The sequence below is a fragment of the Delftia sp. DT-2 genome (genome assembly GCF_028401915.1).
GTDB lineage: Bacteria > Pseudomonadota > Gammaproteobacteria > Burkholderiales > Burkholderiaceae_C > Comamonas > Comamonas tsuruhatensis.
Genome location: NZ_JAQOTI010000014.1, coordinates 1 through 56,932, shown reverse-complemented (window position 1 = coordinate 56,932; position 56,932 = coordinate 1). Strand labels below are relative to the sequence as shown.

Sequence of the window (56,932 nt, the reverse complement as noted above, 5' to 3'; positions counted from 1 at the left end):
GCGGCTGGACGAACTGGCTCCCCGGCTGCCCAAGGGCATGAGCACCCAGGTCTTCTACAACCGGGGCGACCTGGTCTCGCGCGCGGCGGGCACCGTGGTACGCGCCCTGGTCGAGGCCAGCGTGCTGGTGCTGGTCACGCTCTACCTGTTCCTGGGCGGGCTGCGGGCAGCCCTGGTGGTGGCGGCCACGCTGCCGCTGTCCATGCTGGCCACCTTCCTGCTGATGCGCCATGCGGGCCTGACGGCCAACCTGATGAGCCTGGGCGGCCTGGCCATCGCCCTGGGCATGCTGGTGGATGCTGCGGTGGTGGTGGTGGAGAACATAGAGACCGCGCTGGCGAATGAGTCTGCGGGCGCAACGGCCATCGAAACGGCAGGCAGCTCCCCGCCGCAGGACCGGGCCGTGCTGATCCGCCAGGCGGTCTCGGCGGTCTCCGTGCCCATGCTGGCCGGCGTGTCCATCATCGCCATCGTGTTCCTGCCGCTGCTCACGCTGCAGGGGCTGGAGGGCAAGCTGTTCGCGCCCGTGGCGCTGACCATCGTGCTGGCGCTGGGGGCCTCGGTGCTCATCGCCTTCACCGTCGTGCCTGCGCTGGCCTCGCTGCTGCTGCGCTCGCATGGTGGCGATGAACCCTGGCTGATGCGGCGCGTGGCCGGGGGCTTCGAGCGCATGCAGCGCTGGAGCCTGGCCCACCGGCCTGCGGTCTTCGGCATTGCCGGGGCATCGCTGGCCGGGGCGGCCGTGCTCTACCTGTCCGTGGGCAAGACCTTCATGCCCACCATGGATGAGGGCGACATGATCGTGCAGCTGCAAAAGACGCCCTCCATCTCGCTGGCCGCTTCGCTGGACATGGACGGCCGGGTGCAGCGCGCGCTGCTGGAGAAGGTGCCCGAGATCCGCTCCATCGTCGCGCGCACGGGCTCCGACGATCTGGGCCTGGACCCCATGGGCCTGAACGAGACCGATACCTTCCTGGTGCTGCGCCCGCGCGACGAGTGGCGCGGCAGCAAGGAAGACATCGCCGAGGCCATACGCCACGTCATGGAGGGCTTTCCGGGGCTCATCTACGGCTTCACCCAGCCCATAGAAATGCGCGTCTCCGAAATGCTGACCGGCACGCGCGGCGACGTGGCCATCAAGATCTTCGATCCCGACCTGGCGCGGCTGGACACTGCCGCCCAGGCCGTGGCCGCGCGCATGCGCGCGGTGGCCGGGGCCTCCGAAGTCATCGCGCCCAGCAACAGCGGCGTGCAATACCTGCAGGTGGCGCTCAACCGCGCGGCGCTGGGCCAGTCCGGGCTCAGTGGCGATGGCCTGCAGGCGCAACTGCGCGCCCTGGTGGAAGGCGAGCGCATTGGCATCGTGCCCGAAGGCGTGGCGCGCACGCCGCTCATCCTGCGCGGCGGCACGGCGCTGCGCCAGTCGCCCGAAGGCCTGGCCGGGCTGCTGGTGACGGCGGCGGACGGCAGCAACTGGCCGTTGACCTCCCTTGCCACGCTGGCGGCCCGCGACGGCCCCGTGCGCGTGGACCACGAAAACGGCGCACGCTTCGCCGTGGTGCAGGTCAACGTCGAAGGGCGCGACCTGGCCAGCTTTGTGCGAGATGCCCAGGCGGCCGTCGCCGGTGATGCCGGCCTCAAGGACATGCGCATCGTCTGGGGCGGCCAGTTCGAGAACCAGCAGCGCGCCGCCGCACGGCTGGCGCTGGTGGTGCCGCTGGCGCTGGGCGCCATCTTCGTGCTGCTGGTGCTGACCTTCCGCTCGCCCAGGCAGGCGCTGCTGGTCATTGCCAACATCCCGTTCGCGCTGGTGGGCGGCATGGCAGCGCTGAGTGCGGCGGGCGAGTACCTGTCGGTGCCCGCCTCGGTGGGCTTCATCGCGCTGCTGGGCATTGCGGTGCTCAACGGCGTGGTCCTGGTCTCTCACTTCAACAACCTGCTGGCTGCGGGCCAGCCCCTGTCCCAGGTGGTGCGGCACGGCGTGCGCGACCGGCTGCGGCCCGTGCTGATGACGGCCTGCATCACCGCGCTGGGCATGGTGCCGCTGCTGCTGGCCAGCGGGCCGGGCTCGGAGATCCAGCGGCCGCTGGCCATCGTGGTGGCGGGCGGGCTGGTCAGTTCCACGGCGCTGACCCTGCTTCTGCTGCCTTTGCTGTTCGAACGCTTCGGCCTGCCGCGGCGTGAGCGGGAGGCCCGGTCATGAGCACCACCCACACCTCCACCACCTCTCCCCACTGCAGGGCGCAAGGCCTTGCCGGACTCTCTTTCAGGAACATGCCCATGAAACCCCTGCTGCATGCCTGGGCCGCTGCCTTGCTGTGTGCCTGCGCTGTCCAGGCCCAGGCCCAAGGCCATCTGCCGCCCGAGGCCGCCGTGCGCGAGGCCTTGGCCCGCTCTCCTGCCGTGCAGGCGGCCGACGCCGCGCAACGCGGCGCTGCGGCGCGCGCCCAGGCCCTGCGCGCCGGCCCGCATGAAACCGTGGTGCGTGCCAGCGGCCAGCGCCGCTGGGTGCACGACGGCTCGGGCCAGCGCTTTGCCGAAGGGCAGATCGCCATCGAGCGCCCGCTGCGCCTGGGCGGCAAGGCCGAGTCCGATGCTCAGCTTGCCGAAGCGACCCAGGCCGCATCGCGCGTGGCGGCCCAGGATGTGCGGCACGAAGCCGCACGCCAGTTGCTGGCGCTGTGGTTTGCCGCACAGCGCGCAGGCCAGGCGCAGCAGACCGCCCGGGACAATGCCGACGCTGCCGCCGAACTGGCCCGCGTCACCGAACGCAGGCTGCGCGCAGGCGATGCCGCCAGGCTGGACGCCGAACTGGCCGCCGCCGAGCACGCGCGCATGCAGGCCGCGCTGGCAACGGCCCAGGCCGCGTACCAGGCGGCCCAGGCCGACCTGCAGGCGCGTTTTCCGGGCCTGGAGGCTGCGCGGACGAAGGAGGGGGAGGCTGCGCCACCGCTGCTGGATCTGCCACCGCTGCCCGATCTGCCACCGCAGCCACCGGCCCAGCTGCGCCTGCGCTACATAGAGCACAGCCACGAATACCTGCTGGCCCAGGCCGAGGAAACCCTGGCCCTGCGCCAGGCCCGCCGAGCCGACCTGGAACGCCGGCCCGACCCCACCGTGGGCGTGTTTGCCACCAGCGAGCGGGGCGGCAGCGAGCGCATCGCGGGCGTCAGCCTGTCCGTGCCCCTGGGCTCGGTGCACCGCCAGGCCCAGGCAGACCAGGCCCTGGCCGATGCCGACGCCGCGCTGTCCCGCCGCCTGGCGGCCGAGCGCCGCCTGGGCGCGGAGTTCGACGTGCTCTGGAGCCTGCTGGCCGGCAAGCGCACCGCCGCCCAGGCCCAGGCCCGCGCCGCCACGCTGCAGCAGGGCGCCGCTGACCGCGCACTGCGCGCCTACCGCGCCGGTGAATCGGGCCTGACCGAGCTGCTGGCCGTGCGCCGCACCCTGGCCGAAGCGCTGCTGGCCGAACGCCTGGCCCGCAGCGAGGCGCTGGAGGGCGACAGCCGCCTGCGGCTGGATCTGCATGAGCTGTGGGATTTTGATGACTGAGTGCGGCTGCAGCCCGCGACAATCCTTGTGCAGCCAATCAACCCCAGCCAATCCATGAAGCCCAGGATCCCTTCCCTCAAGCGACTGCTTGTTCTCTTCACAGTGGTGGTGCCGGCCCTGGCCTGGTGTCTGGTCAAGCCCGTGCGCGTGATGGCCCCCGGGCTGGCCGGCGTGTCCTGCACGGCGGACCGGGTCTGCGTGGATGATGTCTCGCGGCTGGAGCAGGCCAACGCCATGGTGGAGGAGGCCCGTGGATTCCTGGCGGCGCGCCTGGGCACGGCTCCGCACCGGCCCCGGGTGGTGTTCTGCGCCACCCAGGCCTGTGCGGACAGCTTCGGCCTGGGCGCGCGCTCTGCCATGAACCTGGCGGGCCTGGGCACGGTCATAGGCCCCAGGGCCTGGACCGCCTACTACCTGCGCCATGAACTCATCCACCAGGTGCAGAGTGAGCAACTCGGCGTCGCCCGCATGCTGCTGCGGCCCGCATGGTGGACCGAAGGCATGGCCTATGACCTCAGCGGGGACCCGCGCCCCGTGCTCGCCGAGCCCTGGCAAGACTACAGAGCCAGATTCCGGGCATGGCATGCCCGGGCTGGCGACGCGGGGTTGTGGACTGCGCCGCTCTAGGGCCGACCACCGCCCAGCGTCGCAATCAACTGCCCATACATGGCGTCCACGGCCGCCGAGCCCTGCGAGGCCTTGCTGCGCAGGGCCGACACTTCCATGGACACCAGCGGCGGCAGCTCGAAGCCGGCCGGCAGGTTCTGCAGCACCTGCAGGTGCGGGGGCACGCTGCAGCGCGTGAACACGGCCACGGCCAGGCCGCTTTCCACGGCGGCCAGCTGGCCGGCCAGGCTGGAGCTGTGATAGACCACGCGGTGCGCGCGCCGCTGGGCCGCCAGGCTGGACAGCGCGGCCGTGCGCGCCAGGCTGGCGGCCTCGTAGACGGCAATCGGCAGGGGATTCTTCCTCCACACCTCGTGCTGCGGCGCGCCCACCCAGACCAGGGGCTCGTGGAACAGCAGGCGCCCGCGCTGGGGCCTGTCGCGCGAGACCAGGGCCAGGTCCAGCGTGCCGCGCCCCACTTGTGGGATGAGTGCAGTGGACTGCTCGCAGGTCAGCTCGATCTCCACGCCCTGGTAGCGGCCTGCGAAGCTGCGCAGCACGGGCGTCAGATAGGTGGATGCGTAGTCGTCCGGCACGCCCAGCCGCACGCGCCCAGACAGGTCGGGGCCGAACAGCGCCTGCTGCGCCTGGGCCTGCAGCTCCAGCATGCGCCGGGCATAGCCCAGCAGCTCCGCGCCGGCGGGCGTCAGTTGCAGATGGCGCGGGCCGCGCAGCAGCACGGGCCGGCCCAGGGCGGTCTCCAGCTTCTTGATCTGCATGCTCACGGCGGCCTGTGATCGGTGCAGCAGCGGCGCGGCAGCCGAGAGCGAGCCCGCATCCACCACGGCTACCAGGGCACGCAGCCAGTCGATCTGCAGGTCGGGGTGGTTCACAGCACGCTCCATGGATTCGAATATCGAATACTAAACCTGCAAACTATTTGCTTTACGAGAATTTACTGCCACGAGACGATCGCGGCCATGCAAGACAGAACCCATTCCTTACAGGCCGCATCCGTAGCCTCCACCGCGCCCGCTCCCGCGCCCGCACAAGCCGCTCCCACAGCGCAGGAGACGCGCGGCCAGTGGCTGATGATCGCGGGCGGCGTGCTGCTGGGCACCGTGGGCGTATTTGTGGAAGAGGCCCGCCAGCACCCGTTGGTCACCGTGCTGTTTCGCTGCGCCTTCGGCGCGCTGGCGCTGCTGGCCTGGGGCCTGGCCACGGGCCGCGTGCGGGAGCTGCGCGTGCGCGGCAGAAGCTGGGCGGTGGTGGTGGCCACGGGCCTCCTCATGGTGCTGAACTGGGCGCTGTTCTTTGCCGCCATACCGCGCACCTCCATTGGCGTGGCCACCATCGTGTTCCACATCCAGCCGGTGTGGATCATGCTGTTCGGCACCCTGGTGCTGCGCGAGGCCGTGGCGCCACGGCAGGTGGCGGCCATGCTGGCGGCGTTGCTGGGACTGGTGTTGACCACGGGGCTGCTGGGTGGCGATGCGGCGGCCTGGGGACCGGACCATGTGTCCGGACTGCTCATGTGCCTGGCCGGCTCGCTGTGCTATGCGGCCGTGACCATCCTGGCCAAGACCGAGAAAGTGGTCACGCCGTTTGCGCTGGCCTGGTGGCAATGCGCGGTCGGCACCGTGCTGCTGCTGTGGGTGCCGCTGGTTCATGGCTGGCCGCAGGCGCCGTCATCCTGGGCCTGGCTGGCAGGGCTGGGTGTGCTGCACACCGGCCTGGCCTACGCCATCCTTTTTGCGGGCATGGCGCGCCTCACGCTGGGCCGCATCGCCGTGCTGCAGTACGTCTATCCGTTGACGGCCATCGTGCTGGACTGGGCCGTCTACGGGCGCGCGCTGGGCGCTGTGCAACTGGCCGGTGTGGGCCTGATGGCCGGGGCGCTGCTGGTGGTCAAGGCCCGACAGCTGCGATGAGCCGTGCGGGCGATGAGCCGTGCGGGCCTTGTGCGCAGGGCCTACTCCTTGCCCAGCGCCTTGTACTGTTCGTACAGCTCGTCGGCCAGCCGGCGCAGGGCGCGGCCTATGGCGGCGTACTCGTACTCGTTGAGGTTGGCCAGCGAGGCGCGGCCCGAGGGGCGATCGGAGCCGAAGCCCCGGCCCGGCAGCAGCACGATGCCGGTCTCATCGGCCACGCGGAACAGCATGTCGCCCGTGGACGACTGCTGCACCGCCCATTGCGAGAAGGCCTCGCCGTAGAGCCGGCAAGTGACGTTCTGCAGATCGATCAGCGTGTAGTAGTTGACCGAGTTGGGGTTCTCCAGCGGGGGCATGCCCAGCTCGCGGTACAGCGTGGCCTCGCGGCGGCGGATCAGTTGCTTGAGCGCCTGCTTGTAGGCGTCCGCTTCATCCATGAGCGCAAACAGCGAGAACAGCACCATCTGCACCTGCTGCGGCGTGGACAGGCCGGCCGTGTGGTTCAGCGCCACCACGCGGCTGTCGGCCACCAGGCGGTCGATGAACTTGAGTGAGCGCACATCGGGCAGCAGCGAGCGGTAGCGGTGGTCCAGCGCCTTCTTGGCGGACTCGGGCAACTGCGACAGTGCATGGTCGAACACGTTGTCCTTGTGCGCCGCGATCACGCCCAGGCGCCAGCCCGTGGCCCCGAAATACTTGGAGAACGAATACACCAGCAGCGTGTTCCGGGGGCAGACCGAGAACAGCGACTGGAATTCATCGGCAAAGGTGCCGTAGACATCGTCGGTCAGGATCAGCAGGTCGGGCCGCTGCTCGGCCACGATGGCGCGCACGCGGTCCAGGCTGCGCTGGTCCATCTTCACGGACGGCGGGTTGCTGGGGTTCACACAGAAGAAGATCTTGACGTCCGGGTCCTTGAGCTTGTCCAGCTCGGCGTCGGAGTACTGCCAGCCGTTGTCGGGGTCGGCGTGGATGGGCACTTCCTTGAGGTCGTACTGGGCCAGTTCGGGAATCTCGATATACGGCGTGAACACCGGCATGCCGATGGCCACCTTGTCGCCGGCCTTGAGCAGGCCGCTGATGCGCAGGCTCTCGAAGATATAGGCCATGGCCGCCGTGCCGCCCTCGACCGCGAACAGGTCCACCGACTCGGGCGGCACGGCGCCGCCTGCCATCTCGCGCACGATGTACTGGCGCACGATCTGCTCGCTCACGGTGAGCATGCGCGGCGGCACGGGGTAGTTGCAGCCCAGGATGCCGTCCACCATCTCATGCAGGAAGGCGGCGGGGTCCAGCCCCAGCTGGTCGCGCACATAGCTGAGCGACTTGCCCAGGAACTTCACGCCCTCCTGATCGCGGTGCTCGGCGATGAAGCGCTCGAAGCGGCCCTCGATGCCGTCGAGCTTGGCCAGCCCGCCCACGCCCACCGTCATGTAGGAATACGACAGCTCCGACTCCGCCGCCGCGAACAGCCCCAGCCGGAAGAACGCCCGGCGCGGCGTGGTCGCCAGGAAGTTGGGATTGCCGCGCCCCGCATTGAGCATGAGGCGGTTGGCCTTGCCCGAGGCCACCTTGATCAGCTCGTCCTTGAGTTCGAACGGGCTCAAATTCGCCAGACTCCGATAATCCTTGCTCATTGCGCAGCTCCTTGTGATGGTCCTTGGTGGTCCTTGGGAAGAGATCAGGGGTGGTCAGGCGAAGGCGATGACCAGCGGGCCCAGCAATGTGAGGAACACATTGGCCAGCGCATAGGTGATCGCAAACGGTGCCGTGGGAATCGAGTTGCCGGCCTTGTCCAGAATCTCGCCGAACGCCGGGTTGGCGCTGCGCGCGCCCGACAGCGAGCCTGCGAACACGGCCACGTTGTCATAGCGCAGCACGTACTTGCCGAACAGCATGGCGATCAGCAGCGGCACGATGGTCACCACCACGCCCAGCAGGAACAGCGTCAGGCCCTGCTGCATCACCGTGGTCACGGCCTGCTGGCCGGACTGCAGGCCCACCATGGCCACGAAGCCGGCCAGGCCCAGGTCGCGCAGCAGCGTGGAGGCGGCCGTGGGCATGTTGCCGAAAGTGTGCTTGCGGCTGCGCCACCAGCCGAACAGCAGGCCCGCCAGCAGGGCGCCGCCGCCGCTGCCCAGCGTGATGGGAATGGAGCCCAGGCGCAGCACCAGCAGCCCGATCAGCAGGCCCACCGTGATGCCCAGGCCGTGGAAGACAAAGTCCGTCTTGTCGCTGGGCACGATGATGGGGCCCACCGACTGCGCAGCCTTTTGCACATCCTGCGGCGTGCCGAACAGCGTCACCACGTCGCCCGGCATGACCATGGTGGCCGGCGCAATCGGCACCGGCGTGCCTGCGCGCATCAGCGCCACGGCATACACGCCGTGCTTGAAGTCCTGCGACAGGCTGTCCAGGATGTCCTTCACGCTGCGGTTCAGGTACTGGCTGTTGGAGATGGCCACGTCGCGCCGCACCATCACCACGTCCATGCCCTCGGCGCCCTGCAGCTCCTCGCCCACCGAGGCGCCCAGCGCCACCACGGCCGCGCGCCGGCCCACCAGCAAGATGATGTCGCCGGCCTCCAGCGCCAGGCTGCCGTCCACGCCCACCATCGCGTTCCTGCGCTGTATGCGCTCCACCGTCACCGTGCCGCCGTTGGCGGTGGCGCTGGCCTCCAGCTCCGCCACGGTGCGGCCCGCCTGTCCCACGCGGAAAATGCGCCCCACCAGATCCGGCACGGCCGGTGACTCGCCGGTTCCGTACACGCGCACGCCCTTGAGCAGCTCCTGCTCGGCCTGGATCGCGTCCTCGCGGATCTTGCGGCCCGTCAGCCACTGCAGCACGTTCACGCACATGATGATGGCGCCGAAGGAGCCGAAGATATAGGTCACCGCATAGCCGATGGCCACATTGGCCTGCATGCGCTGCACCTCGTCGGGCGCCAGCCCCAGCTTCTCGATGGCCGAGCCCGCCGTGCCGATGATGGCCGACTGCGTCAGCCCGCCCGCTGCCAGCCCCGCCGCCAGCCCCTTGTCCAGATGGAACACCCGGGCGATCACCACCACCGTGACCAGCCCCGACACGGCCACCACCAGGGCCATCAGGATCTCCTTGACCGACTGCCGCCCCAGCGAGCGGAAGAACTGCGGCCCGCTCTCGAAACCCACGGCATAGATGAACAGCGCGAACAGCACCGCCTTGATGCCCGAATCAATGGTCACCCCCACCTGGCTGATCAGCACCGCCGCCAGCAGCGACCCCGCCACGCCCCCCAGCTGGAACGACCCGAACCTGAACTTGCCCACCCAGTAACCGAGCGCCAAGGCCGCAAACAGCGCGATTTCCGGAGCCTGATGAAAGATGCTTCTGAGAAAGTCCACAGCCACCTCTGCTTCTGGGTTGAGGTCCACGGCGGTGCAAGGCAACGGAAGCGGCTGCCTCAGGAGGGCAGGGGGGATTGCGTGCGCGTGGACTGGGAAACGGCGAGTCGCTATTGGAAATAGCTATCGAAAATACTTCTGCACAAATGATTGTGACCAAGAATTATTCAATCGAATATGGCTATTTCATTGGCTTCTTTGGGTAAATCCTTGTTGAGAACAGAGCCACTATTCACGACAAAGACCAACGGCAATGTAGGACTGCGCCGTCAGCAAAAGCGGATACATATACAGGCCTGCCTTGCATGCAGGCCATGGGCGCCAGTTTTCGGATGAAACCTATTGGCAGCGAGATGAATTCATCAATTACGCATCTCGCGACCAGATGAGGTGGAGCTCTCCATCCACAAAACCGGCGCTCACCGCTTGCGACTGGCGCAGCCGAAGGGCTCCTGCCGCTTCCGAGGCCACGTAGGAGCCAAGCAGCTTCCTGGCAGCAGCAAGTCCCTTCTCCCACTCGCTTCCCACGACTTTGTGCGGCAACTCGAAGTGAGGGTCGTCGGACATGAATATGTCATCGCACGCCCAGTCCGGGTCCTGCGGGTCGTAGGTCGGGCAGCCCACAATCTGGAGCTCGTGCGATGTGGGCGAGTCATACAGATTGAAGTGGAATGCTGCGATTCCTTCTGGCAGATCGCCGGACAGTGTTTGGTCGACCCATTGGGAAAATTACTTTTTCAATTGCTTTCATGGTTTCAATATTCTGATGCAATGTGGATCAAAAAATCTTTCCATCATATAGGGAAGTCTGAAAGAAAGAATCGATTTGCATGCTTCAAAAAATATCCGGCTCCGGCACAGCCCGCCCAAAGCCCGTCTCCAGAAAATCAAAATTTTGGATAGATTGGTACATCGTCTGGAGAATGCCATGAGCCGAAACACATCCGTGGCCCTGGGGCCGCACTTCACGGAATTCATTGATGCCCAAGTCCAAGGCGGGCGCTATGGCTCCGCCAGTGATGTGGTCAGAGCCGGGTTGCGGCTGCTGGAAGAGCACGAAATCAGGGTGAAGGCATTGCAAGAGGCTCTGAACGCTGGCCGTCAGTCCGGCGAGCCGCGCCCGTTTGACAGCGAAGCGTTTTTGAGCCGCATGCACGCAAAGCATGGCTAAGCCCTACCGACTGTCGCCGCTGGCCGAAGCCGATCTGGAGGAAATCTGGCTCTACACGCTCATGCACTGGTCGGTTGAGCAGGCAGGCTCCTGCCTTCGCAACCTTGTGGAGACATTCGAGGGATTGGCCAAGAGCTCGAAGCAGGCCCAGCAGGCCGGCGCCCAGTACCAGCCAATGCTCGCCGGCAAGGCCGGGCCGGTTCCTGTTCCCCTGCCATGAGCGTGGGCGCCAGGGCGACGGCGGTCCGGCCCGGGCGCCTGCGCCAAGGGTAGGCGTATTACGACGCACAGGAAGGTGTTGGCCCGATGGCTGTACCGAGGGCCACACCGCATCCTGAAGGCGTTACGGACCAATGCCCCACCATGAACACAGAACTGCTGGACCCCCCACGTACCGAACCGGCCGCTGGCGCAGCCACGCTTGAGCCTTCTTTCCTGCATGTGCCGCTCTACGAGCGCCTGGCCAACCATCTGCCCACCGAACAGGAGCGCCAGGCTGCTGCGGACTTCCTGCACGGCGTGATCGCCGAGACCTCTGCCGATGCCGATGGCCTGCCGGACAACCCGGAGCACCTGACCGACTGGATGCGTGCCAATGTCGAGAAAGTGCACGCCCAGTACCAGGCCTACCTGGCAGAGCGCAAGGCGGGTGCGGCACGCCGCTACTTCGGCAACCGCGCCCATGCGCTGTACTTCCTGCGCAATGTGGCCCCTACCAAGCTGGTGGACGGTTCCTGGCTTTACGGCCTGTGCGCGCATGCGGGCAACTCACGCATGTCGGACCTGGTCACCACCTATGTGGAAGAACTGGGCGACGGCATGGCCGACAAAAACCACGTCAAGCTCTACCGGGAACTGCTGGCCAGGTATGGCCTTGACCCCGTGGAGGACCTGCCCGACGACCTGTACCGGCAGGGGCTGGTACAGCTGGCGCTGGGCTGGAATGCGCAGCAGTTCCTGCCCGAGATCGTGGGATTCAACCTGGGCTATGAGCAATTGCCGCTGCACCTGCTCATCACCGCCTACGAACTCAATGAACTGGGAATAGATCCCTATTACTTCACGCTGCATGTCACCGTGGACAACGCCGACACCGGCCATGCCCGGCGCGCCTGCATTGCCGCCTGGGAAAACGCGCCGCGCATTGACGATGGCGGCGAATACTGGCGCCGCGTACGCGCAGGCGCCCGGCTGGCAGACACGGGCACCAGCACGCTGGACGTGATCCGGTCGTTCGAAATCGAAGCTGAGGTGGTGCGCATCCTGGCGCGCAAATCGCCTTCCGGGCATGGCGCGCACTCGGACTTCTGCAAGGTGGCCGGCCGCAGCGTCAATGACTGGCTGTCCCGTGCGCAGGACATGCCTGCCTTCCTGGGCGCGCTGGAGCAGGCACGCTGGATACAACGCAACCGGCCTGCGGAGGAAAGCCGCTTCTGGCAGCTGCTGCAGGGCGAGCGGGCAGAGATGTTCGGTGTTTTCTCTCCCTATGAGCTGCAAGTCATTCATGACTGGCTGCGGGGGCCGGCCAGTGCAGATGGCGCCTCCTTCGAAGCCGTGGCCGCGCCCGGCAAACCGGCGCGGCGCATGAGCTTTCGCGTGGCCGAGCGCCTGCGCACATCCCGTGGCGCGCGGCCGGACCCGGGCCGCAGCGCGCAGGAACTGGACACCGACCTGATGCTCTTCGAGCAGCGCTACCCCACGCTCGATCCAGCGGCCCAGCATGAGTTGCTGGTACAGGCCATGTCACCGGGCCTGCACTGGACGCCCCTGGGCCTGCGCGCCACCCGCCTGTTCCTGGGCCGGTAGGCCATTCGACCCCTCTTTACCTCCCCGGGAAAAATCATCTGGTCATTGGGCAAGACTGGCTTGCTCTTTGACCCATTCCCGGCTTTTGCCTCGCACACACCAGGCGGGATTCTTTACCCAGTCTGTAAAATAAATAGTGGGGTGGTCTTTAAGAATATTGCAGCGTGTATAGCCTAATTTTGGCATGGCATAGTATTGAAAAGGAGTTATTACAAGAAGACAAGTAATCATGATCACTACTCCCGTGATTGTGGTAATAGTGAAAATGCGCTCTGAGATTTTCAGGATACTTGATCTGCAAGGAATTGATTTTTGTACAAGAAAAATAATTCCTGTGAGTGAAATTATTGGGAAATACGCCACAAGCAAACTGGATGGTGTAATTCTTACCGATGGAGCGGAATTTTTTAGATCAATTATTGTGTTTAGAAATGAATATTTCGTACTCCATATTGATAGTGCTGAAGCCAATAGAAGGGAAGGAATGCCATGGATTAAAGATTTTCTGAACTTTGTCAGATTATTTTTTTCCACTTTAATATCCATATTTTTCGATTAATAGGTGCCAGAAGATTGCTGGACTGCACCGAGCGTTTGTCTCTGTTTTCTTCTTTTACTTATGTTGCTTAACTCTCTCAGGTTGCTGGCGCTATCTCTGATTTCCCTTTGGCATACCGCCATACGCCTTGGACGACATTTCACCGAGATCCATGGTCTGAATCATTGGGCAGGCGAGCTTGCTCATTGACCCATTCCCGGCTTTTGCCTCGCACACACCAATCGGGATTTTTGACCCAGTCAGTGAAATATATGGTGGGATGATCTTCCAGAATGTTGCACCGCGTATAACCAAGCTTTGGCATGGCATAGTATTGCAGAGGGGTGACGACAAAGAAACAGAGAAGCACAACGCCAGTCCCTGTGAATACAGAGAAGGCAAAGATACGCTCCGCTATTTTTAAAGTGCGCTCTTTGCAGGGAATTGATTTCTGTATCATGGCAATAATTCCTGTGACTGCAATTACTGGGAAATATACAATTGCCAGATGAAGGGGTGTAATTCTCACTGACGCAGAAGAATTTTTTAAGTCAATGATGGTGTTGAGAAAGGAGTATTTGATGCTCCAGATTGATAGAGCCAAAATCAGTAAAAATGATGGAATACTCCATATTAGAGATTTTCTGATTTGGGCTATGTCTGTCGCTTGCATTTGAGTTCCTGTTAATTTTTTGATAGGCGCTAGCCTATTGATGGATTAGGGTGAACAGGTACACGTCATTGGTCAGTATGGGATGATCTGATATTCATCCGCCACCTATGCTGTGACGAATGACCAGATTCAAGCGCTTGGCTTAATGTCTAAGGAAACTCGAAGGACCTGCGGGAGCCTGCGAGGAGTCGTTCTAGTACATAGGGAGTCAAACTATGCGGAATAGGCAAAGTACTGCATGCCTTGTGGTATGTGCCTTTTATTTATGGATTTGAATCAGTGCTACCGGCTAGTCGGGCTTGCTGTTTTACCCACTCTCGGCTTTTGCCACGCACGCACCAGTCAGGATTTTTCACCCAATCTGAATAGTAAATATTTGGGTGGCCGTTTAATATATTGCAACGGGTATAGCCCAGTTTTGGCATGGCATAGTGCTGCAAAGGAGTAATGATAAAAAGACAAAAGAGCATAAGTAAAATACCGGAAAATATAGAAGTTTTTAAAATCCGCTCCGGAATTTTTGTTATGTCTGCCTTGCATGGAATTGCCTTTTGTATCATGATGGTAATTCCTGAAGCTGAAATGATTGGTGCGCATAGTGCAAGCAAATCGGATGGCGTTATTCTTATTGTTGGAGATAGATTTCTCAAGTCATATATTGTTTCAAGAAGAGAATATTTTATACTCCAAATTGATATGATCAGCATCAATAAAAAAGACGGTATACTCCATATCAAAGATTTGCGGATTAGACTGAGGCTTCTATCTTTCATCTGACTGATTAATAAATTATTCGATGAAAAGCGTAAGAAAAATTGCCTGACTATTATGGTTGGGATGTTTATTTTTTCGTTTCACTGTTGCAGTGAAAATCTTCTGGGATTTTGACGTTGTCATTAAGATTCAGTACCTCTGTATGCATAGAAAAAGCACATAACCACCATTTGCTAAATCTCCACGGCGAACGGTCATGGTAAAGCGCTTGGCTCGGCGTTTGCGTTGAAAAGGAATGATGCTTAGGTATTCAGCGAAGAGTTGTTCTTAAACGCATGCAACGACATTACGCTGATAGGATAAGAAGGGAGTAGGCCTTATGATCTGCACTTTTCTGTTTATGGATTTAGCGCGGTGCTACTGTCTAGGCGGGCTTGCTCATTGACCCATTCGCGGCTTTTGCCACGCACACACCAGGCGGGATTCTTTACCCAGTCTGTAAAATAAATGGTGGGGTGGTCTTTCAGAATGTTGCAGCGGGTATAGCCTAGTTTGGGCATGGTGTAGTAATGCAAAGGCGCTATGATAAGAAATGCGATAGCTATAGAAATCACATTGACGCCAACGGAAAATATGGAAATATATTCAAAAATTTTAAGTACTTGCTTTTTCAAAGGAATTGCGTTGGCAATAACTGCCACTACCATTGTCAATGGAATTGCCCAGAAGGTCATTACTAGAGTAAATAGTGGTGTTACTCTGACGACTGGCGAGAGAACAAAGATATCTCTAATATCCGGTATGATACTTTCGTGTATAAGGTACACATTGAAAATGAGTAGCGCAATGGAAAAAGGAATGATCCAGATAGTATTTTTTCTGTTGTTCTTTACGCGATCTTGCATTGTGTATTCCTGGTTGCAAATTTTTGCTGCAAACTCTGCACGACAAGACTGCTTGGTCTCTGATCAGTAAATTTGAGCTAATTGTCTGCAAATATAGTCGCCGCAGTTTTCGCGTTCAGAAAAGTACGGTTGCCTTATTTTTTCAGATGGGCTTGTTCATTGACCCATTCCCGGCTTTTGCCGCGCACGCACCAATCCGGATTCTTTACCCAGTCCGTGAAATATATGGTGGGATGATCTTCCAGAATGTTGCAGCGGGTATAGCCCAGTTTTGGCATGGCATAGTATTGAAAAGGCGTAATTGCAAAAATACAAAAAAACATAATAAAAACTCCAACGGCTATGGCGGATAAAAAAATACGCGTTGGGATTTTCATGGCGTCTTCTGTACAAGGGACTGATTTTTGTATTGCAATGATAATTCCTGTGATTGAAATTATTGGCACACACAACGCAATTGGATCAAATGGTGTGATTCTTACTGATGGCGCGAGTTTATTCAAATCATTTACGGTTTCGCATAGAGAATAGAAAATACTCCAAATTGACATTGCTAGAAGCAGCAGAAAAAGTGGAATACTCCATATTAGTGATTTTCTGATTTCGGTTAAATTTCTTTTGTCCATTTCAAGACTAATCAATTTTTGCGATTAATAGGGGATAGTAAATTTTTAGGATGGTTCTGGGGTATTTCTTTGATCTCTGTTGTTTCATGATTGCCACTCAACTGTTCTGTGACGAGAGCGTCAGTATTAACGCGGTATATGCCAGAAGGTGTGCTGTTTGTCAAAATTTTTAGTGAAGTAATAACATTTTTCTTTATTTCCCAACTTTTATCGATTCTATTTAAAGCTATCCCGGTAAAAAATACCATTAAGGCCATGGCACCTAAAGAAAAAACAGCAATAGTAGTCACGCTTGCGACAAAAATTCCCGCGCCTATACCAACCATCGTCGCCAACCCAGCCTTGACCGCCTCCACTCCAATCCCTCCCACCAGGTCATGCATGGTCTTCTCATCATTGAAGATGAAGTCCAATGTCTCCACGCCGATACCCACGACCAAGCTCAAGATGAAGCCCCCTCTGGCCACGCCCTGAAGGCCGCGCATGCCCAGGCCCATCTGGACCATGCGGGGATTGGTGGTGAGAAAGCGCGTGCCCTGCAGCAGATTGCCGCGAAACCCGGCTCGGCCCGTGATGATGATATAGGTGCCTTTGGGCGTCGCCTTGACATAGGTGCGCGCACCGGCAAGGCGCAATGCAATCAGCGTTCTGGTGAACAGGTACGCGTCATTGGCCAGCATGGAGGCGGGGATGGTCCAGGGTTTGCCGGCATTGGGGCTGGCCGTCTGCGTCCAATACTTGCCCAAGGCGCTTTGGGCCAGTATGGCTCGCAGGCTGGCCTCCAGGCGCGGGTCATTGCGCGACCTGTCTTGCAGGACGCCTACGAACTCTTGCGGCGTGAGCACCACCACGTCCACCTGCTGACTGTCCATGGCGCGGGTGATCTGCCTGTTGAAGGCCTTTTCATAGCTGATATACGGGCGGGTGAGATCTGTGGATGTTGCCATGGCCTGCAAGCGAATGGTTAATGGAATGAATAAGGAAATGGTGGTTTGCCAAATGCCAGAAAAATCACAAACGCAGGCCTCCCATCAGGCCTGTGGGAAATCAGGTCAGATCAAGGTGTAAGAGTGGGAATTGCGCGTTCGCAATCATTCCCAAGGCCAATGTCAATCAATGGCCTGAGAATTCCGTTGTGGGAGTCCGGCTATTTGATTTCTTGGGTATCTGGAAGTCAAGCAGAAAGGCTGGTGGCTGATTATTTTCAGATTATTCCTAGATGCATATACGAGATGCATGCCTTGCGTGCAAGCGATATGGACTGCGTAATGAGGAAGGGGCGGCTATACAGGTTTGCCAGTCAGGGCAGCCATTTGCCCCGGTGGACGCAGGCCAGCCGGTACCGCCCTGCTGCGGGGCCTTTGCGGCCACAGGCACGACATCGTGGCGAGACGCGTAAGGACAGGAAGACCCGGTACAAGCAAACCGCGCGCGGAGGGCAGCCGCTCAATATCATCGAGTGCTGACCGAGCAGGATGCACCGAGAACCGTGCAGCGCAAGGAAATTTGAGGCCAAGCCCCGTCCAGTCGCCACAGCGAGCACTGAATGGGCCCGCATGCGCTTTTCCATCACCCGCTGGCCGATCGAATGGCGCCTGTACTGGTGGGGCTGGCCTGCAAGCGTATCTTCCTGCGCCACTGACAGTGGTTGTACTGGGCACGGTGCCGGTGCCGGGCGGTGTTCGCCTCTGGGCTTGCGCGCTACACGCCTGTTCCTGGGTCAGTAGGCCATTCGACCGTTTTCACTTATCCGGGAAAATCATCTGATCATTTGGCAATACGAGCTTGCTCATTGACCCATTCCCGGCTTTTTCCACGTACGCACCAGTCGGGATTCTTTACCCAGTCTGAAAAATAAATGTTTGGATGCCCTTCTAATATATTGCACCGGGTATATCCTATTTTTGGCATGGCATAGTACTGCAAAGGAGTGATAACAATGAGGCAGAAAAGCATAAGAAAAATCCCTGTGAATACAGAGATTACTAAGATACGCTCTGTTTTCTTTAAGGTACTTTCCTTGCAAGGAATTGCTTTCTGGATCAGCATGGAAATTCCTGTGATGGCAATCAATGGAAAATATGCGCCAAACAAATCGCCGGGAGTAAATCTTACAGATGGAGCAGAATTTTTCAAGTCACTAATGGTTTCTAGAAAAGAGTATTTGGTATTCCAAACTGATAAAGCCAAAACAAATAAAAATGATGGAATGCTCCAGAGCAAAGATTTTCGAATTTCAGTTAGATTTTTCATTTTTATATCAAAATTCGTTAATTTTTCCTGCTAATAGACGTTAGTAAGTTTTTTGCATATGCAGAGCTTTCTATTGTTTCACAGCCGCTGTTAAATGATTCTGAGGCGATGGCATTGGTATTGATTCGATATATGCCAGGATTAGTGTTATCTGTTGATATCTTTAATGCTTCAATTACGGTCTTTTTTATTTTCCAATTTTCATCTATTTTATTCAATACGAAACTGGATAAGAATACCGCTGCAACCATGAGGCTTAAAGGAAGAATAGCAATGGTTGTTACGCCCGCAACTATCATTCCCGTGCCAATACTCATACCAACCATCGTAGCTAGACCTGCCTTGGCCGCCTCTACTCCAATACCACCTACCAGATCATGCATGGTCTTCTCGTCGTTGAAGATATAGTCCAATATCTCGACACCGACGGCAACGACCACGCTCAAGATGAAGCCCCTCTGGCAATGCCCTGAAGACCGCGCATGCCCAGACCCATCTGGACCATGCGGGGATTAGTGGCAAGAAAGCGCGTGCCCTGCAGCAGATTGCCGCGAAACCCGGCTCGGCCCGTGATGATGATATAGGTGCCTTTGGGCGTCGCCTTGACATAGGTGCGCGCACCGGCAAGGCGCAATGCAATGAGCGTTCTGGTGAACAGGTATGTGTCATTGGCCAGCATGGAGGCGGGGATGGTCCAGGGTTTGCCGGCATTGGGGCTGGCCGTCTGCGTCCAATACCGGCCCAGGGCGCTTTGGGCCAGGATGGCGCGCAGGCTGGCCGCCAGGCGCGGGTCATTGCGCGACCTGTCTTGCAGGACGCCTAGGAACTCTTGCGGCGTGAGCACCACCACGTCCACCTGCTGGCTGTCCATGGCGCGGGTGATCTGCCTGTTGAAGGCCTTTTCATAGCTGATATACGGGCGGTTGAGATCGGCGGATGTTGCCATGGCCTGCATGCGAATGGTTAATGGAATGAATAAGGAAATGGCGGTTTGCCAAATGCCAGAAAAATCACGAACGCAGGCCTCCCATTAGGCCTGTGGTGAATCAGGCCCGATCAGGTATCAGAGTGGGAATTACGCGTTCGCAATCATCCCCAAGGCCAATGTCAATCAGTGGTCTGGGTATTCCTTTGGGGTAGTCCTGCTATTTGATTTCTTGGGTATCTGGAAGTCAAGCAGAAAGGCTGGTGGCTGATTATTTTCAGATTATTCCTAGATGCATGACTTGCGTGCAGGCGATATGGGTCTTGGAATGGGGAAGAGGGCGGTGATAAAGCCTTGCCAGTCAGGGCAGCCATTTGCCCCGGTGGACGCAGGTCAGCCGGCACCGCCGTGCTGCGGGCCTTTGCGGCCACAGGCACGGCTCCGTGGCGATGCCGTCATGAAGACCCGGTACGAGGAAACCGCGCGCAGCGGGCTGGCGGTCCATATCATCGAGTGCTGCGCGGGCCTGGCGGCGCAGCCCCAAGGGCAACAGCCGGCCGCCATCATCCAGCCCGGTCACAACCTCGTATATCCATGACAGCCAGTGAAAGATTGAAGGCTTGGACGACGCATCAAGCGCGATGGCGTCACCCTGTGGTTTGCCTGCAAGAGCTCCCAGACACCCTGGTACGGTAGGGCCTGCTCACACTAATGTGGGGTCGCGAAGCTGCCTGCCAGCCCGCCAATCAAGGCGCGGCCCACACGCACAAGGAGCGCAACGCCGAGTGGCGGGCTGGCAGGCAGCTTCCCTTCGGGTTGCTCGGCTGCGGGGCCGTCTGCGGCGTTGCACGCGCTTGCAAGGCACGGGCCTTGCTGCGCACGTACGCCTTGCATACGACCCCGCAGCCGGGCAACGCGATCCCCAGATTAGTGTGAACAGGCCCTAAGACCCTGGGCGCCTTCGTAGTCGCCTACGCCCTGAGCCCCATCGACCTGATCCCCGATTTCATCCCCGTGCTGGGCTATGTGGATGACGTCCTGCTGCTGCCCGCGCTGATCTGGCTCACCGTGCGGCTGCTTCCCCCGGCCGTGCTGGCCGACAGCCGCCAGCAGGCCGAGGCCTGGATGCAGGTCCAGGGCCGCAAGCCCCGAAGCCTTGCCGGAGTCGCCCTGGTGGGCGTCTGGCTATGCGTTTGCGTGGTGGCCTTCCTGTTGTTCAGAGGGTGCTGGGGTCTCTGAGCGCGGCGCCTTGCCGTGCTGAGTGGCGGCGGGCGGGCAACACAAGGATGCGGGAGCTGCGCCTGAGCGCTGTATCATCTCTCCCAGGTGCTGAACACACCTTCACAGGCGGACCGCCACACTCCCGAAAGCAGTGGCTTTTTCACGTTCATACGATTCGTGCGCTTGCGCGCACGCGTTTTATGGCCGGGTAGCGCGCAGCTATACAAGACTCTTCGGGGGAAATCTGCGGGCGGCCCTGTGACCGTGTTCAAGTACCCGGCCACCTCTCTGAACAGGAGGTGTAGTTGGACGAACTCACAGGAGGCCTTATGGCTGCTTTCTTTGCGGGCGTGTCAATGCCCGAACCCTCTCCCAGTCCTTTGCATGGCCCCTTGCTTCTAGCGCATGGGCATTCCTTTGCTTCAGTCGCCAAGCGCGCTCATTGAGGAGTTGCCATGCTGTACTTTCAACTTTCCGAGCCGGAGTACAACAGCCTCCGGCGCGTGCAGGATCAGTTGGGGCTGATTTCCAGTTTGATTATTGGTGCTTATCCGGGGCATGCCTTGGAGCCGGTGACTCCTGGACAATTGCTGGCGTTTATTCAGGCGCAGGAAGAGGCGCTTGAGGGGGTGATGGGGGGAGTGAGTGAGCGCGGGGTGGTGCGGGGGACAGATTGACTGCAGTGCTGCACTGGGAGGCCACGCTTGAGATGCGTGGCTTTTCTGGGCGGTTTGAGGCTGCTAGCGGGGTTTGGAGCACGTAGAGAGCTGGTCTGTTGAGGACTTTTCTCTGCCAGGAGCAGTCACTCCATCACTGGACTTTGGCGACTTATAACTGGCATCAATCTCAAATTTTTAGGTTTGCCTAAAAAGCGTGATGGTGATTGCTGACTCTCATATTTTGGCTAGATTCGTTCTTGTAAGAATGTCGACCGTTTTAGCGTTTCGTTTAAATCAAGTTAGCTTTGAAAGGGTTTCAATGTCAGCTCCGAAAATAAGTTTGAATAATCTTGGGGAATACATGAATGCAAATCCGGCAAGAAGGAGGCGCATCATCGAAGATTGGATTGCCCTGAAGGAATTTATTGCAGCTCTATACTCCGATAATACGCGGATGAGGTTTTGGCTTTATGGTTCTCTGAGTGTCACTCATGTCTGATCCAACAGCCTCGACATTATTGGAGCCAATCCCTTGGCCAAAGCTGTCGAAATATCACTCAAAAATCGGTCGATGGCGTCGTTGCGTTCTTTGGCCCAATCTGCATGCCTGCGGCAGAAGAGTTTGGTTTTCTCCCAAGGGATAAAATCGATGCTTTTCGCAGAAAGAACATAGAGTTCATGTCCACCAAATCAAGGGAAAAGATCGAACATCAGAAGTTGGGGCGCTGGTGACGCTAGCCCGCTCCTTCTTCGACAAATCATCGAAGATGAATCGTGGACAGAATATCTTCCGCCCTGTGAGGGTCATCGATGGCGCGCCTGCAGGCGGATTCCGCCGGTTGCAGCCAAGATGTTGTGAATGGAGCTGGGTGTTCGATCGAACAGCTTGCCGATCTGGCGCAGGGCACCACCCTCCTCAAGCGATCCTGCATGACCGCTTTATGCGCGTCGTGTATTAGATCCGAGGTTACCTCATGGTCAGCACTCCTTGCGCCAGACGCAGTGATTCTTTTGCATCGACCGGTGGCATTCATAACCATAGAGAACATTCGCTATAGACTCCCAAGCATCAGATTCAGGCGATCGACAATATAGATTCGGCTCGCCACAGGCTGAATTATATCGAGAGTGCTAGTTAATCAGCTTGATAGTAGAACAGCGAGACTTGGCATCAGAAATGGCAACATCTCTTTCAAAGTTGAGTCATTACCGTTGGTGTTGACTCTAATTTCTTGGGCTGGTTCTATGTAATCGCAAAATTGCAATACTGGGCCAAATTTTTTGCATTCGACCTATCTACGAGTTCGTCGATCGTGGTCCAATGCTAGCTGCCGTTGCAACTTGATGCCAAGCTCTTCGCAAAGACGTTGCTTATCTCTGTATGGGACCTTGAAAAGGTGTAGATGCTTCAGAGCCATTGAGCTCAGCAAAGCCTGTGAAAACACATTCTTTTCGATCGATTTATTGAGTGCCTTAAGTTGAGCAAAAGGGATACTTTCTGGTAGATCGAGTAGATAGCTCATTTCAATAAGATTGAAGCCAAGAGAGCTATTTTTTTCAACTACTGATGTAAGATTATCTTTCAAATATGTTGAGCCAACCGTAGAGCCGGCCTTCTGAACAAATGCAAACGTGAGCATGCCAATTATATCAAATACGATGCGTTTCGCATTTGATTTAACTATATCCGAGGGCAGGTCGGGTCTACCTTCGGCAAGGATGCGCTCAAGATGAGCGGCCAGAGAAGCTGCATCATTCCGCAGTAAGAAAGTCGCACCATGCAACCCACGAAGTGCACTTTTTAGCAACTTATCAATTAACTCATCCTTGATCGGATTTTTCGTTGTTCCGTAATGGTTTTTCAAAAATTGCCCGAGAATTTCCATGCCTCGAAAGAGTCTTGTTATCGCTGACGGAATGTCAGCCACATCCGCTCCTAGCACTCCATTTGCATCATCAGGCCCATCTGTCGCTACCGTCGCAACCTCTTCTGACCGGTCTTGGTGCTCCCGAATACTGGCACGCGAGCGCCGTGCTGTATCCTCCTCGTATATCAAACTTGGAGCCGTATCAACAAGATTATTGAGTGATTGGACGTCATGTTCAAAGTCGAAAACAGGTTCATTTTCAAAGCACTTGTCGAGTGCTGCGGCAATTCTCTCATATATCACAGGACTCTTGGTATGATGACTTGTGAATAATAGAACGTTTGCATTGTCACGTAGGTGGAGGTCATCACAAAGCCGTATGATAACCTGCTCGATCTCGTTTTCATGTATGCGATCGGCGAGATATTGGCCAAGAAAATAGTAGTAGAGGTATGGGTATTTAAACTCCAACTGTCCTTCAACCGTAGCCAGTATGTTCGCTTGCTTTAAATGCCGCTCGCGCTGCCCAAAAGATACTGGAGTGAATTCTCTGCTAAAAGCAGAATTGAAGCCTTCGAGTTCCTTGTGGGAAAACTGTCTTTTCCCAGAAGAGTGAACGAACCATGCGAGATTGGCGCAGTAGTTCATAACCTCACTCCATTGTTCTCGCTGAATGCCGACGTTTTGAAGCGAGGACGTCACTAAGAATTGGTAATAGTGACCAAACGCGCTGTTTTGGAGGTCCGCGGTTCTACCTGATTCAATGCTCTGGAGTAAAGTGAGTAAATATATGGGAACAGCTGGAACGAACTGCCTACCCACCGCAGTGGTTAGATCTTTCTCCCATTTATCAATGGTCTGAGACCAAGTTGCAGATTCTTCGGATTCACCTCCGATTTCCGCCCATTTGCATACAAGCTCAAAGCGCTTTTTATGACCGAACTCTCTGATCTCGTACTGCTGAAAGCTATGGAGTGCTTCAACCCTCTCAAGTGCCAACACATCCATTGCAGCCACGCCATCACGTGCAGTCACGATGACGCCGGAAAAATATTCAAAGAGGCCAGTAAGGCATTCTCCGAGAGAATCAGGCGATAGCGAGCATCCATCGATGTCATCGAGGAAGAGGACACGCTGATCCTTTGATTCCTGAAGCCACGCCTCTCGATCTCTCTTGCTGTACTGGCGTTCAAACGCATGTTTCAAAGCCTTCAATGGCTCCTTGCGATGGATCTTAGTAAACCACGAAGCACGGAAGTACAGCGGCAAGAATCCTCTATTGTAATAACTCTTAAAATATTGGCGTAATAGTGTAGTCTTTCCGCTCTTCTCATCACCTCGTAGAAAAATGCCACCATTGAGATTCTCAATATCCTCAAAGTAGGCCCCCGACACTTGCTTCTTGATTGGCGCAGGATCGTCCAGCAACCTGAGTTCCGGCCAAATGAAGACATCATCGATCTCAAGGTCCTTCTTGGCGCTATGACTAAAATTTGCGCCTGGGTCATTCAACCACTTTGAAAAATCACTTTGTAATTCGTAGGCTGGTCGTCCTTTTGAAGGGAGCGCCCTGAGCGACCCCCACTCTCCGTCGTCTGCTTGCGGATGGTAATGGGAGCCATTCCAGGAGAATAACTCCATCAAGTATTGTTTTGTGGAAAGATCAACAATAACTATATTAAAAGTTGATAAATCTGGGGTGGACTCTTCGTGCAGGACGCCGCCCTCAATAGAGACACTGGATGAACTACGAAGATCGTTGGTCTCGACGACGTTTTGGAAATGCTCGTGTCCTGTGAAAATTAGATGGCTTTCACGTCTCACAGCTGCTTGGAAGGATCGGTAAGTAGACTGCCCAAGCCAATTAAAAGGGTGATGCAGCAGGGTCACCGAAAGATCGGTTCTCTCATCGAAGCCAAACGGTTTTACAGCCGACGATGGATAAACGAGGGTTCCTTGCTTTTCCCGCAACTCAGACATCCAAGCAACATTAAGACAACGGAATCCTACGCGATGATTTTTAATGCCGATGGTCGTTTGCCAGGAGAGCCTGTCTTCATGATTCCACGTGTAGTTAGAGATTTGAGCTCGAAACTCGAAGAATTCGTTCGTGACAGAGGACGCTGTCTTTATCAGCGAGATGGAAGGATCGGCGCCCTCTAAACTACGTATTTTGGCAAGAACTGCATCGCGCGTATCATCATGGAGGGTGAAATCACAGTCATGGTTTCCTGGGCATACAAACACCTCAATTTGAATGCGCGGAACCTCCTTGCAGATTTCTGCCTTGATTTTTTCAATAAATGTTACAGCAAGCTTGTACTCTTCGGCTTTACCGCTGTAGGCTATATCACCGGATACCACTATTGCAACCGTATGTACTTCGGGAAGGCGAGGGAATGTCGCAGAGGCAATACTTTCCGCTCTGACCAATATCGCATCCGACGATTTTTTGATATGGATGTCACTGAGATGCAGAAGCATTAGTTTTTCGGTCATCGATTAAGGCCTAGTTATGTGAAAGAATGCAGCTTACAAGAATGGAGTAAAAAAGTAATGAAGATGATATCTCTGTGGTGCTTATGCTGTCCAGTCGCAATGCCATGCCAGAAACGACGATGACCAGCGGATCGCCCGGTCAACGCGAGGGGCGTGGCAGAAAAAATTTCCAATTGCGAATGAGAGATGCGATGGTTTTTGGAATTTAGTTGAGGTGAAACGGCACCAAGATCGGGAAAATGTACCCATTTCAATGTGAAGCAAGAACTTATCATTCAAAATTAACTGGCTGCTACGGGGGTGGATTCACAGGCGAAAGCAGACCATCTACAAAATCAATTCTCATCCCCAACCCCAACCATCTCCCGAGTCCCTCGACACCCCGCACCAAACGCCGAACACCCCCAAAATGCCTTCCCAGCCGCAGGCCCTCGCTTCGCAACCCGCTGAACCATGGCTTTCCCGCATTGAGGGCAGCCGGGTATTGGGGAAGCGGCCGGTCGCACTGTGTCAAAAGCAGGCTCCGTCTTGAGGGGCTCGGCCACACGCACAGGGTTCGCCAAAGATGTGGAAGTCCGGGCCTTGGTTGTTGAAGCCGCTCCCGTCTGGGCCTTTGCCTCCTTGAGCAATTTCATGAGCGCGGCGCCGTCCATGAGGTGGATATTTCTTCCCGCAGCAAACGCCACAGCTTCCTGAGTGAACCTGCCAGAAGTCACCACAAAGCCGGCAGCGGCTCCATCAGCCGCCATGACGCCGTATAGCTCGCGCACCGTGGAAACGCCCACCTTGAAGGCTTTCCACTGCTTGCACTGCACCAGTGTCTTTTCGCCATCCTTCGAGAGGACCAGGTCCACGCCACCATCGGGCCCGCCGCCACCGGTTTCCTTGACGCTGTAGCCGCGCCGCCGAAATCCCTCACCTACCAGCGTTTCAAACTCCCACCATGACATGTTCTGCAGCGCATCTGCGCTGGAGCTGGCCGAGGTGGTTTCGAACAACTGGCTGCGGCGGCGTTGGCGCACGGCGGAAATGGCCGCGCCGGCCAGGCAGATGAGGGGCAGGATGTATTGGCCCCCGGTAGCCAGGCCTTGCCATATGGCGGTGGTGGCCAATTGGCCGATTTGCTGCGGGCTTTGTGCTGCAGGCAAGGGAAGGACGGCAATGGAGTGCAGCACCATGTAGCTGGTGAGTGCCAATGCAATGCCGGCCCACCAGGGCAGCATGGCGATCAGATCCATGAGGTCTTCTGCCGTGCTGGTCTTTCGTTTTCTTGCCACTCCCGCTCCTCCATCGTTCAAATTGCAGAACATTTTGCAACACTTATGGGCGAGGCGAATTCCTGTGCCAATGGGTGCGGTGAAATCAAGAGAAATTGACACTGATGGTGTCTTCTGGTTGGCGATGAATGTGTGCAATGCGCTATTGATTACGTAGCAGGTTGTGTATGCCTGGTCTGCGAAATTCCTTGTCTTGTCATTTGGGGCAATGGACTGATCGTGCTCATTGCCATGGGTCGCGCAGGGGACAGGCTCCTTGGAGTGTGAGAGAGCAGTCCCACTGCTGTCCTTATCCCCAGTGCTGTATGAATTTGTGTCGCTTGTTTGGGGGACATACAGGGCCATGGCGGCTACCTAGCATCCGGTCGACTGGAGCGCAAAAGGAGGGCGGGCGATGACTGCGGTGCGGTCATTTCTTCAACGCCGCCGCTTGTTTGCACACCGATTCGCGGCCGAATCCAGCCATTCACCGTCAGGAGCCTTCGCCATGTCCGACCCAGCAAACTCAACGAATGCCTTCACCCCGTCTGCCGATATCTACAACGGAATCTCCGTTCTCAGTTCAGAGGACTGGATCGGGCTGACGACGTTCTTCGAGTCTGCAGTCACCGACAACCCGACCACCACGGAGCTGATGCGCGCCATGCTGGGCATGCAGAAGCAGGATGATTTCAGGCAGGAGTTTTCCGAAGCGGTGGCGCTGTTCGTCACGCTCAAGGGTGTCGGCCAGAAGTTCAAGGCAGATTTGCAGGACAAGATGCTGACCCTTGCCGACGATATCGTTCAGTACAACGATGTGGCGGCAACCACCTATGAGCGGCTGATCGAGCTGGTGGACCGTTTCGATCTGGAGGGGGCGCCCACCCCATCGGCGGAGCCGGCGGTGGAGGCGAAATGGAAGGCCCTGGTCAAGGTTTGGGAAAGCGATACGCCCAGCGGGCGTCCGGAGCAGATCAAGCGCAATTTCAGCAGCGCGCTGGAGCAGTTGATTGAAGACGCCAATGCGCGTTCGGTGCGTGCCTTCGCGCTGCAGAACTCCATTCTTGACAACGGCAACGGAATACTGATGCGCCTGAATGCCTGCAAGACCGCATTCAATGGACAAAAGCAGAAGTTCACGACCACTCTGGGCGCCGAGGGTGCTGCCAACCAGAAGCTGAAGGCCGCCGTGGAGAAGCTGGAGAACGACTTGAAGGCCCTGCGCCGCAAGGAAAAGGATGAAGTCATCGTGCTGTCCACCTCTCCGGCCTATCTGGCGATTCCGCTTTTCGGGCCGCTGATTCTGGCGGGGGTGGATATCGGTGTGGGTGCGGACCTTGCGGTCACGCGCAGGAAGATTGCCGAGAAGGTGGATGAGGTGAGAACCATCCAGGCCACGATGGCCACGAACGAGCGCTTCATCGGCTACTACAACCGGAGCAATGATCGCTTTGACAGCATCAGCAAGAGCATTGAAGACCTGGGCCCCAACCTCAAGACGCTGGGCGAGGCATGGCGTGCGATTTCTGCCGATCTGGGCAACATACACAAGGTCTTGAGCACCACCGGCCGCAAGTCCCTGCAAGGGGAAAACTGGTTCAGCCTGACGGTGGTGCTGGGCACGGCCAAGAAGGGCTGGGCGCGTGTCGCCGGACAGGCAGACCATTTCCGCCGTTTTGGCGGCACGCCGAAGAAGGCGCAGAGCGTGGACCAACTGGTGGAGCTTGTCAGCAAGAAGGCAGCCTGAGCGATCTGCTCCGGCCTTTGTCCAACCGCTGCACAGGTGCAGTGCCTTACCTGGAACCACCCGCCATGACTTCAGCAATGACTTCCACGCTCACTCCTGCGTTCACTGTCGCGATGACTCCCGCGATGACTCCCCTTGAATTGCGCACCCTGATCGATCGCTACCGTGCCGAGGGCCTGCTGCCGCCAGGGCCGCTGGTCTGCAGCGGTGGCCGGGCGCCGGACGGCAGCTTCAATCCCTTCGGCACCGTGGCCGATCTGGTGGTGGACCTGAAGGTGTTGCTGGACGAAGCCGACGCGGCCGGCCTGCAGGCGCTGGACATCCATGCCGATACCGTGGTGGTGCCCGAGGGGTTCGACAGGCGGCTTGACCGTTCGGTGCGGCGGCTGACGGTGGTTGCCCGCCGCATTGTTTCCGAAGGCACGACGGTGCTGCGCATGCTGCATGACGAGGACAACGAGCTCAGCAGGGTGCGCATTTTCGTGGAAACCGTGGAGGGCCGGTTCACGCTGTACGGCGGCCCCACGCGCGACACCCCTTATGCGCTGGAGGGGGCCTGGGACACGGTGGCGCGGCCGCAGTTCAGCAATTTCCTGTGGCAGGACAACCGGGCTGTGGTGAAGCACACCCCCGTGCCGCCCGGCCTGCTGGAGCATGGCGAGCCGATGCACAGGGTGCTGGCCGCGCTGTTTGCCCTGAGCGCCGGCATGGCGGGCAGGCCCGGCCATAGCGACCACAGCGCGGCCGAACTGGCGTTGTGCCATGAGGCGCTGGCCTGGATCACGCGCTGGTCAGGGGTCGAGTCCGGGTTTGGCGAGTTGATCCAGGCGGCGGGTTCGCTGCAGCGTCTGCTGCCTGTCATGGGCGTTGACGGGCTGGCCAGGCCGATTCCTGATCTGAGCGCCGGCAGCTATCTGTCGCTGGCCAAGGCCCGGCAGGAGGTGATGGCAGCCATGGAGGCCCACCTGCGCAGCCTGCGCGCCAGCGGCGAGCTGGCAGGTGCCGTGGGCAGCGTCGCGCAGGCGTTTGCCGACCGGGATACCTTGGACCTCAAGACGCTGGAGGCACGTTGCACCGGGCTGGAGCAGCGGCTGATTCAGCAGATCGATGCCCTTGACCGCGCCGCACGCACGGTGCGCCAGGAGGAGCTTGAAGCGGAACTTGCCGCCATGCGGCTCAAGCTTGAAAGCGACGTTGCCCAGATCGTGCGCACCGTGAAGATGAGCCTGGAAATCGCCTTTGGCGTCATCGCAGTCGCGGGCAGCGTGGCGGCCCTGTGCGTGGGCGTGCCGCCCGACCCGAAGGCGCTGACCGAGACCGGTCAGAAAGGCGTGCTCGGCCTGAAGGACTTGTACGGGCAGGCCAAGACGCTTGGCGGCAGCATAGACGGCCCGCTCAAGGCGCTGAAGGCCCTGGGCCAGTCGTTTGCCATTCCGCTGCAATGGGCCAGGCACAACTCCAGCACGCTCAAGAATCTGGTGGATCCCGCCAAGGGCGCATTGAATGCGGTGCTGCCGGTGATCCGTGGGCCGCTGGGCGGGCTGGATGTCGAGGGGATTTCCCGGGAGCTGGGCGACACCATGCGTGCACTTGCGCTCATGCCGGATGCCAATGAAGCCAAGGCCGCCTGGACGGTGCTGGAGAACGATGCCGTCAACCGGCTGGATCTGGTGCTTGCCACGGAAGGCACCGAGGCGGCCGTGCGCAACGCTGCCAACACCCTCAAGACACAGGTGCAGAAAGTGGCCGTCTATGGCCGCCTGCTGGCTGAGCAAAGCGCATCCAAGAATGCCATTGCCCGTGAGCTTGCCACGCTCAAGCTGGAGTACGTTGCGGTGATCGGCAAGCGCAAGCGCCTGCAGGCGCTGGAGCAGCAGGCGCTGACAGAGCTGGAGCGCAGCGCGCGGTTGCAGGGGGAAATCACCCTCAGGGCAGAAAGTGCGCGCCGCGGTTTCTTCGTGGACTGCTTCGGGGTCCGCGCCGCACAGGCCTACGAAACCGGCAAGCAGCCTGGCCACCGTCTTTCGATGCCGGGCATGGCCGCTGCCATGGCAGATGCACACGCCACCCTGCTGGCAGACCACGCCAGCGCGCAGGCGGCCAATGCGAGGACCAAAGGGGATCTGCGGCGGGAATTGCGGATCACTGACGCCGCGCTGCTGCAGCAGCTGGCGCATGGGCAGCCCATCAGCCTGTCCATTGCCACCAGCCATCCGGCACTGGCCAGCTACCGCCGCATCCGCCTTTCGTCGGTGCAGGCCTGGCTGGAGTTTGCCGATGCCTCGGCCCAGCGCATCAATATCGACATGGTGACCGGCAGCGACTTTCACGACAGCACGGGCAACGGGGACGAGAGGCTTTTCTGCTCGCCGCTGAAGATCAACTTCACCTACGCTGGCGACCAGATCGAGTTCTCGCAGCACCTGGGAGATGTCTGCCCGACGCCGTTCACGACCTGGCTGATCGAAGTGCTGGAGCCCCGACAGATGCCGGCAGCGCCTCGGGCCCTGCGCCTGTTGATGGCCGGCACTGCAGCCAAATGACCCGGCTTCTGTGGCTGACCGCCGCTGCCACGGCGCTGTGCTGCGGTGGCGCCCTGGCAGCGAGCTGCCGCGTCGAAGCCGAGCCCGCGCGTGAGCCAGTCGCACGGCAGGTATGGACCGATATCGCCGAGTTCTCGTTCCTGACCGGGCTGGATCTGGACGATGCCAGCGGCCGCATGACGCTGGTAAGGAGCCTGGAGAGCATGCAGTCGTTCCCTGCGCTGAAGGCAGCATCGGCCGCTTGGGGCACGCTGCGTGCCTGTATCGACGGGCTGGCCGATACGGTGCAAAAGCTGGGGCAGGCCGTCGGGCGTTTGCAGCAGCTGTGCGACCAGCTGGATGCCGTTTCGCTGGCTCCCGACGCACCGCTGGACGAGGCCCGATGGAATGCGGGTGTCGCAGCCGTCGAGACGGAGATGGATGCGGCCATTGCGGCGGCTGCACCCGTCGTGGCGCAGCTGGAAAGTCATGCCACGCTGCTTCGCGTGGCCGCCGCGCACCATGCCAGGCAGCCGCCACCGGCAAACGCGGTGGTCCGCCTTGGGCCCGCGCCGCAGGCGATGGCAACGGAATTCAGCACCCTGGCGTTGCGCTGGCGGGCCGTGGCCTCCGACCTTGCAAATGCTCGCCGCATCTTGCCGGTGAGGCCGGTGCGCGGCTCGTCTGCGCCCTTGATCGCCATGACGGCCGCCATGCGGGAACTGGCACGGATCTCCGCCGAGGCGCACGCACTCTCGGCCCAGCGGCTCAGCGATGCGGATTTTCGACGCTACGAGACGGGCGACTACCTGTACGACCAATGCCCCATGCTCAAGGACCGCCAATGGGTCGGGCTGCAGAACCTGTATTGGAGCGAAAAGCGCAATGCGGTAGCGCTGCTGCAGGGCACGGGCCTTGTGTCTCCCCCCGGGCTGTACAACTTCGAGCCATGGCAGATTTCCTTCCCGGCCATGATTGTGGGCGCCGACAGATGGAGGTTCCTGCGCACCGGCAAGGGCTACTGGCTTGTCCAGAATGCGGCGTTCGGACCGGGCACCATGGCGCTCGATGTCACCAGCGTGGCCGGGAAACCGCATCTTGAACTGAAGATGACGGCGTCAGCGGGAGACGCCCCACGCTTCAGGGGCCAGCAATGGCGCTGTGCGCCCAGCGACCTGCCGGGCCAGTTCCATCTCTACAACCGCTTCCTGTCGGATGCCATCGTGCTGGACACGGCCAATGACAATGGCATTGCCGTCATGCTGCCGGCCACCAGCCGCTCTTCTGGCCAGTATTGGCGTGTGATTGAGCGGTAAGAGGTGCTTGGGGGGAAGGCTCCGGGGGAAGGCTCCCCTTGATCTCAACCGCACTTGGGGTTGCAGGTGTCGGGCAGATGCCGCATCCACCCGTCCCATCTCCTCACCGCAATTTGAAGATGGCCTTGTTCGTGTCGTTCAGGCTGAAGCCTTGAGCATCGAAGGGGCCGCCCCACCACATCCACAAGTCTTCGTGCCGTTCGTGGTCCGGGTTGCGGATGGCTTCCAGGAAATCCATGTAGCCATCTGGGCCACCCACGTCCTCGGGCGGGCAGGCGTTCTGGCCGCTGATGCACATGGGCCAGGTGTTCTTGTCCTCGATGGCGGCCAGGCGCTGTTCGACCACCACGCTGTGCTCCCAACCATCGCCGAAGTCATAGCTGTAGCTGAATTGCTGGACGGTTTCGCCCAGCAGGTCTCCAAGTTTGTACTTGCGTTCGTTGAGCACATCGGGTTCGGTCCATTCCGGGTCGGGTGTGCCGTAGCGCTTTTCCTCGATCCTGAATTCATGGAGGTGGCTGTTTTCTCAGCCCATTGCGGCCTGGATAACCCGGTCCAGTTTGGCCAGAGTGATGGAGCCGGGCACGAGGATGCACCGGCGGATGGTGGGCTTGATGTGCTGCAGCTCGATCCGGAGCTGGTAGATGCAAAGAGGCGTGCTGCGACGCGCTGGGCTTTTGGTGCTCATGGCGCGTAGCGTATCAGCCGGGAATCAAGAGCGGAGACCGCGATAGGGGTGGACGCGCGGGACGGGTCCGTTGACTCATTCGCTGTAGGACTTGCTCCGAGTGGCTGGCGCGCCCCGGGACCACGCCTTGCCCTGTGGCGCCTGTGCTGTGATGGCGGCTTGTCCAACCAACGCACAGGAGAAACACATGTCCGAGAAAACCGCTTCCGTCCATTGGGAAGGTGCAGGCAAGACCGGCCAGGGCCGCATCAGCACCGAAACCGGCGCGCTCAAGGACCATCCGTATGGCTTCGGCAGCCGCTTCGGGGATGACCGCAAGGGAACGAATCCCGAGGAGATCGTGGGCGCCGCGCATGCGGCGTGTTTCACGATGGCCTTTGCCTTTGCCTGCGAGAAGGCGGGCATCGCCACCGAGATGCTGGACACCACGGCCAAGGTCCGGCTTGCCAAGGATGGCGAGGGCTTCAAGATCGACCGCATCGCGCTCACGCTGCAGGCCAAGGTGCCCGGCATCGACGATGCGCAGTTTCAGAAAATCGCCCAGGAGGCCAAGTCCCAGTGCCCGCTGTCTAAGGCGCTGGCAGGCGTGCCCGAGGTGACCCTGGTGGCCACGCTGCTGCATTGAACGCGCAGGCCCTTTGGGCCTTTGCCGCGTGGTGACGCGGCTTCAATCCTCCAGTACCAGCCTTCCCCGCATGGGCAACGCATGCGAGGGATACGAGCAAAAGTAGGTATAGCTCTCGCCCTTTTGCAGGCGCGCCACGGGGAAGGTGACCGAGGCGTGCTCGCCGCCCGACAGCATTTGCGTGGCGGCGATGACGCGTGCGTCGGCGTGGTCCACCCAGGCCCGGTCGGGACCGGCGCGCAGGCCGTCGGCGATGACGGCGTGGATGTCGGCGCTGCGGGCCAGCACCCAGTTGTGCCCGGCTTCCTGCCAGGGCTTCCTGCCGGTGTGGACCAGGTGGACGGTGAAGTTCTCGCAGCGCGCGCTGACGCGGATTTCCGCCAGGCTGAAGCGTTTGCCGGGCTGGCCTTCAATGGTGGTTTCGCAGGCGGGATGGGCCACGCTGGATGCGGGCGTGGGGTGGGCATGCTGGGCCTGGGCGTTCAGGCAGAAGGCGGCCAGCAAGGCAGCGGCGGCGGTGATGCGGGTATGCATTCGGAATCTCCAAAAAAGCGGATGGATCTGGAATCGGGGACCGGGCTCAGGCCGCAGCCGTCAGCCCGTCCACGATGACCTGGGGCAGGCCCTGGGAGCAGGGCTCCACCCGGGCCTGCACGCCGTAGACGTGGGCCAGCAGGGCGGGGGTGATGGCCTGGGCGGGCGGGCCGTCGGCCAGCAGCTGGCCTTGCTTGAGCACGATGACGCGGTCGGCGTGGCGCAGGGCGGCGCCCAGGTCGTGCAGCACGACCAGGGTGGTCATGCCGTGGCGGCGCGTTTGCTCGCGCACCAGCTGCATGACGTGGAACTGGTGGTTGAGGTCCAGGGCAGACAGGGGTTCGTCCAGCAGCAGCACGCGCGGTTCGCGGATCAGGGCCTGGGCCAGGCCTGCAAGCTGGGACTGGCCGCCAGACAGCTCATCGAGGTGGCGCATGGCCAGGTGGGCGATGCCCAGGTGCTCAAGCAGGGCGGCAGCCTGGGTGACCGCATCCGGGGAGCCGGCCTGCTGCGGGCGCGTGGTGTGTGGCGAGGCCCTGCGCGCGGCCAGCAGTGATTCGATGACGCGCAGGTGCACGGCGGCCGGCAGGGCCTGGGGCAGGTAGACGATGCGGCGGGCGCGCTCGGCCAGGCTGGCGTGCTGCAGCTCCTGGCCTTCCAGCGTGACGTTGCCCTGGGCGCGCACCAGGCCGGCCAGGGCACGCAGCAGGGTGGATTTGCCGCTGCCGTTGGGCCCCAGCACCACGGTGAGCGTGCCGGTGCGCAGCGGGGCGATGTCCAGCGATTCGATGACGCGTCGGCGCCCGTAGGAGACGCTGAGACCCTCGATCTGCAGACCATCTTGCGTGAGAGGTGGCAGGTTGGTGGGTGCGAAGTGCGGGGTATTCAGGGAGGTGTTCAGGGTGGTGCTCATGTCCGCCCCCGCGTGCGCAGCACGATGGCCAGGAAGAAGGGAATGCCCACCAGCGAGGTGACGATGCCCACCGGGATGATCACGCCCGGGATCAGCGTCTTGGACGCCACCGAGGCCAGCGACAGCACCAGCGCGCCGACCAGGGCGGCGGCGGGCAGGTAGAAGCGGTGGTCATCCCCCACCATGCGGCGCGCGATGTGCGGTGCCACCAGGCCGATGAAGCCGATGCTGCCCACAAAGGCCACGGACAGTGCGGCCAGCAGGCTGATGCGCAGCAGGGCACCCAGGCGCAGGCGGCGCACGTCCACGCCAAAGCTGGCGGCACGGTCTTCGCCCAGGCGCAAGGCGGTGAGGCGCCAGGCGTTGAGCAGCGAGAACGGCAGCACCAGGGCCAGCGCGGCGGCCAGACCGGCCACCTTGGGCCAGGTGGCGCGCGAGAGGCTGCCCATGGTCCAGAAGACCAGGCCCTGCAGCGCCTCGGCCGTGGCCACGAACTGCAGCAGCGAGACCAGTGCGTTGAAGCTGAACACCAGGGCAATGCCGAACAGCACCACGCCTGATGCGCTCATGCCGCCCCAGCGCGCCACCAGGTCCAGCAGCAGGGCCGAGGCCATGGCGAACAGGAAGGCGTTGGCAGGCACGGCCCAGGCCGTTGGCACGCCGGGCACGCTCCAGTCCAGCACGATGGCCAGGGCCGCGCCAAAGGCGGCCGCCGAGGACAGGCCCAGCGTGAAAGGGCTGGCCAGCGGGTTGGCCAGCACGGTCTGCATCTCGGCGCCGGCCAGGCCCAGGGACAGGCCCACGGCCACGGCCATCAAGGCGTAGGGCAGGCGAATGTCCCAGACGATGACGCGCAGCGCAGGCGGCGCCTGGTCGGCATGGCCCAGGGTGGCGATCAACTGGTCCAGCGCCAGCCCGGAGGGGCCGGTGGTGAAGTCCAGCAGCAGCGCGCCCACGATGGCCGCAGCCAGCAGGGCAAGCACCAGCACGCGCAGTGCGGTCAGGCGCCGGTAGCCCCTGGCCAGCGGCGTGGCGCTGGCGGCCGGGCTGGCGAGCTCCACGGGCAGGTCGGCGGCCATGTTCATCGCACGGCTCCGCTGGCCGCTGTGGCCGCTGCCTTGGCAGGCGCATCGCCCCAGAAGGCGCCGTGCATGGGCAGGGCGGGCAGGAAGCGGCGGTTGATCTCGTCCAGTGTGGCCTGGGGGTCGATGTCGCCAAAGCGTTCTGGGTAGAACCACTTGGCCATGGCCTCGATGGCCAGGATGTTGGTGGGCGCGTCGTAGAAGTTGTGCCACAGGCCGTGGGCGCGGCCCTGGCGAACGGCGCCCAGCACCTCGAAACCGGGGCGCGCGGTCAGCGCCTGCAGGCTGGCCGAGAGGTCGGCCGGTGCCACGCCGCTGCCGGCCTTGAGCATGAGGCGGTTGCTCTGCGGGCGGCTGCCGGTGGCGATGTAGACCTCGGGGTCGGCGGCGATCAGGGCTTCCTGGTGCATGTCGCCTATGGCGCCGGGCACCTTGCCGGCCGCGACGTTGATGCCGCCGGCCGCCTCGATGAATTCGCCCATGTTGCCCTTGCCCACGGTGTGGCAGCACCCGTCCCAGACGCCTGCCAGCAGCTCGGCGAAGACGCGCGGGCGCTGGCTGGTGGGAATGCCCTCCACCCGCTGGCGCACCTGCTGCAGGTGCTGCTCGTAGAAGCGCGCATAGGCCTCGGCCTGTTCCTCGCGGTGCACGGCCTTGCCCAGGATGCGCATGCTGGCCAGGGTGTTGCGCACGGGCTGGGCGCGAAAGTCGATGAAGACCACGGGCACGCCGGCCTTCTTGAGATCGTTGACCAGGCCGCTCTGGCGCCCCGGCCCATGTCCGCCCAGGCCGAAGATGGCGATGTCGGGCCGCGTCGATACCGATTGCTCGACGCTGACGCTGTCTTCCGAGGTACGGCCGATGACCGGGATGCGGTCTATGGCCGGGAAGCGGCGCCGGTAGTCGGCATAGCCGTTGGGGTCGGCGAAGGGCAGCTCGCCCTGCCACCCGGCGATGCGGGCCAGGGGCTGGTCACCCTCGATCAGGGCCAGGGCGTAGAGGAAGCGGCCCTCGCCCAGCAGGATGCGCTCCACCTTGGCGGGGATTTCGACCGTGCGGCCGACGATGTCGACCACGGTGGCGGCCGGTGCATTGGCAGCGGTGCCGGCAGGCGAGGCCGCAAGCGCGGAGGCGGACAGCAGGGCGGCGGCGCAGGCTGCGGCCAGCGCCAGCAGTGCGCGGCGTGTGGTGAGACGTTGGATGGATGTCATGGTGTGGCCCCTGCTCAGAAGGACAGGTCCAGGCCCGCCGTGTAGGTGCGGCCCGCGCCCGGCACGCCGTAGAGCTGGAAGCCGTCCAGCGAGGCGCCGATGCGGCTCCAGTAGAAGCGGTTGGTGAGGTTGTTGATGTTGAAGCGGGCCGTGAGCTGGCGGTTGATGCGCCAGCTCAGCGCCAGGTTCTGCACGAAGTAGCTGGGCGCTTTCTCGTGGTCGGCCACATAGATGGGGTGCACGCCGTTGGGACCGTTGACGGTGCTGGACGTATTGTTCTGGCCGCCCACCATGACGTTGTCCGTATAGCGGCGCTCGCCCACGTACTGCGCGCCCCAGCTCAGGGTGACGGCGGGCGTGACCAGGAAGGAGGTCCAGACGCTGCCGCTCCAGTCGGGCACGTTCCTGGCCTCGGCGCCTGCGTTCGCGCCCTTGGTGAGGCGGCTCTTCAAGTGGGACAGGCCGGCATACACCGACCAGCGCGGCGTGATCTCGCCCTGGGCGCCCAGCTCGAAACCCTGCACTCGCTTGGCGGGCAGGGCACGAACAGGCGAGACGCTGTCGGGGCTGTACTCCCACGATTCACTCAGCTCGGTGCGGAACACGGCGCCGGTCAGCGACAGGCGACCGCCCAGCACGTCCCACTTGCTGCCGGCCTCCCAGGTGCGCGACAGGGCTGGCGCATAGGCCAGCTGGGCGGCCGTGCCGTAGACGCCGTTGTTCGTGGTCACGCCCATGGCCGAGGGCTGGGCCGCGCGGCTGTAGGAGACATAGATGGAGCCCTCGCTGGCCGGCTTGTAGACCAGGCCCAGGCGGCCGCTGAGTGCGCCGTCCGTGCGGCTGGCGCCGCCGTTGCTGGCCTGCCAGCGGTCGTAGCGCAGCGCCGTCTGGGCCTGCCAGCGCGGCGAGAAGGTGATGGTGTCGTTCACATACACGCCCGCGTTCTGCACCGTGGCGCGCGCGCTGCCCGCGCCCACCACCGTGGGCGTGCCCGGGAAGATGGTGGCCGGGTTGGCCATGTCGAAGCCCAGCGTCCCGGTGGGCAGGTTCATGCTGCGCTCGCGGTCGCCATAGGTTTCGCGGTACAGCTCCAGCCCTGCCGTGAGGTCGTGCTTGAAACCTGCCGTCTCGAAACGGGTGCGCACATCGGTCTGGTTGTTGGCGATGGTGTAGCGCTTGGACACGGCTACCGAGGCCAGGCGCAGCGAGGCATTGGCGCCCGCCGTGTCCACCAGGCCGTAGTCGCCATAGGACAGGATGCCGCCCGGCGCCGTCACCAGCCCGCCCAGGCCCACATAGCCCAGGGAGTTCTTGCTGCTGCCGCTGTTGAAGCGCGCGGGCGCCAGCACGCTCCAGTTGTCGGCACGCTCGTAGCGGAACTGGTTGCGCACCGTGGTCACGGGCGAGAGGTCATGCTCCACGCGGGCCGTCACCATATCCGTGCGCGACTGCTGGGTGTAGAGGTCGGAGGCGCCGTACCAGGCATTGCGCGGCACGCCCGGCATCACCTGGCCACCCGTGCCGCGCTGAATGGGCAGGCCGCCATCGGGCGTATTGTCGTCCACTTGGTGGAAGACGTTGACCACGGTGCGCGTGGACGTGCCCAGGCCGTGGGCGAACGAGGCTGCCACGCCGTAGCGGTCGTAGTCCACCACGTTGCGGCCGGCCACGTCGTTCTGGTGCTTCATGAGGTTCAGGCGCACGGCGCCGGTCTCGCCCACGCTGCGGTTCAGGTCGGCCGTGATGCGGCGGTAGCCGTCGCTGCCCACGCCCACCGAGCTGTTGTAGAACGTGTCGCGCTTGGCTTCCTTGCTGACCAGGTTGACGCTGCCGCCCACGGCGGACACGCCCGACTCCACCGAGCCCGTGCCCTTGTAGACCTCGGCCTGCTCCAGGTTGAAGGTGTCGGTGCGGCTGGCCATGCCGCCGTCGCGCACGCCGTCGATGGTGATGGCCTGCTCGGCCGAGAAGCCGCGGATGGTGAAGAAGTCACCCCAGCCCAGATTGCCCTCGCCCGAGGTGAAGGTGATGCCGGGCACGTTCTGAAGCACCTCCTGCAGGCTCTGGGCGTTTTGCTCGCGGATCAGCTCGGCCGGCACCACGCTGATGCTTTGCGGCGTGTCGCGCAGCGGCTGGGTGAGCTTGGGCGACTGCACGGCCTGCGGCTGGTAGGCCGGGGCCTCACGCGTGGAGCGGACCTCGACCGTGCCCAGGGGCGATGCCGCAGCGGCTGCAGTCTGGGCCACGGCCAGGGTGGGCGCAGCCAGGGAAGAGAGGGCGCCCAGCGTCAGCGCAAGGCTGGTGGACAGGGCGGGAGGGAAACTGTTGGAGTGCTGGGAAGACATGGCAGCGAATCACTAGAATGAAAATCGTTCTTATTGACGAGCAGGACTCTAGTGACGCGACAGCGCAGACAGGCCAGCGGCCGCCGGGCAAATGCAATGCTCCATTGCACAGGCCGCCGCCACAACATTCCATTACAAAACGCCGTGCGCCAATGCAATCCATGAGCGCACCAGCCGCCGCATCCCCGGCCGCCCAGGGGCCGCGCATCCTGGTGGTGGACGACGACCCCGACATCCGCGAGCTGCTGTGCGACTACCTGCGCGCCTCGGGCATGCGCCCGGCCGCCGTGGGTGACGGCCAGGCCATGTGGGACTGGCTGGGCCGGCATGCGGCCGACCTCATCGTGCTGGACCTGATGCTGCCCGGCACCGACGGCCTGGCCCTGTGCCGCAGCCTGCGCGAACGCACCCACATTCCCGTGGTCATGCTCACGGCGCGCGGCGCCTTGCTGGACCGCATCCTGGGCCTGGAGATGGGGGCCGACGACTACCTGCCCAAGCCCTTCGATCCGCGCGAGCTGCTGGCACGCATCAAGGTGGTGCTGCGCCGCGTGGCCCAGGCACCGGCGCCGGCCAGCGAGCCGGAGCATCTGCCCGTGCTGCGCTTTGCCGGCTGGACGCTGGACATGCGCGCGCGCGAGCTGCGCTCGCCCCAGGCCGTGCTGGTGCCGCTGGCCCAGTCCGACTACCGCGTGCTCTGCGCCCTGGCCAGCAACCCGCACCGCACGCTGAGCCGCGACTACCTGGCCGACCATGTGTTCGGTCGCGAGCGCCAGGCCCAGGACCGCGCCATCGACGTCTGCGTCAGCCGACTGCGCCAGCACCTGGAAGACCCCGCGCGCCAGGCCAGCCTGATCCGCACCGTGCGCAACGCCGGCTACGTGCTGACCTGCGACGTGGTGCCGCAGGCATCGTGATGGCTTGGATGCAGGCCGGCGCGCTGCTGCGGCGCCTGTGGCCGCAGACGCTGTCCGGGCGCGTGGCCCTGATCCTGGTGGCCGGCATGCTGGCGGCCCAGGCGCTGACGGGCACCATCTGGTGGGAAAGCCGGCGCGGCCAGCTGCTGGAGGTGCCGCTGCGCCTGCTGGGCGCGCGCGCCGCCGATTCGCTGCTGCTGCTGTCCTCCCTGCCGCCCGAGGCGCGGGCCGCCGCCGTGGGCACGCTGAGCACGCAGGGCTACCAGCTGACCCTGATCGATGCGGCCCGCGCACGGCGCCTGATGGAGGACCTGGCGTCCCATCCCGCCGATGCGGCCGACGCCATGGCCGGCGATCTGCTGGCCGATGTGCTGGCGCGGCGCGTGGGCGCGGCCGTGCCGTTCCACCTCCTGGCGCTGGAGCTGCACGGCGGCGCGGAAACTCTGCTCACCGCCCATGAGCCCGAAGCCCATGTGCGCATGCTGCTGGGCCTGGGCAACGGCCAGTGGCTGCAGGTGCAGGCCGTGGAGGGAGAGGCCGGCTACCCCGTCAGGCCCTACTGGGCGCTGGCTGACTATGTGCTGCGTATCTACCTGCTGCGCATCATCGTGGTGGTGGTGGTGGCTCTGCTGGCCGTGCGCCTGGCCATGCGCCCGCTGGCGCGCATGGCCAGCGCGGCCGACGCGCTGGGCAAGGACCTCAAAAGCCCGCCCCTGCCGCTGGACGGCCCGCGCGAGGTGCGCCAGGCGGCCCAGGCCTTCAATGCCATGCAGCAGCGCATTGCCGATGGCGTGGCCGAGCGCACGCGTTTCTTTGCAGCCGTCTCGCACGACCTGCGCACGCCCATCACGCGGCTGCGCCTGCGCTCGGAAATGCTGGAGCCCGAAGCCCTGCGCGACAAATTCCGCCGCGATCTGCAGGAGATGGAAGCCATGGTCACCGCCACGCTGGACATGCTCACCGGCGCCGACGCGCGCGGCGAGCACCAGGCGCTGGACATCAACGCCCTGGTGCAGGGCGTGGCCCAGGACCTGGGCGAGGCGCATGGAGTGCACATCCCCATCACGGGCCGCGCGCTGCGCCCGCTCGATTGCTATCCGCACAGCCTGCGCCGCTGCCTGCAGAACCTGCTGGAGAACGCGCTGCGCTATGGCCGCGACGCCGAACTGCGCATCAGCGACAGCGACGATTTGCTGCGCATCGGCGTGCTGGACCGGGGGCCGGGCATTGCCCAGGAGCAACTGGCCCAGGTGCTGGAGCCGTTCTACCGCATGGAGGCCTCGCGCAACACGGGCTCTGGCGGGTTTGGCCTGGGCCTGTCCATTGCGGATGCCGTGGCCAAGGCACACGGCGGGCGCATCGTGCTGGCCAACCGGGAGGGGGGCGGGCTCGAGGCTGCGCTGGAGCTGCCGCGCCAGACTGCTGCCCGCTGATCAATCCTGGGCCGTGAAGCCTTTGCCGCAATCGCCGCAGACCAGGTTCAGCCCGGGCTTGCCCCAGACATTGACGGGCGCCGCGCAGCCGCCGCAGCGGTACTTGACGCGCAGGGACTTGTTGACGGGCTGCACCATGGTCTCGCCGGTGGTGGAGCCCGGCACCGCCACCGAGGTGCCCACGGGCCGCACGGCTTCGGCCAGGGCGGGCACGGAGGACATGGGCGGCTGCGTGCCCTGCATGCCCTGGATCTGCGTGGCCATGCTCCACTGGCCCGTGACCACATGCTCGATGGCGGGAAAGCGGTCGTACCAGCTGAGCTGGAAGCGCGTGGTCAGCAAGGCATCGCAGGCGGCCAGGAAAGGGCCGCCTGCGATCGCGTAGTCGGCCATCATGTCGCCCGTGCGCCGCCCGCCCGGCCGGCCCGTGGACGAGGGCATGAGGCCCAGCGATTCCAGCTTGTCCGCCCATTCCTCGTTGTGATACCGCGCGCGGCCCGGCTTGCCGAAGTGGTGCTGCCACAGGTGGGTCATCTCATGCACCAGGGTCTGCAGCGTCTCGATGATGGGCACGGCCGCGAAGTAGGCGGGGTTGAGCGCAATCTCGTCCGTGGTGCTGCCATCCAGCGACGCAAAACGCGCCGCAGAGAAGTAACCGCAGGTGCGCTTTTCGCGCTGCAGCGTGATCAGGCAATGGGGCAGGGCATCGTCGAACAGGCGCTGGTTGAAGTGCTCGTAGGCCTGCTGCAACTCGGAATAGGTTTCGCGCGTGGGGACTGCGCGCGAAGAGGCAAGGGAAGAGGCAAGGGAAGAGGCAGTGGCCGAGAGCATGGCTGGATTGTGCAATACAGCCATGGCGCCATTGGCGAGTTTCAGGGCGGTCCGTCCTGCACCTCGTCCTGCACGTTCAACGCCTGCCCAATCGCATAGAACTGCCCACCCGCCACGTAGTGCAGGCTGCGCAGCGCGGGGTCGGCGTTCTCGAAGTGCCAGTGGCCGTCGCTGAACACGCGGGTGTCGGACCAGGCGCCCACGATCTCGCCGATGAACAGGTCGTAGGCCTGCTGGTTGTGGGGTTCGGGGATCAGCCTGCAGGCCAGCCAGCCGGCGCAGCCGTCCACGAAGGGCAGGTCGAACCCTTGCATGCCGAACAGCTGAACGCCGCTGGTGGCGAGCTTGCCGGCATCGGTGGACAGGCTGAGCGTGCCGACCTGGTGCGTGAGCTGCAACTGGGCAGCCGTGGGCACCTGGATCACGAACATGCCGCTTTGCTCGACCAGGGCGCGCGTGGCCGTGGCCTTGTCCAGCACCACGGTGAGCTTCGGGGGCGCGAAGTCCAGCGCGCAGCACCAGGCTGCGGCCATGACGTTGTCCACGCCGCCATGGCGGGCCGAGACCAGGACGGTGGGGCCGTGGTTGATCAGCCGGTAGGACTTGGCGAGATCGACCGGGGCGATATGCGGGTTCATGCAGGGGTTCCTGAAGGGTTCTGTTTTTGCGCGTGCAGGCGCCGGGTTCATTCGGCCAGCGCCTCGGAACCCACGATATGGACGCCGGGCCTGGCGTTGACAGCAGCCTCTATCAAGGCCTGGGCAATGCGGTGCGCGGGGTTGAGCCGCCAGCGCCGGGGCAGCAGCGGGCCCAGGGCGCCAAGAAGGCTGACCATGAAGCGCTCGCCCGCCCGGTGTTCGGTGCGCGGGCCGCTGATCAGGCCGGGGCGCACGAAGGTGAGGGAGGCAAAGCCTTGCGCCCGCAGGTCGCGTTCGAGCTCACCCTTGACGCGGTTGTAGAAGATGCGCGAGCCGGCATCGGCGCCCATGGCCGAGTTCAGCACATAGGTGGCTGTGTCATGGCGCCGCGCCAGCTGTGCGGCCAGCAGCGGATAGTCATGGTCCACACGCCGAAAAGCAGGCCGGCTGCCGGCTGTCTTGATGGTGGTGCCCAGGGTGCAGACCAGGGCATCGGCCCGCCACCAGTCGGCGTCTTCGGGCAGGTGCTCGAAATCGACGAGGGGGGCGAGCAGCCTGGGATGCGCCGGCAGCGCCCGGCGTACCGGGGCCACGACGCGGGTGATGCGGCTGTCGGCCAGGGCCTGTTGCAGCACCTGGCTGCCCACCAGCCCCGTGGCGCCCACGATCAGCAGTTGCATGGCTTGGTCTTTCGATTGGTCATTCGATGAGGACGCAGGTCAGCCAGTGTGCCGCAGATCGCGGGGCGCCAGTCCTGTGCTCAGGCTGCCACAGGCCAGTCGATGTAGCCCTTTGCGCCGCCGCCGTAGTAGGCCTCGTGCGGGGCCACGGCCAGTTCCTTGCCATGGCGCAGGCGTGCCACCAGGTCGGGGTTGGCGATGAAGGGGCGGCCGATGGCCACGGTGTCGATCAGGCCCTTGGCGCGGCGGTCCATGGCCAGTTCCAGGTCATAGCCGTTGTTGCCCATGTAGGCGCCGTCAAAAAGCTTGCGCAGCGCGTCCAGGTCCACGCCGGGCGGCAGTTCGCGCGAGCCGCCGGTGGCGCCTTCCACGACGTGCAGGTAGGCCAGGCCGAAGCGGTTGAGCTGGGGGATGAGGTAGCCGTAGAGGGCCATCACATCGCTGTCCAGCGGCGTGTTGCCGGCGTTGGGTGTGACGGGCGACAGGCGGATGCCCACGCGGTCGGCTCCCCAGACCTTGGCCACGGTGTCGGTGACTTCCAGCGTCAGGCGGGCGCGGTTTTCGATGCTGCCGCCATAGGCGTCGCTGCGGTGGTTGGTGGAGTCGCGCAGGAACTGGTCGAGCAGGTAGCCGTTGGCCGAATGCACTTCCACGCCGTCAAAGCCTGCACGCTTGGCGCATTCGGCCGCATGGCGGTATTGCTCGACGATGCCGGGGATTTCGCTGGTTTCCAGGGCGCGGGGCATGGATACCTCGGCCACGCCGTTGGGCGTGAAGGTGACGCCTTCGGCCTTGATGGCAGAGGGGGCGACAGGGGCCACGCCACCGGGCTGCAGGTCCACGTGCGAGTAGCGGCCCACGTGCCACAGCTGGGCCACGATCTTGCCGCCGGCCGCATGTACGGCGTCGGTGACCTTCTTCCAGCCGGCGACCTGTTCCTCGGTCCAGATGCCGGGGGTCAGGTTGTAGCCGCGGCCCTGGGCCGAGATGTTGACGGCTTCGCTGATCAACAGGCCCGCGCTGGCGCGCTGGGCGTAGTAGGCGGCGTGCAGTTCGGTGGGCACGCCGTCGTCACCGGCGCGGCTGCGGGTCAGCGGGGCCATGACGAAGCGGTTGGCGAGCGACAGGCCGCCCAGTTGGGTGGGGGAGAACAGATCGGTGTGAAGGCTATGGTCGGTCATGGTGTGCAGTGGTGGTGGTTGAACAAAAGGAAGAGGGATAGGTAAGAGGTGAAGGGTTTAAAGTTGACCAGTCGTCTACAAACAAGGCAAATAAAAAGCGGCGGCCAGGCCGGCTCAGCCCAGCAGCCGCTTCGTGGACACAAGGGCTGCGGCAAATGGCTCCTCATGCCGGCCCAGCTTGGACAGCAGGGAGGCGCCCAGCCACAGCTGGTACAGCGATTCGGCCAGCGCAGGCGCGTCCAGGTCGGATGTGATGGAGCCATCGGCCTGGCCGGCGCGCACGCAGTCGGTCAGCCGGGTGATGATGGCGTCGGTGCCGGTGCGCAGCACCGAGCGCATGTCGTCGGACAGGTCGCAGACCTCGGGGCCCAGCTTGACCACCAGGCACTGGCCTCCTGCATGGGCCGAGCATTGTTTCTGTGTCCAATGGCGGAAGTAGGTCATCAGCCGGGAGATGGCCGGGTCGGGCGTCTCCATGAGCGCATCGATCTTGGCCAGGTACTCGTCGAAGTACTCCTGCAGCAGGGCCTGGCCGAACTCTTCCTTGGACTTGAAGTAGTAGTAGAAGGAGCCCTTGGGCACGCCCGCGGCCGCGACGACCTCGGCCAGGCCGACGGCCGTATAGCCTTTCTGGGTCATCAACGCCTTGGCCACATCAAGGATGTGCTGGCGTGTTTCCTGTGCGGGTTTCTTCATGGGATCGAAGTCTAACGTAAAAACCGACCAGTCGTCTACAAACTTTGTTCCAGCGTCATTCCGACGGTTGCAAGGCCTGCGCCGTGTCGGGCAAGTCACCCGGCCGGATGATGCGCGCAAGGCCCATCCTGTCGCTCAGAAAGTCGATCAAGGCGCGGGCGGCGCCGGACTGGAAGCGGTTGGGCATGTACAGCATGAACATGCGGCCCTGGTTGATGCTGAATTCGTAGTCCTGCATGGCCAGCACGACGCGGCCATCTTCCACCTCGCGGCGCACCATGTAGTCGGGCACCAGCCCCACGCCCAGGCCGCCGGTGATGCAGTCACACAGGAAAGGGTAGCTGCGCGACATCAGCGTGGGCGTGATGTCCAGCTCCTCCAGCGGCTGGCCGTTCCGTGCGATCTGCAGGCGCACCTTGCCGCTTTCTCCGCCCGATGTGATGAGCGGCGTGCGCGACAGCTCGGACGGTGTTTCCGGCAGGCGGTGGCTGCGCAGCCAGTCGCTGGAGGCGCACAGGCTGTAGCGCACCGGCCCCATGTCGCGCGCCACCAGCATGGGCGGCGGGTCGGACATGACGCGGATGGCGATGTCCACGCTGTCCTTGAGCAGGTTGTCGATGAAGTTCTCCAGGCGGATGTCCAGCACCACCTGCGGATGGGCGCGCTTGAACTCGATCAGCCACGGCGCCATGACCAGGTGGCCGTAGCCGGTGGGCACGCTCAGCCCGATCTTTCCCGAGATGTCGTCCGTGCTGCTTTGGGCCAGCTCGCGCACCAGCTCGGTCTCGTTGAGGATATTGCGTGCATGGCGGTAGATGCGCTGGCCGACCTCGGTGGCCTCCACGCCCTGGGGCGTTCTGCGCAGCAGCGATGCGCCCAGGGACTTCTCCAGCCGGGCCAGGTGGTAGCTCACGTTGGCCCGCGACATGTTCAAGAACTTTGCCGCCTGGCTCAGGTTTCCGTGTTCGATGATCTGGACAAGGATGTTGAATGCCAGGAGATCCATGCGCTGCAGTCCAAGGGGGTGTCAATATTGTTTGACATGATGTCAACCGCCGCCGCCATTGTCAAAGAGGGTGCGCTGGGCAGAATGGGCCAGCCAGAACACATAAACATTCAAGGAGACAAGATGGCAGGCATCACAAAAAGACAGGCGTTGGCCAAGGGCATGGCGCTGGGCGCCATCGGCGTGGCTGCGTTCGCATCGCTGTGCGGCGCGGCGCAGGCCAATACCGATACCGGCGCCTGGCCCGACAGGCCGATTCGCCTGGTCGTTCCCTTCCCGCCGGGCGGGCCCACCGATGGCGCGGCGCGCGTCTACGCCGAGGCGCTGGCGCGCCAGCTGGGCCAGCCTGTGGTGATAGAGAACAAGCCCGGCGCATCGGGCGCGGTGGCGGCAGGCCAGTTCCGCACGGCTGCGCCTGACGGCTATACGCTGATGATGATGGTCACACCCACCATCATGGCGCCGCATTTCTTCAAGAACGTCAAGTTCCACCCGGCCACGGATTTCGCCCCGGTCACCAAGATCTATGACTTGCCCAATGTGATTGCGGTCAATGCGCAGTCCTTGCCCAAGGTGACGGACCTCAAATCGCTGTTCCAGTACGCCAAGGCGCAGCCCTCCACGCTGGACTACACCAGCTCCGGCGCGGGCAGCTCGGGCCACCTGAGCATGGAGCTGATGAAATCCGCCAGGCTGCACACCATGCAGCACGTGGCCTACAAGGGCAGCGCGCCCGCCATGAACGACACGTTGGGCGGCGTGGTGCCGGTGATCTATGCGGACATGGTGTCTGCGCTGCCCCATATCCGCAGTGGCCGGCTGAGGGCGTTGGCGGTGGGCACGCCGCAGCGCGTGAAGGCGCTGGACGGCGTGCAGACCATGGCCGAGCAGGGCTTTGGCGGCTATGAGGCATCGTCCTGGGGCGGCCTGGTGGCACCCAGGGACACGCCGCGCGCCATCATCGACAAACTCAGCGCCACCTCGCGCCAGCTGCTGGCCACCGACGAGGTGCGCGACCGCTTCGAGAAGATCGGCGTGACGGCCGCCTACCTCAACCCCCAGGACACCGAGGGCCTGATCCGCAGCGACTACACGCGCTGGGGCGAGGTGGTGCGCACCAACGGCCTGGGCGCGGAGTGAGCCCATGGCCATGAGTCCTATTCCTGCGCAATCCATGTTCCGGCCCCTGCGGGCCGTGCGTTCCCTGGCCGATGTGGAGGCCATCGAAAGCCAGCCCATGGCCGGGCTGATCACGGCGCAAACGGTCTACGACCTCTTTTGCAACTCCGCGCGTGAGCACGGCCAGGGCAGGGCGCTGAGCTTTCTGCCCCAGGCCGGCAGCGTGGATGATGCCCGGCACCTGAGCTATGCCGAACTGCTGGGCAAGATCCACCAGACGGCCAACGCCCTGCATGCGCTGGGCATGGGCGCCAGCGACACGGTGGCCATCCTGCTGCCCGGCTGCATGGAGTACCACTTTGCGCTGTGGGGCGGTGAGGCGGCGGGCATCGTGCAGCCCATCAATCCGCTGCTGAGTGCCGAGAAGATCTCTGCCCTGATGCGGACCACGGGCGCGCGCTTTCTGATTGCCTGGGCGGACGAGGACGATGCCGGCATCCGCGAGAAAGCCACGGCGCTGGATGCGGATCTGGCGCATGTGCTCTGGGTCTCGCATGAAGGCCGGACTCCCCTGGGGGATGGACAGCGCTGGCCCGCCAGCGATCTGAACGCCGCCCTGGCCGCCCAGCCCTCCGACCGGCTGGTGAGCGGGCGCCAGCCCCAGGCTGGCGACGTGGCGGCCTACTTCCATACCGGGGGCACCACGGGTGCGCCCAAGATCGCCGTGCAAACGCATGGCGCCCAGGTCTACACCGCCTGGGCCAGTGTGCAGATGCAGGGCCTGAACACGGCCGACCGCACCATCAACGGCTACCCGCTGTTCCATGTGGCGGGCGTGCTGCCGGGCTCGCTGGCCTGCTTTTCGGCCGGGGCCCACGTCATCATTCCGACCACGGGGCTGTTTCGCAACAAGGCCGTGATTGCCGGCTTCTGGCGCATGGCGGCACAGTGGAAGCCCACGCTGATGTCGGCCGTGCCCACGGTGCTGGCCGCGCTGGTGGAGGTGCCGCTGCAGGGGGCCGATGTGTCCTCCATCCGCTACTTCCGCACGGGCGCCGCGCCGCTGTCGCCCGAGGTGGCGGCGCGCTTCAAGGCGCACAGCGGCTTCCATGTGCACGAGAGCCTGGGCATGACCGAGATGACGGGCATCTCCACCATCACGCCGCCCGGCCTGCACGCGGCGGCCGGCCATGTGGGCCTGCGCCTGCCGTTTGCGCGCCTGGCCGTGCGCCGCATGGGGCCGGACGGCAGGCCATCGGACCAGGAAGCCGCGCCCGGCGAAACCGGGATGGTGGTGTTCCAGTCGCCCAACCTGTTTTCCGGCTACCTGGGCGGCATCGAGCCGTCCAGCTACCTCACTGATGACGGCTGGCTGATCACGGGCGACCTGGGCTCGGTCGGCGACGACGGCCTGCTGCGGCTGCGCGGGCGTTCCAAGGACGTCATCATCCGCAGCGGGCACAACATCGATCCGCAGGTGATAGAGCAGGCGCTGGAGCGCCATCCCGCCGTCAAGGCCTGCGCCGCCGTGGGCGCACCCGATGCCTATGCGGGCGAGGTGCCTGTGGCCTTTGTCGCGCTCCACCCCGGCGCCCAGGCCGATGAGACCGAACTGCTGGCCTTTGCCGCAGCCGGCGTGGACGAAGCGCCTGCGCGCCCGCGCTATGTGCGCATCATCGATGCGCTCCCCACCACCAACGTGGGCAAGGTCTACAAGCCGCGCCTACGCAGCATGGCTGCGGAAATCTACGCCCGCACCCTGGTGGCCCAGGCGCATGAGCGCATGGGCCTGCCGCTGCCGCCCGCGGCCAGCACCACGCATGCGGAAGGCGAGGGCTTTGTGCTACGCCCGGCCAAGGCGCACGACAGGCGCCCTTGGGAGCAGGCCGCCGAGGCGCTGGCCTTCACGGGCGAGCCGGTGCGCATCGAGGATGCCGCCTGAGCGCTGGGCCGAACCCCATTGCAGCCACCTGGTGAACTGCGCCGGGGCGGTGTGCAATGCACATAGAATGCAAACCATTCGCATTCAATAACCAATGCGGCGCCATGCGGCCGCACCCCACTGCCCAAGCACGTTCATGCCGTCGGCCCGTTGTGGCGCCGATGGCTGTTTTTTTGTCCTTTGAGGAAGCTGCAATGAAGAAACACTGGATTCTTGTCTCCGCACTCCTGGCCGCCAGCGGCGCCAGCCAGGCCCACCAGATCTGGCTGGAACAGCCGGCCGGCGAAACCGCCGTGATCCGCTTTGGCGAATTCGGCGACAACCTGCGCGAGACATCGCCGGGCCTGCTCGACAAGTTCGGCAAGCCCGTGGCCACCCTGGTGTCTGCCCAGGGCGAGAAGGCGGCCGATGGCCGAAAGACCGGCACCGGCTTTGCGCTGCCCTTCAAGGCCGGCCAGGGCGACAGCATCGTGGCCGAGGATGCCGGCTACCCGCTGTACACCAGCAAGAAGGGCGAGCAGGAACTGCGCAACTGGTACCACCCGGCCGCGCGCCTGATCACCGGCTTTGCCGCCCAGGCCCCGCGCCTGACGCTGGATGTGGTGCCCTTGGGCAAGGCCGGCGAGTTCAAGGTCATCTACAAGGGCCAGCCGCTGCCCAAGGCCAAGGTGGTGCTGACCGTGCAATCGGGCTGGAGCAAGGAAGCCCATGCCGACGAGCAGGGCCTGGTGCAGTTCGACATGCCCTGGAAGGGCACCTACGTGGCCGAAGCCACGCACGACGAGCGCAGCGGCGGCGAGCGTACCGGCCCGAACGGCGCAGAAAAATACGACGGCGTGCACTACGTGACCTCGGTCACCTACGTCAAGCCTGATGGCGTCGCCGCCATCCCGGCCGGCCCTGCAGCCAAGCCCAACAAATAGGCACTGCGGTCCTGCACGGTCCGCACCACCCCGCACCGGCCGGTGCGGGGCACCGGTTTCCATGGCGTCCGGGCCTGCAGGCATACGGGCGCGACGCCAGCCACCAGGCAGTGCTCAGGGCAGGAACGGTGACGACAGCAGCCGCAAGCCGATGGAAAACCACCGCTCCTGCGTGCTGCTGCCCGCGCGGTTGCCGTAGGTGGCATCGACCTGCACATGTCCAGGCACCAACCAGTAGCGCAGGCCCATCTGGTAGAAGGGCTTGCCCTGGTTCTGGCCGAATGTCTCGGCAATCAGCCAGGTGCTCTGGCTCAATTGGGCCTCGGTTGCCAGGCCCCAGGTCATGAGGTTGCGATGTGTCTGCGCCGTGCGCAGCCAGCCCACGTTGGTGTGGAAGAACAGCCGGTCATCGCGCAGCGAGAACGTGACGGGCACATAGGCGTACAGATCTCCCCGGCCCTGGCCCTCGTCATTCGGATGCCGGGCATTGCCCACGGCCAGGCCCCAGCCCCAGCCATTGGGCTGCAGTTCCTTGAACAGGGTCTTGCCCTGGATCACCACGTCCGTGGTCCGGCTGCTGCCGTCCTCGCGCGTGCGTGCCGCGCCCAGCGTCAGCTCCAGATTGCCCGTGAAATTGCAGGCCGGCTGCGCCCAGAATTCCGTGCTGTCCTTTTTGGACTTGGCCCAGCTTTCCAGCTGGCAGGACTTGGCATCGACGATGCGGGCATCGTCCGTGATCATGGGCCGGGCTGCATGGGCCGGGCTGGTGCCGAGACAGGCTGCCAGGCCCAGGGCTGCTGCCGTCCAAAGGGAGTGGGGATTGCGCATGGCCCGCCATCCTAAAGCCGAAAAATGACGCCATCAGAACATTGCTGTGCCAGGAGCGCCACAACAACGGCTGTGCACGGACTGGCCCATGTGGCCGTATATGTCCTTGCCCTTATATGGCCGGCACATCCAGGCACAGACGCAGACCCGCCATCTGGCCGGGCATGTTGGCCAGCGGCAGCTGAAGCTCCGTCAGCAGCATGGCCTGCTGCATGGGATGCTGGAACGGATAGAACGCCGCCGCACCGCCACGGATGCGCCACTCGTGCGGACTGGCCTGCAGCCGGGTGAACGTGGCCACCGCCAACGCCGCCATTCCCCAGGGATTGGCGGCCGCGCGGTTGAGCTGCCCATCGCCAAACTGTGTCAGGCACACATCCCCGGACAGATCGCGCTGGGGAACTGCGTCCCCGCACACATACAGCCGCTCCGCGCCCGCCTTCGCAACGTACTCCCACTCATGGTCCCAAGGCAGGCGATAGCCCGTGGCGGCCAAAAAGCGCTGCGCTTCCTCTTGCGTGACATAGGCGGGAAACGGCCCGTCCTCGCTGGAGAAATCAGGCCGCTCCAGCCCATCGCACAAATCCACATGCTCTTCAATCACCCACTCGAACGTGGGAAAGCGGCCCATCAGAAATGCGGGCACATGCACGGGATCGGCCTCCTGCGCTGCATGGACCACCGGCGCAATCAAGGACCAGTCCTCCGCAGGGATCGAATCGCGCAGCTTATCCAACCGCTGCGCCGTTGCCTCGTAGGTGAAATCGCCGCCCAGGACCAGGGTCAGCGTGGTCTCATGCTGCGCATCGTAAAAGCAGGGAACCTCCCATGTTGCGCCCTCAGCAGGTTCTGTAGAGACGAATGGTTTGGCGAACTCGAAGCCGCGCGGCAGCCCCTCCAGAATGGCTTGGCAAATCTCTTCGCGGCGGGAGGGCAGGGTGGATTGCCAGGATTGGGGGCTGGCAAGCTCGGGTATGGTGTGCATGGTCGGGACAAAAATCACATGACTTCAAACAGATGAAATTTGACGCCGTGCGGATTCTTGCCGAAATCTCCAGACAGCTCGCCACGCATGGTCAGATCGCACTTCTTGTCTTGCATGAAAACATCCATCTCGTAGCCCCAGCCTCCGTAATTCAATCGATAGACCCTGATTGAAGAATTTTCATCGTCGGCACAAATTTCATCTTCTTCCAGAATGATCTGGCTACCTATTGGAGGAGGTGCAAGCGAGGTGAAATCGTCTTTGCCGAGATAATTTTCCAATGCTTCAAAAGCCTCATCCACTTGCAGTGGGCTGATGCCGAAGTGGGCTTCAAGGGTTTTCAGATCTTGGTGAAAGAATGCGGTCGCCAGCAAGCGGATGGATTTCTCTGCGGTCTCCAGGTTGAGTGTGTGAAGATTTTGGGGTGTATTCATATGAGTGGGCAGCTGCCATGTCTGGATGTTAAATAAAGATTGAAGGATTATTGGTGGTAATTATTTCAATATATGACCCGTGGCTACCAATATTTGTTTTATTTTTCTAAGCTTCCTGTTACTCCTTCTCGCCAGTACTGCAGATATTTCAGCGAAGTCATTTTCAACAGCCTTGGAGGAGATTTTTCTGTTTTTCATATCATCGATTATTGCGGCATTGGTTTCAAATGTGAGGGCTAGAGGGTTTTCCTTGTGGTATGAAAATCTACAAACGCATAGATCATTAATGATGAGTGCGCCATCGGAGTTTTTGCTGTCAAGGAACAATCTCATGTTGGCTGGCTTATTGATCATCTTAAGGATGGTGGATAACCTGAATCCATGGAAATCAAGGCCGCTGCCCCATATTTTCCCTTTGAGCGTGTATATCTTGAAGTTGATTCCCTGGTTTTTATTCACTATGGAATAATATTTCTCGAATAATTCATGATCATGCGGATCTCCCTCTCTGGAAAATCCCGTGCATGCCAGGTCTTCTATGCTTTCTGGCACCGTTGCTGATGTTTCAACATTCAGACATATTTCTCCAAATAGATATTTTATTAAAATAATGCTTATATCTGGGTAATCGATTGTCATAATGTAGGGGCTATGTATCCAACTGTATGGGCTTCAATAATACATTTGCCTTTTGCAAAGGGAATCGTGTGGCAGAAAAGAAAGTCAGGCAATCGGCTCTGATTCTTAAGATGTTCAGTCCCACAGTGAGATGCCACGACCAGTAGCTCAAGAGTAGGCCGTGGTGCGGCCCAGGCCCCTTGGCCATGTTCGGCGGTGATCCAGTGGCGCGCCGATCTGGTCGCACTGGTACCAGTAGGTGCTGTGTTCCTCGCCCGCTCCCTGAATGGTGGCCAGCGGTACAAAGCTGCTTGGCTCGTAGATATAGATAGAGCGCCTGCCTTGCACCGCGTTGGCTGTGCACCATGAGGTCGCCATCCCACAGGTAGTGGGTGCTGCAGAAGACATCGCTTTTGGCGACACATCGGCCCGTGGGGTCGTAGGCGTAGCGGGTGGCCTGGGTGACTCCGTGGCGCGTGGTGTTCGATTCGATGAGCTGGTGGTCTGCGTTCCAGGTCAGGTCCAGCACTTCCTGAGTGTCGGTCTTTTGGTTGCCACGGGTGCGGCGGGTGACGTTGCCGCGCACGTCGTATTCAAAGTGGAGGCCCTGGTATAAGCACAGGCGGCATACTAGGTCTGCGGATATGAATTATGGCAATGGTTCCAGTGAGATGCACGTAGCTTATATTTATGTGTCAATCTGGGGTTGCCCAAAGATCGGCAGATAGGTTATGAATAAACCTGGAGGCAATGGGTTTGCTTAGTTTTTGATGTACTAAGGTTTGGGTATCTGAAAAAACAAGGCCAAAAGGTAGAGTCCCCTGAAAACCACGATAGCTCGATACTCCTTGAGCATAGAACGCTACCTGTTTGAGAATAAAATCGCCGCCCATATGGATGGAGTTATCTTTGAAGATTCGATTATAGTTGTCTTGATTTTCATAGATCAACGCAATGCTATGCTTCTCGTTTTCTTCAATCTAGCTATTTCTTGCATTTATAGCTGCTGCTTCAGTATCCTCTTCGTATTCTTCGTCTTGCTCTGCAAGATGAGGTCGTTCAAAGATTCGATGCTCCTGAAGCCAAGCATCGAAAGAAGGATCATTGGGAGATTTTCCAATGAATGAAACGAGAATTTTTCCATCCATAGAATATGAGATTCTATTTAAGGTTGAGATTCTTTGCGTCGAATTTGTTAATCTTTCTTATTCTTATGGTTTCTATGCCTTTCCACTTGTTTTTATAGAATATGATAATTATGTGGTTGTCCTTTTGATACGCTTGGACAAGGTCTTCCTGATTCTTGCTGACTGATTTTCCCAATTTTTCTTCAACCTGTGATTTGTCCATTGCAAAAGCGAGGTTGAATGGATTTTCTTTTTCAAAGCCTTTATTGATATCGAATGATTCAAAAGTGAACCAGCCATCCCCAATAGGTGGGGAAAGATATTTTTCCTTGTATGAATCTGTGGGGTCAAATTCCATGGAAATCAATTTGTCTTTGGTTTTTATTCTTGTTGTTGAATCTCCCTTTGGCATCTTTTTTATGTCATTCTCGAGAAGAAATGACTCAAAATCATCACTTGTCGAAGTATGACCTAGGAAGGATAGCAATCTTTCGGTATTCATCATATTTCTTATGTTGATGGTAATTTTGGTTTCACGGCTTTATGAGATAACGCCATGTCTTCGACATATTTATCAAAATCAAAATCCTTTAGCTCTTCCACTGATTGCATATACTCTTCAAGCATCCATGGTCTTTCGTGAGCCACGGATTTCCCCGGCGAGCAGGTCGCCGGCGTAGAGGAGGGGGGCGCCCGAAGGCATCGTGCTTGTCGATTCGCCGGCCCAGTGCGTCGTGGCTGTCGGTAGCCTACGTACGCACAGGCTTCTTGAGAGGAGTTCTGCAAAATCTATTTTTCCGTGATTTCAACCAAATGAAATTAAATTTCACGGGTGATGATCGTTTGAAAACAGTTTTTTGCGAATCAATTTTCAATTGGCCAAGAGTCTAATTCTTGGAATAAACCACAAAACTACCTTTGTTCGGATTGCTACTGCCTTTCCAACCACAAGGAAATCCCGATGACTTATATATTTTAAATACTCTTTCAAAGAAATCTATTTTTTCCTCGGAGAATAATCTGGATTTTGCGCAAAACACCAAATCTTCATAAAATATATTCATTAGAAATTCATAGTCATCGTCATCTATACCTAATTCCATAATAAGATGTTTGTTGTTATTTATTATTTTTTCGTAATAATTTTCCGAATCTCGATGTATTGCAAATTTTTCCAAATAATTGGGTGGAGGCGGGATTTCAATTTTCTTTTGTGCGGAGGAAAATATATCTTGTAAAAAATAATAGGGTTTTTTGATATCCTGATCTGTATATATTTCTAAGGCTCTATGTATATTTGTGACAATCTCTGTATTTTTATCACTGCCTTTATATATAGTGCTGAGAAATTTATTATCCCTCATGAAAATTAAAATCTCCTGCACATCTGCCGGAAAGTCAGTTATGGTCGTCATTAGAATCCTCCTTTTTTCAAGAGATCGTCCCAAAGTTTGAATGTAGATCCTTCACTTTTCATTATTGGCGTTCCTTTTTTTAACTCTTTGTGTAAGAAATCCTGCATTTCATTTACTCTTTTTGAGAGTTGCTTGGGACATCCGCCCGATGATGCTATTTCTCTATCTATTGCAGATAATATGGCGTCGGAATAGTCATTGTGATTAGTATTGTGGGTGGATTTTCCAAACCATTTTCCCTTCTTTCCTCCAAATTGCCCTGTTTTCTTGGGTAAATTGATAAGATTCTCTAAAGCGTGTCTGTCTATGCAGTTGAGAATAGGTCTTTTGTTAAAAATATCTTGTGGTACTTTGTGATGTGTTTGATGATCTGGAGATTTACCTGCTACCCGATCCATTCTATTTCGATGGGTTGATAGACCAGCAGGATCAATCCATTCAATTGGATTGACCCCATATAAATAGAAATTTTCACCACCAAACAACCCAATCGGATCCTGATGCACAAACCTCCCAACCACAGGATCGTAATACCTGAACCGGTTGTAATGCAGCCCCGTCTCGCCGTCAAAGTACTGTCCCTGGAACCGTAG

Annotated in this window: 50 protein-coding genes and 4 pseudogenes (1 of these 54 cut by a window edge); 21 read left to right on the top strand and 33 right to left on the bottom strand. The window is 61.0% G+C overall.

The window, feature by feature from the left end; translation table 11 throughout:
- From PO605_RS23635 to PO605_RS23625, 3 genes are all read left to right on the top strand, one after another.
- Positions 1–2,203 carry the 3' portion of an efflux RND transporter permease subunit gene (locus PO605_RS23635; protein ID WP_272206947.1) on the top strand. Its footprint begins 914 nt before the window's first position, so only the last 2,203 of its 3,117 coding nucleotides appear in the window; the start codon falls outside the window, past its left edge; the stop codon is at positions 2,201–2,203.
- A 77-nt stretch (positions 2,204–2,280) separates the two neighbouring features.
- The gene (locus PO605_RS23630; protein ID WP_272206946.1) at positions 2,281–3,549 is read left to right on the top strand and encodes a TolC family protein; all 1,269 of its coding nucleotides are present in this window, start codon (positions 2,281–2,283) and stop codon (positions 3,547–3,549) included.
- A 54-nt stretch (positions 3,550–3,603) separates the two neighbouring features.
- Entirely contained in the window at positions 3,604–4,176 is a 573-nt protein-coding gene (locus tag PO605_RS23625; RefSeq protein ID WP_047474264.1) for a membrane protein, read from the top strand.
- On the opposite strand, the gene PO605_RS23620 is transcribed toward PO605_RS23625, so the two are convergent.
- Complete coding sequence (locus PO605_RS23620) at positions 4,173–5,060, bottom strand: LysR family transcriptional regulator (RefSeq protein WP_047474266.1); 888 nt, start codon at positions 5,058–5,060, stop codon at positions 4,173–4,175. The two genes, PO605_RS23625 and PO605_RS23620, sit on opposite strands and share 4 nt — an antisense overlap.
- Positions 5,061–5,135: 75 nt before the next feature.
- Between PO605_RS23620 and PO605_RS23615 the strand changes: the two genes are divergently transcribed.
- Positions 5,136–6,086, top strand: coding sequence for a DMT family transporter (locus PO605_RS23615; RefSeq protein WP_047474271.1), 951 nt, complete (start codon positions 5,136–5,138; stop codon positions 6,084–6,086).
- Positions 6,087–6,127: 41 nt separating this feature from the next.
- Here the strand turns inward: PO605_RS23615 and PO605_RS23610 are convergent, their stop codons facing one another.
- The 3 genes from PO605_RS23610 to PO605_RS23600 form a co-directional block, all read right to left on the bottom strand.
- A complete protein-coding gene (locus PO605_RS23610) occupies positions 6,128–7,723 on the bottom strand; it encodes a bifunctional aspartate transaminase/aspartate 4-decarboxylase (RefSeq protein WP_016451742.1) in 1,596 nt (531 codons plus the stop codon).
- Between the two features lie 54 nt (positions 7,724–7,777).
- Entirely contained in the window at positions 7,778–9,469 is a 1,692-nt protein-coding gene (gene aspT / locus PO605_RS23605) for an aspartate-alanine antiporter (RefSeq protein ID WP_047474277.1), read from the bottom strand.
- 366 nt (positions 9,470–9,835) lie between these two features.
- Positions 9,836–10,036 (bottom strand): hypothetical protein, encoded by a 201-nt coding sequence (locus PO605_RS23600; RefSeq protein ID WP_272206945.1) that lies wholly within the window; start codon positions 10,034–10,036, stop codon positions 9,836–9,838.
- Positions 10,037–10,397: 361 nt separating this feature from the next.
- Here PO605_RS23600 and PO605_RS23595 point away from each other — a divergent pair, with 361 nt between their 5' ends.
- The 4 genes from PO605_RS23595 to PO605_RS23580 all read left to right on the top strand — a co-directional run bounded on the left by PO605_RS23595 (position 10,398) and on the right by PO605_RS23580 (position 13,005).
- On the top strand, positions 10,398–10,640 hold the full coding sequence (locus PO605_RS23595; protein ID WP_016447039.1) for a type II toxin-antitoxin system ParD family antitoxin: 243 nt from the start codon (positions 10,398–10,400) through the stop codon (positions 10,638–10,640).
- Positions 10,633–10,860, top strand: coding sequence for a type II toxin-antitoxin system RelE/ParE family toxin (locus PO605_RS23590; protein WP_272206944.1), 228 nt, complete (start codon positions 10,633–10,635; stop codon positions 10,858–10,860). Before PO605_RS23595 ends, PO605_RS23590 begins: the two co-directional genes overlap by 8 nt.
- A gap of 143 nt (positions 10,861–11,003) precedes the next feature.
- Positions 11,004–12,446, top strand: a complete 1,443-nt coding sequence (locus tag PO605_RS23585) for an iron-containing redox enzyme family protein (protein ID WP_272206943.1) — start codon at positions 11,004–11,006, stop codon at positions 12,444–12,446.
- Positions 12,447–12,675: 229 nt separating this feature from the next.
- Positions 12,676–13,005 (top strand): hypothetical protein, encoded by a 330-nt coding sequence (locus PO605_RS23580; RefSeq protein ID WP_272206942.1) that lies wholly within the window; start codon positions 12,676–12,678, stop codon positions 13,003–13,005.
- A gap of 139 nt (positions 13,006–13,144) precedes the next feature.
- Here PO605_RS23580 and PO605_RS23575 read toward each other — a convergent pair whose 3' ends face one another.
- Complete coding sequence (locus PO605_RS23575) at positions 13,145–13,657, bottom strand: hypothetical protein (protein WP_272206941.1); 513 nt, start codon at positions 13,655–13,657, stop codon at positions 13,145–13,147.
- A gap of 447 nt (positions 13,658–14,104) precedes the next feature.
- Between PO605_RS23575 and PO605_RS23570 the strand changes: the two genes are divergently transcribed.
- A complete protein-coding gene (locus PO605_RS23570; RefSeq protein WP_272206940.1) occupies positions 14,105–14,434 on the top strand; it encodes a hypothetical protein in 330 nt (109 codons plus the stop codon).
- Positions 14,435–14,769: 335 nt separating this feature from the next.
- On the opposite strand, the gene PO605_RS23565 is transcribed toward PO605_RS23570, so the two are convergent.
- From PO605_RS23565 to PO605_RS23545, 5 genes and pseudogenes are all read right to left on the bottom strand, one after another.
- Positions 14,770–15,276 carry a hypothetical protein gene (locus PO605_RS23565; protein WP_272206939.1) on the bottom strand — a complete coding sequence of 169 codons (507 nt, stop codon included), beginning with the start codon at positions 15,274–15,276 and terminating at the stop codon, positions 14,770–14,772.
- Between the two features lie 134 nt (positions 15,277–15,410).
- Positions 15,411–15,902: a hypothetical protein gene (locus tag PO605_RS23560; protein WP_272206938.1), complete on the bottom strand. Its 492-nt coding sequence runs from the start codon at positions 15,900–15,902 to the stop codon at positions 15,411–15,413.
- A gap of 11 nt (positions 15,903–15,913) precedes the next feature.
- Positions 15,914–16,849: a hypothetical protein gene (locus PO605_RS23555; protein ID WP_272206937.1), complete on the bottom strand. Its 936-nt coding sequence runs from the start codon at positions 16,847–16,849 to the stop codon at positions 15,914–15,916.
- A gap of 820 nt (positions 16,850–17,669) precedes the next feature.
- Positions 17,670–18,155, bottom strand: a complete 486-nt coding sequence (locus PO605_RS23550; RefSeq protein ID WP_272206936.1) for a hypothetical protein — start codon at positions 18,153–18,155, stop codon at positions 17,670–17,672.
- 17 nt (positions 18,156–18,172) lie between these two features.
- Positions 18,173–19,101, bottom strand: a pseudogene (locus PO605_RS23545) (hypothetical protein).
- Positions 19,102–19,537: 436 nt separating this feature from the next.
- Here PO605_RS23545 and PO605_RS23540 point away from each other — a divergent pair.
- The 3 genes and pseudogenes from PO605_RS23540 to PO605_RS23530 all read left to right on the top strand — a co-directional run bounded on the left by PO605_RS23540 (position 19,538) and on the right by PO605_RS23530 (position 20,978).
- Positions 19,538–19,678 (top strand): hypothetical protein, encoded by a 141-nt coding sequence (locus tag PO605_RS23540; protein WP_272206935.1) that lies wholly within the window; start codon positions 19,538–19,540, stop codon positions 19,676–19,678.
- Positions 19,679–20,025: 347 nt separating this feature from the next.
- Positions 20,026–20,134, top strand: a pseudogene (locus tag PO605_RS31060) (YkvA family protein); the annotation flags it as partial.
- 622 nt (positions 20,135–20,756) lie between these two features.
- Positions 20,757–20,978 (top strand): hypothetical protein, encoded by a 222-nt coding sequence (locus tag PO605_RS23530; protein ID WP_013802306.1) that lies wholly within the window; start codon positions 20,757–20,759, stop codon positions 20,976–20,978.
- A gap of 789 nt (positions 20,979–21,767) precedes the next feature.
- On the opposite strand, the pseudogene PO605_RS31055 reads toward PO605_RS23530, so the two are convergent.
- The 3 genes and pseudogenes from PO605_RS31055 to PO605_RS23520 form a co-directional block, all read right to left on the bottom strand.
- Positions 21,768–21,892 (bottom strand): annotated as a pseudogene (locus PO605_RS31055) (IS30 family transposase); the annotation flags it as partial.
- A gap of 360 nt (positions 21,893–22,252) precedes the next feature.
- A complete protein-coding gene (locus PO605_RS23525; RefSeq protein WP_272206934.1) occupies positions 22,253–25,327 on the bottom strand; it encodes an STAND family AAA ATPase in 3,075 nt (1,024 codons plus the stop codon).
- Positions 25,328–25,662: 335 nt separating this feature from the next.
- Complete coding sequence (locus tag PO605_RS23520; protein ID WP_272206992.1) at positions 25,663–26,604, bottom strand: restriction endonuclease; 942 nt, start codon at positions 26,602–26,604, stop codon at positions 25,663–25,665.
- Between the two features lie 487 nt (positions 26,605–27,091).
- Between PO605_RS23520 and PO605_RS23515 the strand changes: the two genes are divergently transcribed.
- The 3 genes from PO605_RS23515 (at position 27,092) to PO605_RS23505 (ending at position 32,168) form a co-directional block, all read left to right on the top strand.
- Complete coding sequence (locus PO605_RS23515) at positions 27,092–28,330, top strand: alpha-xenorhabdolysin family binary toxin subunit A (RefSeq protein ID WP_272206933.1); 1,239 nt, start codon at positions 27,092–27,094, stop codon at positions 28,328–28,330.
- Positions 28,331–28,455: 125 nt separating this feature from the next.
- Positions 28,456–30,873: a hypothetical protein gene (locus PO605_RS23510; protein ID WP_272206932.1), complete on the top strand. Its 2,418-nt coding sequence runs from the start codon at positions 28,456–28,458 to the stop codon at positions 30,871–30,873.
- Complete coding sequence (locus tag PO605_RS23505; RefSeq protein WP_272206931.1) at positions 30,870–32,168, top strand: RICIN domain-containing protein; 1,299 nt, start codon at positions 30,870–30,872, stop codon at positions 32,166–32,168. Before PO605_RS23510 ends, PO605_RS23505 begins: the two co-directional genes overlap by 4 nt.
- A 103-nt stretch (positions 32,169–32,271) precedes the next feature.
- Here the strand turns inward: PO605_RS23505 and PO605_RS23500 are convergent.
- Positions 32,272–32,856, bottom strand: a pseudogene (locus tag PO605_RS23500) (plasmid pRiA4b ORF-3 family protein).
- 187 nt (positions 32,857–33,043) lie between these two features.
- Between PO605_RS23500 and PO605_RS23495 the strand changes: the two are divergent.
- Positions 33,044–33,481: an OsmC family protein gene (locus tag PO605_RS23495; RefSeq protein WP_016447025.1), complete on the top strand. Its 438-nt coding sequence runs from the start codon at positions 33,044–33,046 to the stop codon at positions 33,479–33,481.
- A gap of 42 nt (positions 33,482–33,523) precedes the next feature.
- Here the strand turns inward: PO605_RS23495 and azu are convergent, their stop codons facing one another.
- Genes azu through PO605_RS23470 form a run of 5 tightly spaced genes read right to left on the bottom strand, consistent with a single transcriptional unit; the run spans position 33,524 to position 39,566 of the window.
- Positions 33,524–34,015: an azurin gene (azu, locus tag PO605_RS23490; protein ID WP_047473063.1), complete on the bottom strand. Its 492-nt coding sequence runs from the start codon at positions 34,013–34,015 to the stop codon at positions 33,524–33,526.
- Positions 34,016–34,061: 46 nt separating this feature from the next.
- Positions 34,062–34,928, bottom strand: a complete 867-nt coding sequence (locus PO605_RS23485; RefSeq protein ID WP_231574477.1) for an ABC transporter ATP-binding protein — start codon at positions 34,926–34,928, stop codon at positions 34,062–34,064.
- Positions 34,925–36,013, bottom strand: coding sequence for a FecCD family ABC transporter permease (locus PO605_RS23480; protein WP_047473061.1), 1,089 nt, complete (start codon positions 36,011–36,013; stop codon positions 34,925–34,927). The genes PO605_RS23485 and PO605_RS23480 overlap by 4 nt, the downstream gene beginning before the upstream one ends.
- Positions 36,010–37,221, bottom strand: a complete 1,212-nt coding sequence (locus PO605_RS23475; protein ID WP_272206930.1) for an ABC transporter substrate-binding protein — start codon at positions 37,219–37,221, stop codon at positions 36,010–36,012. The genes PO605_RS23480 and PO605_RS23475 overlap by 4 nt, the downstream gene beginning before the upstream one ends.
- A 14-nt stretch (positions 37,222–37,235) precedes the next feature.
- Positions 37,236–39,566, bottom strand: a complete 2,331-nt coding sequence (locus PO605_RS23470; RefSeq protein ID WP_272206929.1) for a TonB-dependent receptor — start codon at positions 39,564–39,566, stop codon at positions 37,236–37,238.
- 152 nt (positions 39,567–39,718) lie between these two features.
- Here PO605_RS23470 and PO605_RS23465 point away from each other — a divergent pair, with 152 nt between their 5' ends.
- Together PO605_RS23465 and PO605_RS23460 are read left to right on the top strand one after the other, a co-directional pair.
- Positions 39,719–40,483: a response regulator gene (locus PO605_RS23465; RefSeq protein WP_013802320.1), complete on the top strand. Its 765-nt coding sequence runs from the start codon at positions 39,719–39,721 to the stop codon at positions 40,481–40,483.
- On the top strand, positions 40,483–41,916 hold the full coding sequence (locus PO605_RS23460; RefSeq protein ID WP_272206928.1) for an ATP-binding protein: 1,434 nt from the start codon (positions 40,483–40,485) through the stop codon (positions 41,914–41,916). The genes PO605_RS23465 and PO605_RS23460 overlap by 1 nt, the downstream gene beginning before the upstream one ends.
- Here PO605_RS23460 and PO605_RS23455 read toward each other — a convergent pair whose 3' ends face one another.
- The 6 genes from PO605_RS23455 to PO605_RS23430 all read right to left on the bottom strand — a co-directional run bounded on the left by PO605_RS23455 (position 41,917) and on the right by PO605_RS23430 (position 46,948).
- A complete protein-coding gene (locus PO605_RS23455; protein WP_272206927.1) occupies positions 41,917–42,747 on the bottom strand; it encodes a SprT-like domain-containing protein in 831 nt (276 codons plus the stop codon).
- 41 nt (positions 42,748–42,788) lie between these two features.
- Positions 42,789–43,385, bottom strand: a complete 597-nt coding sequence (locus PO605_RS23450; RefSeq protein ID WP_272206926.1) for a flavin reductase family protein — start codon at positions 43,383–43,385, stop codon at positions 42,789–42,791.
- Between the two features lie 47 nt (positions 43,386–43,432).
- Complete coding sequence (locus tag PO605_RS23445) at positions 43,433–44,065, bottom strand: NAD-dependent dehydratase (protein WP_272206925.1); 633 nt, start codon at positions 44,063–44,065, stop codon at positions 43,433–43,435.
- An 80-nt stretch (positions 44,066–44,145) separates the two neighbouring features.
- Positions 44,146–45,246: an alkene reductase gene (locus PO605_RS23440; RefSeq protein ID WP_047472377.1), complete on the bottom strand. Its 1,101-nt coding sequence runs from the start codon at positions 45,244–45,246 to the stop codon at positions 44,146–44,148.
- A gap of 114 nt (positions 45,247–45,360) precedes the next feature.
- Positions 45,361–45,942, bottom strand: a complete 582-nt coding sequence (locus PO605_RS23435; RefSeq protein WP_047472376.1) for a TetR/AcrR family transcriptional regulator — start codon at positions 45,940–45,942, stop codon at positions 45,361–45,363.
- Between the two features lie 55 nt (positions 45,943–45,997).
- Positions 45,998–46,948, bottom strand: coding sequence for a LysR family transcriptional regulator (locus PO605_RS23430; RefSeq protein WP_272206924.1), 951 nt, complete (start codon positions 46,946–46,948; stop codon positions 45,998–46,000).
- Between the two features lie 123 nt (positions 46,949–47,071).
- Here PO605_RS23430 and PO605_RS23425 point away from each other — a divergent pair, with 123 nt between their 5' ends.
- From PO605_RS23425 to PO605_RS23415, 3 genes are all read left to right on the top strand, one after another.
- On the top strand, positions 47,072–48,088 hold the full coding sequence (locus PO605_RS23425) for a Bug family tripartite tricarboxylate transporter substrate binding protein (RefSeq protein WP_272206923.1): 1,017 nt from the start codon (positions 47,072–47,074) through the stop codon (positions 48,086–48,088).
- 4 nt (positions 48,089–48,092) lie between these two features.
- Complete coding sequence (locus PO605_RS23420) at positions 48,093–50,009, top strand: AMP-binding protein (RefSeq protein WP_272206922.1); 1,917 nt, start codon at positions 48,093–48,095, stop codon at positions 50,007–50,009.
- Between the two features lie 194 nt (positions 50,010–50,203).
- The gene (locus tag PO605_RS23415; protein ID WP_272206921.1) at positions 50,204–50,932 is read left to right on the top strand and encodes a DUF4198 domain-containing protein; all 729 of its coding nucleotides are present in this window, start codon (positions 50,204–50,206) and stop codon (positions 50,930–50,932) included.
- 114 nt (positions 50,933–51,046) lie between these two features.
- Here the strand turns inward: PO605_RS23415 and PO605_RS23410 are convergent, their stop codons facing one another.
- From PO605_RS23410 to PO605_RS23375, 8 genes are all read right to left on the bottom strand, one after another.
- Complete coding sequence (locus PO605_RS23410; protein WP_272206920.1) at positions 51,047–51,760, bottom strand: hypothetical protein; 714 nt, start codon at positions 51,758–51,760, stop codon at positions 51,047–51,049.
- Positions 51,761–51,872: 112 nt separating this feature from the next.
- The gene (locus PO605_RS23405; RefSeq protein WP_272206919.1) at positions 51,873–52,745 is read right to left on the bottom strand and encodes a hypothetical protein; all 873 of its coding nucleotides are present in this window, start codon (positions 52,743–52,745) and stop codon (positions 51,873–51,875) included.
- Positions 52,746–52,759: 14 nt separating this feature from the next.
- Entirely contained in the window at positions 52,760–53,179 is a 420-nt protein-coding gene (locus PO605_RS23400; protein WP_272206918.1) for a hypothetical protein, read from the bottom strand.
- Positions 53,180–53,239: 60 nt separating this feature from the next.
- Positions 53,240–53,818 carry a hypothetical protein gene (locus tag PO605_RS23395; RefSeq protein ID WP_272206917.1) on the bottom strand — a complete coding sequence of 193 codons (579 nt, stop codon included), beginning with the start codon at positions 53,816–53,818 and terminating at the stop codon, positions 53,240–53,242.
- A 674-nt stretch (positions 53,819–54,492) separates the two neighbouring features.
- On the bottom strand, positions 54,493–54,747 hold the full coding sequence (locus PO605_RS23390) for a hypothetical protein (protein WP_272206916.1): 255 nt from the start codon (positions 54,745–54,747) through the stop codon (positions 54,493–54,495).
- Between the two features lie 211 nt (positions 54,748–54,958).
- Complete coding sequence (locus PO605_RS23385) at positions 54,959–55,426, bottom strand: hypothetical protein (RefSeq protein WP_139093507.1); 468 nt, start codon at positions 55,424–55,426, stop codon at positions 54,959–54,961.
- Between the two features lie 385 nt (positions 55,427–55,811).
- Positions 55,812–56,339 carry a hypothetical protein gene (locus PO605_RS23380; protein WP_156136076.1) on the bottom strand — a complete coding sequence of 176 codons (528 nt, stop codon included), beginning with the start codon at positions 56,337–56,339 and terminating at the stop codon, positions 55,812–55,814.
- Positions 56,339–56,932, bottom strand: a 594-nt coding sequence (locus tag PO605_RS23375; RefSeq protein ID WP_272206915.1) for an RHS repeat-associated core domain-containing protein, incomplete at its 5' end; no start/stop codon positions are given. The genes PO605_RS23380 and PO605_RS23375, both read right to left, overlap by 1 nt.

Coding starts and splice junctions, on each gene's coding strand:
- PO605_RS23470 (WP_272206929.1), bottom strand. CDS start 39,566: ATGTCTTCCCAGCACTCCAACAGTTTCCCTCCCGCCCTGTCCACCAGC.
- PO605_RS23550 (WP_272206936.1), bottom strand. CDS start 18,155: ATGAAAAATCTAACTGAAATTCGAAAATCTTTGCTCTGGAGCATTCCA.
- PO605_RS23395 (WP_272206917.1), bottom strand. CDS start 53,818: ATGACAATCGATTACCCAGATATAAGCATTATTTTAATAAAATATCTA.
- PO605_RS23630 (WP_272206946.1), top strand. CDS start 2,281: ATGAAACCCCTGCTGCATGCCTGGGCCGCTGCCTTGCTGTGTGCCTGC.
- PO605_RS23435 (WP_047472376.1), bottom strand. CDS start 45,942: ATGAAGAAACCCGCACAGGAAACACGCCAGCACATCCTTGATGTGGCC.
- PO605_RS23495 (WP_016447025.1), top strand. CDS start 33,044: ATGTCCGAGAAAACCGCTTCCGTCCATTGGGAAGGTGCAGGCAAGACC.
- azu (WP_047473063.1), bottom strand. CDS start 34,015: ATGCATACCCGCATCACCGCCGCCGCTGCCTTGCTGGCCGCCTTCTGC.
- PO605_RS23610 (WP_016451742.1), bottom strand. CDS start 7,723: ATGAGCAAGGATTATCGGAGTCTGGCGAATTTGAGCCCGTTCGAACTC.
- PO605_RS23515 (WP_272206933.1), top strand. CDS start 27,092: ATGTCCGACCCAGCAAACTCAACGAATGCCTTCACCCCGTCTGCCGAT.
- PO605_RS23445 (WP_272206925.1), bottom strand. CDS start 44,065: ATGCAACTGCTGATCGTGGGCGCCACGGGGCTGGTGGGCAGCCAGGTG.
- PO605_RS23600 (WP_272206945.1), bottom strand. CDS start 10,036: ATGTCCGACGACCCTCACTTCGAGTTGCCGCACAAAGTCGTGGGAAGC.
- PO605_RS23425 (WP_272206923.1), top strand. CDS start 47,072: ATGGCAGGCATCACAAAAAGACAGGCGTTGGCCAAGGGCATGGCGCTG.
- PO605_RS23455 (WP_272206927.1), bottom strand. CDS start 42,747: ATGCTCTCGGCCACTGCCTCTTCCCTTGCCTCTTCCCTTGCCTCTTCG.
- PO605_RS23385 (WP_139093507.1), bottom strand. CDS start 55,426: ATGAATACCGAAAGATTGCTATCCTTCCTAGGTCATACTTCGACAAGT.
- PO605_RS23405 (WP_272206919.1), bottom strand. CDS start 52,745: ATGCACACCATACCCGAGCTTGCCAGCCCCCAATCCTGGCAATCCACC.
- PO605_RS23505 (WP_272206931.1), top strand. CDS start 30,870: ATGACCCGGCTTCTGTGGCTGACCGCCGCTGCCACGGCGCTGTGCTGC.
- PO605_RS23415 (WP_272206921.1), top strand. CDS start 50,204: ATGAAGAAACACTGGATTCTTGTCTCCGCACTCCTGGCCGCCAGCGGC.
- PO605_RS23460 (WP_272206928.1), top strand. CDS start 40,483: ATGGCTTGGATGCAGGCCGGCGCGCTGCTGCGGCGCCTGTGGCCGCAG.
- PO605_RS23380 (WP_156136076.1), bottom strand. CDS start 56,339: ATGACGACCATAACTGACTTTCCGGCAGATGTGCAGGAGATTTTAATT.
- PO605_RS23510 (WP_272206932.1), top strand. CDS start 28,456: ATGACTCCCCTTGAATTGCGCACCCTGATCGATCGCTACCGTGCCGAG.
- PO605_RS23585 (WP_272206943.1), top strand. CDS start 11,004: ATGAACACAGAACTGCTGGACCCCCCACGTACCGAACCGGCCGCTGGC.
- PO605_RS23620 (WP_047474266.1), bottom strand. CDS start 5,060: ATGGAGCGTGCTGTGAACCACCCCGACCTGCAGATCGACTGGCTGCGT.
- PO605_RS23440 (WP_047472377.1), bottom strand. CDS start 45,246: ATGACCGACCATAGCCTTCACACCGATCTGTTCTCCCCCACCCAACTG.
- PO605_RS23590 (WP_272206944.1), top strand. CDS start 10,633: ATGGCTAAGCCCTACCGACTGTCGCCGCTGGCCGAAGCCGATCTGGAG.
- PO605_RS23400 (WP_272206918.1), bottom strand. CDS start 53,179: ATGAATACACCCCAAAATCTTCACACACTCAACCTGGAGACCGCAGAG.
- PO605_RS23525 (WP_272206934.1), bottom strand. CDS start 25,327: ATGACCGAAAAACTAATGCTTCTGCATCTCAGTGACATCCATATCAAA.
- PO605_RS23615 (WP_047474271.1), top strand. CDS start 5,136: ATGCAAGACAGAACCCATTCCTTACAGGCCGCATCCGTAGCCTCCACC.
- PO605_RS23555 (WP_272206937.1), bottom strand. CDS start 16,849: ATGGCAACATCCACAGATCTCACCCGCCCGTATATCAGCTATGAAAAG.
- PO605_RS23485 (WP_231574477.1), bottom strand. CDS start 34,928: ATGAGCACCACCCTGAACACCTCCCTGAATACCCCGCACTTCGCACCC.
- PO605_RS23565 (WP_272206939.1), bottom strand. CDS start 15,276: ATGCAAGATCGCGTAAAGAACAACAGAAAAAATACTATCTGGATCATT.
- PO605_RS23480 (WP_047473061.1), bottom strand. CDS start 36,013: ATGAACATGGCCGCCGACCTGCCCGTGGAGCTCGCCAGCCCGGCCGCC.
- PO605_RS23410 (WP_272206920.1), bottom strand. CDS start 51,760: ATGCGCAATCCCCACTCCCTTTGGACGGCAGCAGCCCTGGGCCTGGCA.
- PO605_RS23530 (WP_013802306.1), top strand. CDS start 20,757: ATGCTGTACTTTCAACTTTCCGAGCCGGAGTACAACAGCCTCCGGCGC.
- PO605_RS23575 (WP_272206941.1), bottom strand. CDS start 13,657: ATGCAAGCGACAGACATAGCCCAAATCAGAAAATCTCTAATATGGAGT.
- PO605_RS23475 (WP_272206930.1), bottom strand. CDS start 37,221: ATGACATCCATCCAACGTCTCACCACACGCCGCGCACTGCTGGCGCTG.
- PO605_RS23570 (WP_272206940.1), top strand. CDS start 14,105: ATGATAAAAAGACAAAAGAGCATAAGTAAAATACCGGAAAATATAGAA.
- PO605_RS23595 (WP_016447039.1), top strand. CDS start 10,398: ATGAGCCGAAACACATCCGTGGCCCTGGGGCCGCACTTCACGGAATTC.
- PO605_RS23430 (WP_272206924.1), bottom strand. CDS start 46,948: ATGGATCTCCTGGCATTCAACATCCTTGTCCAGATCATCGAACACGGA.
- PO605_RS23540 (WP_272206935.1), top strand. CDS start 19,538: ATGAAGACCCGGTACGAGGAAACCGCGCGCAGCGGGCTGGCGGTCCAT.
- PO605_RS23450 (WP_272206926.1), bottom strand. CDS start 43,385: ATGAACCCGCATATCGCCCCGGTCGATCTCGCCAAGTCCTACCGGCTG.
- PO605_RS23580 (WP_272206942.1), top strand. CDS start 12,676: ATGATCACTACTCCCGTGATTGTGGTAATAGTGAAAATGCGCTCTGAG.
- PO605_RS23625 (WP_047474264.1), top strand. CDS start 3,604: ATGAAGCCCAGGATCCCTTCCCTCAAGCGACTGCTTGTTCTCTTCACA.
- PO605_RS23420 (WP_272206922.1), top strand. CDS start 48,093: ATGGCCATGAGTCCTATTCCTGCGCAATCCATGTTCCGGCCCCTGCGG.
- PO605_RS23560 (WP_272206938.1), bottom strand. CDS start 15,902: ATGGACAAAAGAAATTTAACCGAAATCAGAAAATCACTAATATGGAGT.
- PO605_RS23465 (WP_013802320.1), top strand. CDS start 39,719: ATGCAATCCATGAGCGCACCAGCCGCCGCATCCCCGGCCGCCCAGGGG.